Origin of the sequence: Nesterenkonia sp. DZ6, assembly GCF_022565835.1 — a bacterium.
Taxonomy (GTDB): domain Bacteria; phylum Actinomycetota; class Actinomycetes; order Actinomycetales; family Micrococcaceae; genus Nesterenkonia.
This window is the reverse complement of record NZ_JAJOYW010000004.1, coordinates 230687-287676: the sequence shown is the minus strand read 5'-3', so window position 1 is coordinate 287676 and position 56990 is coordinate 230687. Positions and strand designations below refer to the sequence as shown.

General features: G+C 68.7%; 49 protein-coding genes and 1 pseudogene (1 of these 50 cut by a window edge). 25 read left to right on the top strand and 25 right to left on the bottom strand.

The window, feature by feature from the left end; all coding sequences use genetic code 11:
• Window positions 1-738: the 3' end of a glyceraldehyde-3-phosphate dehydrogenase gene (locus tag LTH93_RS11610; RefSeq protein ID WP_241471038.1), read on the top strand. Its footprint begins 792 nt before the window's first position; the window shows 738 of its 1530 coding nt (coding positions 793-1530); the start codon falls outside the window, past its left edge; it ends in the stop codon at window positions 736-738.
• A gap of 435 nt (window positions 739-1173) precedes the next feature.
• Here the strand turns inward: LTH93_RS11610 and LTH93_RS11605 are convergent, their stop codons facing one another.
• From LTH93_RS11605 to LTH93_RS11595, 3 genes and pseudogenes are all read right to left on the bottom strand, one after another.
• Window positions 1174-1707, bottom strand: a complete 534-nt coding sequence (locus tag LTH93_RS11605; protein ID WP_241471037.1) for a sigma-70 family RNA polymerase sigma factor — start codon at window positions 1705-1707, stop codon at window positions 1174-1176.
• Between the two features lie 704 nt (window positions 1708-2411).
• Window positions 2412-2849 (bottom strand): annotated as a pseudogene (locus LTH93_RS11600) (reverse transcriptase-like protein); the annotation flags it as partial.
• A 61-nt stretch (window positions 2850-2910) separates the two neighbouring features.
• Window positions 2911-3798, bottom strand: a complete 888-nt coding sequence (locus LTH93_RS11595; RefSeq protein ID WP_241471036.1) for a Nif3-like dinuclear metal center hexameric protein — start codon at window positions 3796-3798, stop codon at window positions 2911-2913.
• A gap of 62 nt (window positions 3799-3860) precedes the next feature.
• Between LTH93_RS11595 and msrA the strand changes: the two genes are divergently transcribed.
• From msrA to epsC, 3 genes are read left to right on the top strand one after another with little or no spacing between them, the layout of a single operon-like run.
• Window positions 3861-4415: a peptide-methionine (S)-S-oxide reductase MsrA gene (gene msrA, locus LTH93_RS11590; protein ID WP_241464851.1), complete on the top strand. Its 555-nt coding sequence runs from the start codon at window positions 3861-3863 to the stop codon at window positions 4413-4415.
• A complete protein-coding gene (gene cysK / locus LTH93_RS11585) occupies window positions 4415-5350 on the top strand; it encodes a cysteine synthase A (protein WP_241464852.1) in 936 nt (311 codons plus the stop codon). The genes msrA and cysK overlap by 1 nt, the downstream gene beginning before the upstream one ends.
• 49 nt (window positions 5351-5399) lie before the next feature.
• A complete protein-coding gene (epsC, locus tag LTH93_RS11580) occupies window positions 5400-5987 on the top strand; it encodes a serine O-acetyltransferase EpsC (protein ID WP_241471035.1) in 588 nt (195 codons plus the stop codon).
• On the opposite strand, the gene LTH93_RS11575 is transcribed toward epsC, so the two are convergent.
• The 4 genes from LTH93_RS11575 to zapE all read right to left on the bottom strand — a co-directional run bounded on the left by LTH93_RS11575 (window position 5984) and on the right by zapE (window position 10950).
• Window positions 5984-7123 (bottom strand): NAD(P)H-dependent flavin oxidoreductase, encoded by a 1140-nt coding sequence (locus tag LTH93_RS11575; RefSeq protein WP_241471034.1) that lies wholly within the window; start codon window positions 7121-7123, stop codon window positions 5984-5986. The genes epsC and LTH93_RS11575 overlap by 4 nt on opposite strands.
• 44 nt (window positions 7124-7167) lie before the next feature.
• Window positions 7168-8628, bottom strand: coding sequence for an NADP-dependent phosphogluconate dehydrogenase (gndA, locus tag LTH93_RS11570; protein ID WP_241464855.1), 1461 nt, complete (start codon window positions 8626-8628; stop codon window positions 7168-7170).
• 234 nt (window positions 8629-8862) lie between these two features.
• Window positions 8863-9786 (bottom strand): polyphosphate kinase 2, encoded by a 924-nt coding sequence (ppk2, locus tag LTH93_RS11565; RefSeq protein WP_241464856.1) that lies wholly within the window; start codon window positions 9784-9786, stop codon window positions 8863-8865.
• A 108-nt stretch (window positions 9787-9894) separates the two neighbouring features.
• Window positions 9895-10950 (bottom strand): cell division protein ZapE, encoded by a 1056-nt coding sequence (zapE, locus tag LTH93_RS11560; RefSeq protein ID WP_241464857.1) that lies wholly within the window; start codon window positions 10948-10950, stop codon window positions 9895-9897.
• An 88-nt stretch (window positions 10951-11038) separates the two neighbouring features.
• Between zapE and LTH93_RS11555 the strand changes: the two genes are divergently transcribed.
• Window positions 11039-11929, top strand: a complete 891-nt coding sequence (locus LTH93_RS11555; RefSeq protein WP_241464858.1) for a sulfurtransferase — start codon at window positions 11039-11041, stop codon at window positions 11927-11929.
• Complete coding sequence (locus tag LTH93_RS11550) at window positions 11926-12420, top strand: SufE family protein (RefSeq protein WP_241464859.1); 495 nt, start codon at window positions 11926-11928, stop codon at window positions 12418-12420. Before LTH93_RS11555 ends, LTH93_RS11550 begins: the two co-directional genes overlap by 4 nt.
• Here LTH93_RS11550 and LTH93_RS11545 read toward each other — a convergent pair.
• Entirely contained in the window at window positions 12365-13735 is a 1371-nt protein-coding gene (locus LTH93_RS11545; RefSeq protein ID WP_241471033.1) for an alpha/beta hydrolase family protein, read from the bottom strand. The genes LTH93_RS11550 and LTH93_RS11545 overlap by 56 nt on opposite strands.
• Before the next feature lie 45 nt (window positions 13736-13780).
• Between LTH93_RS11545 and msrB the strand changes: the two genes are divergently transcribed.
• From msrB to LTH93_RS11515, 6 genes are all read left to right on the top strand, one after another.
• Complete coding sequence (msrB, locus tag LTH93_RS11540; RefSeq protein ID WP_241471032.1) at window positions 13781-14197, top strand: peptide-methionine (R)-S-oxide reductase MsrB; 417 nt, start codon at window positions 13781-13783, stop codon at window positions 14195-14197.
• A 3-nt stretch (window positions 14198-14200) separates the two neighbouring features.
• The gene (locus tag LTH93_RS11535; RefSeq protein ID WP_241471031.1) at window positions 14201-15259 is read left to right on the top strand and encodes a threonine aldolase family protein; all 1059 of its coding nucleotides are present in this window, start codon (window positions 14201-14203) and stop codon (window positions 15257-15259) included.
• A gap of 128 nt (window positions 15260-15387) precedes the next feature.
• Window positions 15388-15996: a DUF3000 domain-containing protein gene (locus LTH93_RS11530; RefSeq protein ID WP_241465098.1), complete on the top strand. Its 609-nt coding sequence runs from the start codon at window positions 15388-15390 to the stop codon at window positions 15994-15996.
• 19 nt (window positions 15997-16015) lie between these two features.
• The gene (locus LTH93_RS11525) at window positions 16016-17245 is read left to right on the top strand and encodes a ribonuclease D (RefSeq protein ID WP_241465099.1); all 1230 of its coding nucleotides are present in this window, start codon (window positions 16016-16018) and stop codon (window positions 17243-17245) included.
• A gap of 107 nt (window positions 17246-17352) precedes the next feature.
• Window positions 17353-19512 (top strand): 3-hydroxyacyl-CoA dehydrogenase NAD-binding domain-containing protein, encoded by a 2160-nt coding sequence (locus tag LTH93_RS11520; protein WP_241471030.1) that lies wholly within the window; start codon window positions 17353-17355, stop codon window positions 19510-19512.
• Between the two features lie 167 nt (window positions 19513-19679).
• On the top strand, window positions 19680-20111 hold the full coding sequence (locus LTH93_RS11515; protein ID WP_241464864.1) for a Rieske (2Fe-2S) protein: 432 nt from the start codon (window positions 19680-19682) through the stop codon (window positions 20109-20111).
• Between the two features lie 15 nt (window positions 20112-20126).
• On the opposite strand, the gene LTH93_RS11510 is transcribed toward LTH93_RS11515, so the two are convergent.
• The 7 genes from LTH93_RS11510 to dut all read right to left on the bottom strand — a co-directional run bounded on the left by LTH93_RS11510 (window position 20127) and on the right by dut (window position 29395).
• Window positions 20127-20618 carry a hypothetical protein gene (locus LTH93_RS11510; protein ID WP_241464865.1) on the bottom strand — a complete coding sequence of 164 codons (492 nt, stop codon included), beginning with the start codon at window positions 20616-20618 and terminating at the stop codon, window positions 20127-20129.
• A gap of 2 nt (window positions 20619-20620) precedes the next feature.
• Window positions 20621-22624 (bottom strand): 1-deoxy-D-xylulose-5-phosphate synthase, encoded by a 2004-nt coding sequence (gene dxs, locus LTH93_RS11505; RefSeq protein ID WP_241464866.1) that lies wholly within the window; start codon window positions 22622-22624, stop codon window positions 20621-20623.
• A gap of 190 nt (window positions 22625-22814) precedes the next feature.
• Window positions 22815-25634, bottom strand: a complete 2820-nt coding sequence (locus LTH93_RS11500) for an aconitate hydratase (protein WP_241464867.1) — start codon at window positions 25632-25634, stop codon at window positions 22815-22817.
• A gap of 126 nt (window positions 25635-25760) precedes the next feature.
• The gene (locus LTH93_RS11495; protein WP_241471029.1) at window positions 25761-27290 is read right to left on the bottom strand and encodes a class I SAM-dependent RNA methyltransferase; all 1530 of its coding nucleotides are present in this window, start codon (window positions 27288-27290) and stop codon (window positions 25761-25763) included.
• A 7-nt stretch (window positions 27291-27297) separates the two neighbouring features.
• On the bottom strand, window positions 27298-28068 hold the full coding sequence (locus LTH93_RS11490) for a DUF3159 domain-containing protein (RefSeq protein WP_241464869.1): 771 nt from the start codon (window positions 28066-28068) through the stop codon (window positions 27298-27300).
• Entirely contained in the window at window positions 28058-28924 is an 867-nt protein-coding gene (locus LTH93_RS11485) for a DUF3710 domain-containing protein (protein ID WP_241471028.1), read from the bottom strand. The genes LTH93_RS11490 and LTH93_RS11485 overlap by 11 nt, the downstream gene beginning before the upstream one ends.
• 30 nt (window positions 28925-28954) lie before the next feature.
• A complete protein-coding gene (gene dut, locus LTH93_RS11480; protein WP_241464871.1) occupies window positions 28955-29395 on the bottom strand; it encodes a dUTP diphosphatase in 441 nt (146 codons plus the stop codon).
• A 61-nt stretch (window positions 29396-29456) separates the two neighbouring features.
• On the opposite strand from dut, the gene LTH93_RS11475 reads away from it, so the two are divergent.
• Complete coding sequence (locus tag LTH93_RS11475; RefSeq protein ID WP_241471027.1) at window positions 29457-29984, top strand: DUF3093 domain-containing protein; 528 nt, start codon at window positions 29457-29459, stop codon at window positions 29982-29984.
• A 60-nt stretch (window positions 29985-30044) separates the two neighbouring features.
• Here the strand turns inward: LTH93_RS11475 and LTH93_RS11470 are convergent, their stop codons facing one another.
• Window positions 30045-30344, bottom strand: a complete 300-nt coding sequence (locus LTH93_RS11470; protein ID WP_036475539.1) for a DUF4193 domain-containing protein — start codon at window positions 30342-30344, stop codon at window positions 30045-30047.
• Window positions 30345-30731: 387 nt separating this feature from the next.
• Here LTH93_RS11470 and sepH point away from each other — a divergent pair, with 387 nt between their 5' ends.
• The gene (gene sepH / locus LTH93_RS11465) at window positions 30732-32240 is read left to right on the top strand and encodes a septation protein SepH (protein WP_241471026.1); all 1509 of its coding nucleotides are present in this window, start codon (window positions 30732-30734) and stop codon (window positions 32238-32240) included.
• 17 nt (window positions 32241-32257) lie between these two features.
• Here sepH and LTH93_RS11460 read toward each other — a convergent pair whose 3' ends face one another.
• Complete coding sequence (locus tag LTH93_RS11460) at window positions 32258-33457, bottom strand: alkaline phosphatase family protein (RefSeq protein WP_241471025.1); 1200 nt, start codon at window positions 33455-33457, stop codon at window positions 32258-32260.
• A gap of 26 nt (window positions 33458-33483) precedes the next feature.
• Window positions 33484-34143 (bottom strand): DUF5998 family protein, encoded by a 660-nt coding sequence (locus LTH93_RS11455; RefSeq protein ID WP_241471024.1) that lies wholly within the window; start codon window positions 34141-34143, stop codon window positions 33484-33486.
• A gap of 62 nt (window positions 34144-34205) precedes the next feature.
• On the opposite strand from LTH93_RS11455, the gene LTH93_RS11450 reads away from it, so the two are divergent.
• From LTH93_RS11450 to LTH93_RS11435, 4 genes are all read left to right on the top strand, one after another.
• On the top strand, window positions 34206-35234 hold the full coding sequence (locus tag LTH93_RS11450) for a 3-oxoacyl-ACP synthase III (RefSeq protein WP_241471023.1): 1029 nt from the start codon (window positions 34206-34208) through the stop codon (window positions 35232-35234).
• On the top strand, window positions 35228-38014 hold the full coding sequence (locus tag LTH93_RS11445) for an alpha/beta fold hydrolase (RefSeq protein WP_241471022.1): 2787 nt from the start codon (window positions 35228-35230) through the stop codon (window positions 38012-38014). The genes LTH93_RS11450 and LTH93_RS11445 overlap by 7 nt, the downstream gene beginning before the upstream one ends.
• Window positions 38011-39033 (top strand): NAD-dependent epimerase/dehydratase family protein, encoded by a 1023-nt coding sequence (locus LTH93_RS11440; protein WP_241471021.1) that lies wholly within the window; start codon window positions 38011-38013, stop codon window positions 39031-39033. Before LTH93_RS11445 ends, LTH93_RS11440 begins: the two co-directional genes overlap by 4 nt.
• Window positions 39034-39200: 167 nt before the next feature.
• Window positions 39201-40499 carry a hypothetical protein gene (locus tag LTH93_RS11435; protein WP_241471020.1) on the top strand — a complete coding sequence of 433 codons (1299 nt, stop codon included), beginning with the start codon at window positions 39201-39203 and terminating at the stop codon, window positions 40497-40499.
• On the opposite strand, the gene LTH93_RS11430 is transcribed toward LTH93_RS11435, so the two are convergent.
• Window positions 40486-43221 (bottom strand): bifunctional GNAT family N-acetyltransferase/acetate--CoA ligase family protein, encoded by a 2736-nt coding sequence (locus tag LTH93_RS11430; RefSeq protein ID WP_241471019.1) that lies wholly within the window; start codon window positions 43219-43221, stop codon window positions 40486-40488. The genes LTH93_RS11435 and LTH93_RS11430 overlap by 14 nt on opposite strands.
• Window positions 43222-43364: 143 nt before the next feature.
• Here LTH93_RS11430 and LTH93_RS11425 point away from each other — a divergent pair, with 143 nt between their 5' ends.
• The 3 genes from LTH93_RS11425 to LTH93_RS11415 all read left to right on the top strand — a co-directional run bounded on the left by LTH93_RS11425 (window position 43365) and on the right by LTH93_RS11415 (window position 47512).
• Window positions 43365-45929, top strand: a complete 2565-nt coding sequence (locus LTH93_RS11425; RefSeq protein ID WP_241471018.1) for a DNA gyrase/topoisomerase IV subunit A — start codon at window positions 43365-43367, stop codon at window positions 45927-45929.
• A gap of 134 nt (window positions 45930-46063) precedes the next feature.
• Window positions 46064-46405, top strand: a complete 342-nt coding sequence (locus LTH93_RS11420) for a BlaI/MecI/CopY family transcriptional regulator (RefSeq protein WP_241464882.1) — start codon at window positions 46064-46066, stop codon at window positions 46403-46405.
• An 81-nt stretch (window positions 46406-46486) separates the two neighbouring features.
• Window positions 46487-47512: a M56 family metallopeptidase gene (locus LTH93_RS11415; RefSeq protein WP_241464883.1), complete on the top strand. Its 1026-nt coding sequence runs from the start codon at window positions 46487-46489 to the stop codon at window positions 47510-47512.
• 42 nt (window positions 47513-47554) lie between these two features.
• Here the strand turns inward: LTH93_RS11415 and LTH93_RS11410 are convergent, their stop codons facing one another.
• The gene (locus LTH93_RS11410; RefSeq protein WP_241471017.1) at window positions 47555-48316 is read right to left on the bottom strand and encodes an SDR family oxidoreductase; all 762 of its coding nucleotides are present in this window, start codon (window positions 48314-48316) and stop codon (window positions 47555-47557) included.
• A 93-nt stretch (window positions 48317-48409) separates the two neighbouring features.
• Window positions 48410-49117 (bottom strand): beta-ketoacyl-ACP reductase, encoded by a 708-nt coding sequence (locus LTH93_RS11405; RefSeq protein WP_241464885.1) that lies wholly within the window; start codon window positions 49115-49117, stop codon window positions 48410-48412.
• Between the two features lie 156 nt (window positions 49118-49273).
• Between LTH93_RS11405 and LTH93_RS11400 the strand changes: the two genes are divergently transcribed.
• Genes LTH93_RS11400 through LTH93_RS11390 form a run of 3 tightly spaced genes read left to right on the top strand, consistent with a single transcriptional unit; the run spans window position 49274 to window position 51035 of the window.
• A complete protein-coding gene (locus tag LTH93_RS11400; RefSeq protein WP_241471016.1) occupies window positions 49274-49789 on the top strand; it encodes a DUF3099 domain-containing protein in 516 nt (171 codons plus the stop codon).
• A complete protein-coding gene (locus LTH93_RS11395) occupies window positions 49789-50109 on the top strand; it encodes an acetone carboxylase (RefSeq protein WP_370642755.1) in 321 nt (106 codons plus the stop codon). Before LTH93_RS11400 ends, LTH93_RS11395 begins: the two co-directional genes overlap by 1 nt.
• Window positions 50106-51035, top strand: coding sequence for an SURF1 family cytochrome oxidase biogenesis protein (locus tag LTH93_RS11390; protein ID WP_241471015.1), 930 nt, complete (start codon window positions 50106-50108; stop codon window positions 51033-51035). The genes LTH93_RS11395 and LTH93_RS11390 overlap by 4 nt, the downstream gene beginning before the upstream one ends.
• Before the next feature lie 137 nt (window positions 51036-51172).
• On the opposite strand, the gene LTH93_RS11385 is transcribed toward LTH93_RS11390, so the two are convergent.
• Window positions 51173-52771 carry an ABC-F family ATP-binding cassette domain-containing protein gene (locus tag LTH93_RS11385; RefSeq protein ID WP_241464889.1) on the bottom strand — a complete coding sequence of 533 codons (1599 nt, stop codon included), beginning with the start codon at window positions 52769-52771 and terminating at the stop codon, window positions 51173-51175.
• A 65-nt stretch (window positions 52772-52836) separates the two neighbouring features.
• Between LTH93_RS11385 and LTH93_RS11380 the strand changes: the two genes are divergently transcribed.
• Window positions 52837-53526, top strand: a complete 690-nt coding sequence (locus tag LTH93_RS11380) for an energy-coupling factor ABC transporter ATP-binding protein (RefSeq protein WP_241464890.1) — start codon at window positions 52837-52839, stop codon at window positions 53524-53526.
• 1 nt (window position 53527) lies between these two features.
• On the opposite strand, the gene LTH93_RS11375 is transcribed toward LTH93_RS11380, so the two are convergent.
• The 3 genes from LTH93_RS11375 to LTH93_RS11365 all read right to left on the bottom strand — a co-directional run bounded on the left by LTH93_RS11375 (window position 53528) and on the right by LTH93_RS11365 (window position 56989).
• Window positions 53528-54991, bottom strand: a complete 1464-nt coding sequence (locus tag LTH93_RS11375; RefSeq protein ID WP_241471014.1) for a sugar transferase — start codon at window positions 54989-54991, stop codon at window positions 53528-53530.
• Complete coding sequence (locus LTH93_RS11370) at window positions 54988-56001, bottom strand: ATP-grasp fold amidoligase family protein (RefSeq protein WP_241471013.1); 1014 nt, start codon at window positions 55999-56001, stop codon at window positions 54988-54990. The genes LTH93_RS11375 and LTH93_RS11370 overlap by 4 nt, the downstream gene beginning before the upstream one ends.
• Window positions 56002-56092: 91 nt before the next feature.
• Window positions 56093-56989 (bottom strand): ATP-grasp fold amidoligase family protein, encoded by an 897-nt coding sequence (locus tag LTH93_RS11365; protein ID WP_241471012.1) that lies wholly within the window; start codon window positions 56987-56989, stop codon window positions 56093-56095.
• Window position 56990: the final 1 nt, after the last annotated feature.

Sequence of the window (56990 nt, the reverse complement as noted above, 5' to 3'; positions counted from 1 at the left end):
GGCAAGGGAGACCTGAAGAACATCGTCTTCGGCGTCAACCACGAGCAGATCACCGCGCAGGACAAGATCGTCTCTGCGGCGTCCTGCACCACCAACGCCATCACCCCGGTGGCCAAGCTCATGGACGAGGCCTACGGGATCGACCATGGGCACGTGGAGACGGTGCACTCCTACACCAATGACCAGAACCTGATCGATAACTTCCACCCCGGTGAGCGTCGCGGCCGTTCGGCGGCGCTGAACATGGTGATCAGCGAGACCGGTGCCGCGAAGGCGGTTGCCAAGGCGCTGCCCCAGCTGGCCGGGAAGCTCTCCGGGAACGCCATCCGCGTCCCGACCCCGGATGTCTCGATGGCGATCCTGAATCTGGAGCTGGATCGGGAGACCACCAAGGAGGAGCTCAACAAGTTCCTGCGCCGTGAATCCCTCGAGGGCCCGCTGCACAAGCAGGTGGACTACATCGATTCCGCCGAGGTGGTCTCCACCGATTTCGTGGGCACCCGGGCTGCGGGGATCGTGGACGGTCTGGCGACCATCGTCAACGGCCGCCAGGCGATCCTCTACGTCTGGTACGACAACGAGTTCGGCTACTCCGCCCAGGTGGTCCGGGTGCTGGAGCACATGACCGGCAGCGCCCCGGTGAAGTACCCGAAGGTGCAGCCGCGCAACGCCGCCAGCAACGGCGCCGCCGAAAGCCCCGCCGGATCTGAGACGAAGACCGCGCTGCCCGCCAGCTGAGCGCCCGGTTCAGCCCACCGGCTGAGACCACGCTCCACTCGCGACAGCACGACGACGGCGGCCCTCCCCTGCTGGGGTGGGCCGCCGTCGTCGTGCTGGTCCCAGGTGTGCCCCCGGGTCACATGGAGATATGAGGCAACGAGATGGTCCAGGAATTCAGTTCCTGGCGCGCGGGGGCCCATCCCGCGGTCCCTGCCGGCTGAACGCCCGTTGAGAGCCGATGCCCCGGATGCTGCGTCCCTGCGGTGGAGCACCCACGGCGCGCTTCTGCAGGTTCGAGGTCGACCCGATGGTGTTGTCCGGCATTCTTCAGTGCTGCTGTCGCAGCCGGGACGTTGTGCCTGCAGTGCCGACTTCCCGTTCCCATCAAGGTGGTTCGGAGCAGCTGCGGAGGTTGCGCTGAGTATCCGTTCCTCCAGTCCCAGGGATGGAGTCTCATCCCGCCGCGAAGACATTGCGCTCATCGTGCGTATGACCCCCCAGTGCCGTCCGCAATGATTTCAGCCCGTAGTACATCCGAGTCCGCAAGGTCGCGACCGGAACCCCTGTCCTCTCCGAAAGCTCCTGGTACCCCACGCCGTCGAGTTGAACAGCGGCGATCACCTGTCGGTGCTCGGAGGTGAGCGTGGCCAACGACTCGTAGAGGACCAGCCGCTCCACTGCGAGCGGGTCCTCCGTCACCGTATCGCTCGCCCCCTCGATCTTCTCCGGATCCGCCGGGGGACGGGCACGAGCCCGCAGAGAATCCGTGACGAGGTCGCGCACGATGGCGAACAGCCCTGTCCGGATCGAACCACGCGATCTGCTGAACCATTCTCTGCTTCGCCAGGCACGGATGAAGGCCTCCTGAACACAGTCCTCCGCCTCGGCTCGGTCACCTAACGCGTTGACCGCGTACGCGAAGAGAGCCCCACCGTGCTCGGCAAAGGCCTCACGAACGTCGAATACCGGGTCACCTTCCTGGTGCATAGGAAGCCCCGATCACGCGTTCAGCACACCGGGAATCGGCTCTGGGAGCCGAACACCCCACGGCGTCACACCCTGGATGGGCACGCAAGGGATGAACGCACCCTGTCCTCGGTCTCCGGGCCACCGGAACAGCGTGAAACCTCGAACCGGCCCAGAACGGGGGCAAACGGCCCCCAGAGGCAGGTGCGAGAGCCGCTCCTGCCCCCAAGACTCCCACCGGCGCCCCCGCCGACCGTCTCAGGCCGGTCAGCAGCTCCTGGGCGGGTGACCGGTGCGTTCTGGTCGCGACGGTGAGCAGATTCCCGCACAAGCTTTTCTTCGTGTTCGGGCAGACAAGCATCGGAACGGACCTTCCCGTTGCCAGGGCCGGACTCCGTGCAAGGAGGCTGACTGACAACGATCATCTGGTAAACCCTTGAAGTAGTTTAATTAGACTATCTAATCAACATTTAGTGTCAACTAGATGTGATCTAGATCACAATAAAGGTGCCTGAGATGGAGCGTCCTCGCGAGATGCTGGCCAGACCGACGTGGATCAGCGTGACCGGCGTGCTCATCTCGCCCAAGGGGTCAGCCTGGGAACCGGTCAAGTCGGGAAAGCTGATCGGTCGCGCAGTGCACACCACCACGGTCTGCACGGTTGACCCCGACGTGCCGAACAGACCGGCCCCTGCGCCGGGCCGGCAGATTCAACGCGCGGGGCGGATCCGACTGCGACTCGGATCCCAGGGGATCCCGGCGGCGCAGGCGTCCATCGCCTCGTTGCTCAGCGCATCGGCGTCACCGTTGTCCTTGCGCGGGATCCAGGTGTAGCGCACCTGCATCGGCGGCAGGATGGTGGAGGCCTCTGCGGCGAGCCGCTTCATGTCCTCGTGCTTGATCTTCCAGCGCCCGCTCATCTGCTCCACCACGAGCTTGGAGTCCAGCTTGACCTCGACGAAGGCCTGCGGGTCCAGGTCACGGGCCAGTCGCAGACCCTCGATGAGTCCGGTGTACTCGGCGACGTTGTTGCTCGCCTTCCCCAGCGGGGTGGCCTTGGTGGCGAGGATCTGACCCGCCTCATCACGGACCAGGGCGCCGGAGCCGGCGATTCCAGGATTGCCGCGGCTTCCGCCGTCGGCCTCGACGAACAGAGTGGTCATGGCTCACGCACCTTCAAGTCAGTACAGGTCTTGGTCACGGTGTCTCGAGCCCACGGGCGCCTCAGCGGCCCGGGGTGAGCACGAAGTCCCAAGGATCGGTGTTGATGCCGCTCACGGCAACCTCCACATCGTAGCCGCGATCGGTCAGCGCTCGGTGGAGCGCCTGCGCGGCGGTGGGCAGCCAGAGCCATTCCGAGGCGAAGTGTGAGACATCGATCAGATAGGGGCGTCCCTCGGCGGCTGATTCGCGGGCCTCCGAGGCCGGGTGGTGGCGCAGATCGGCGGTGAGGAAGACATCAGCGCCGGCGTCCGCGGCAGCCTGGAGCAGCGAGTCCCCGGCCCCGCCGCACAGCGCCACCCGCTGGATCAGGTCTTCCCGGTCACCCGCCACCCGCACGCCCCCCGCCACGGCGGGCAGCACCGAGAACACCCGGGCGGCGAACTCCCCGAGCGTCAGCGGCTCGGCCAGCATCCCGATGCGCCCCAGTCCCTCCGAGGCCAGGCCCTCCGCCGCGATGGCCAGCGGTGCGGTCTCCTGAAGACCCAGCGCGCCGGCGAGGACATCGTTGACCCCGCCGATCGCGGAATCCCCATTGGTGTGAGCAGTCAGCAGGGCGCAGCCGGATTCGATCAGCCGGTGGACCATCTCTCCCTTGAACTGTCCGGCCTCCACGGAGGTGACTCCGCGAAGCAGCAGCGGGTGGTGGGTGATCAGCAGATCGGTCCCGGAGCTCGCGGCCTCTTCGATGACCGGCCGCACCGGGTCCACGGCGAAGTGGATCCGCCGCACGAGCGCGTCGCGACGGCCGGTGACCAGCCCGACGGCGTCCCAGGACTCTGCCAGTGAGCGAGGCCAGAGCTCTTCGGCGGTCTCCAGCACCTCATCGAGGGTGGGGACCTGGGAATCGGTGGTGGTCTCATCTGGACGCGGAGCGGGGCTGGGAGACATGTCTCATTTCTACAGGCCATGATTCAGGAATAGAGCCCGGGACACGGACGGTTGTGCTGGTCATGGACAATTCCCTCAAGACCGTGGTGCTCGCCGCCGGCTGCTTCTGGTGCCTGGACTCCCTCGCGCGCAGACTGCGCGGGGTTCATCACGTGCGCAGCGTCTACACCGGAGGATCCGGTCCGGCCATCTACGAAGCCGTCGCCTCCGGCGGCACCGGACACGCAGAAGCCGTGGAGATCGGCTATGACCCGAGCGTGCTCCCGGACCAGGTGCTCTACGCCGTGTTCTTCTCCAGCCACGACCCGACCACGCTGAACCGGCAGGGCTACGACGTCGGGGACCAGTACCGCTCCGCGATGTTCTACACCGATGAGGCCCAGCACGATGAGTTCGCCGCCGCGATCGCGCAGGCGCAGAACTCCTTCGACCGGCCGGTCGTCACCACGCTGGAGCCCCTGGGCCGAGTGTTCGAGGCCGAGGAGGTCCACCAGGACTTCCACTCCCGACGTCCTGATGTCGGATACTGTCGGGTCATCATCGATCCCAAGGTCACAAAGCTCCGCAGAGACTATGCTTCATGGTTGAAACCCGAGGAAGAAAGGTCCACTCACTAATGGCCAAAATTCTGGACAACATCACCCAGGCAGTCGGCAACACCCCACTGGTGCGGCTCAACCGGCTGGGCGCAGACCTTCCGGGCAACATCGCGATGAAGCTGGAGTTCTACTCCCCCGCCAGCTCGATCAAGGACCGCATCGGTGCCGCCATCGTCGACGCCGCCGAAGAGTCCGGGATGCTCAAGCCCGGCGGGACCATCGTGGAGGGCACCTCGGGCAACACCGGGATCGCGCTGGCTATGGTGGGCGCCGCCCGCGGCTACCGCGTGGTGCTCACCATGCCGGAGACCATGTCCACCGAGCGTCGTGTGATGCTGCGCGCCTACGGCGCCGAGATCGTGCTCACTCCCGGAGCCGAGGGAATGCGCGGCGCGGTGGAGCGGGCCAAGGCCATCGTGGCGGAGACCGAGAACTCCATCTGGGCCCGGCAGTTCGCCAACGAGGCCAACCCGGCCACCCACTACCGGACCACGGGTGAGGAGATCTGGCAGGACACCGACGGCGAGGTGGACGTCTTCATCGCCGGCATCGGCACCGGCGGCACCATCACCGGCGCCGGGCGCCGGCTCAAGGAGTACAAGCCCAGCATCCACCTGGTCGCCGTGGAGCCCGAGGACTCCCCGATCCTCTCCGGCGGCACCGCCGGTCCGCACAAGATCCAGGGCATCGGCCCGAACTTCATCCCCGACATCCTGGACCAGGGCATCTACGACGAGGTCTACCAGGCCAACCTCGAGAAGGCCGTGAGCTGCGCCCGCGACCTCGGCACCCAGGAAGGCATCCTCGGTGGGATCTCCACCGGCGCCAATGTCGCGGCCGCCCTGGAGCTGGCCTCCCGCGAAGAGAACCGGGACAAGCTCATCGTGACCATCGCGTGTGACTTCGGAGAGCGCTACATCTCCACGTTGCTCTACGAAGACATCCGCGGCTGATCCGCCCACGAGCCGTGAAGTTCGATCCCTGTGAAAGGTTGGTTCCCCCTTGGGACCTCTGAAACGTCTGCGTGAGGACATCAAAGCCGTGCGTGAACATGATCCCGCCGCGCGCAGCACAGCCGAGGTGGTGCTGGTCTACTCCGGCCTGCACGCCGTCTGGTCCTACCGGGTTGCCCACCGGATGTGGCAGACCCGGCCGCTGAAGACCCCGGCTCGCGCACTGTCTCAGGTGACCCGAGGCCTGACCGGCGTCGAGATCCACCCGGGCGCCCAGATCGGGCGTCGCTTCTTCATCGACCACGGCATGGGCGTGGTCATCGGGGAGACCGCCGAGATCGGTGACGACTGCATGCTCTACCAGGGCGTCACCCTCGGCGGACGATCCCTGGAACAGACCAAGCGCCACCCGACGCTGCGCGACGGGGTCGTCGTGGGCGCCGGCGCGAAGGTCATCGGACCCGTCGAGATCGGTGCAGGCTCCGCCGTGGGCGCCAACGCCGTGGTCGTGAAGTCCTCCCCGCCCAACTCGATCCTCACCGGTATCCCGGCAAAGGCGCGTCAGCGCGGAGTCGCTGAGCGGAAACCCCACGTGGACCCGGCCGAGTACGCGCTGGATCCGGCGATCTTCATCTAGAGGCTGTGGCTGCCCGCCAGGCGGCGCATGACCTCGGCGGCCGGCTCCTGCGTCGCAGCCGCGAAGCCGGTGCCCGCCCAGAGGTTGAGTCCCTGCGGGTCTGAGGCCGCGCCGGCGGCTCGGCGCAGCCCGCTGCTCAGCTGATGCAGGGCGGGGAAACCCGACGGCGCGGACATGGTCAGTGCGTCGGTGAAGCTGTTTCGCAGCGCCCGCGCCGGTCGCCCCGAGAACGCCGTGGTGATGATGGTCTCCGGCTCCCCCGGTGGAGTCACCAGGGCCTGTTGGTGAGCCAGATTAGTCCCGCTCTCGGGACACCTCAGCAGCGCAGTGCCCAGCACCGCGGCCTCCGCCCCTGCGCTCAGTGCGGCACTGACCCCCTCGGCGTCGGCGATGCCGCCGGCGGCCCACAGCGGCAGCTCGGTGAGCCCGGCGACTGCCTGCAGCAGCTCGAGAAGATCGATGTCCGCAGGCACCTGCTGCTGAGTCCAGGTTCCGGAGTGACCTCCGGCCGATGATGCTTGGACGATCAATCCGTCCACCCCGGCGCTGGCAGCCGTCACGGCCTCCTCCACGGAGGTGACCGTCTGCAGCACCCGCGCCCCGGTGGCCTTCATCCGCTCGATGTCCTGGATCTGCGGCAGACCGAAGGTCAGGCTGATCAGCGGCACCGGATTCGCCTCGAGCTCCGCAAGCTTCTGCTCCCAGGAGTCGTCCCAGAGCCGAGCCGGTGACCCGACGCCCGTGGTGCCACTGATGCCGGCTTCCCAGGTGACGCCGGCGAGGCTGCTGATCTCCGGAAGCTCCACCTCAGCCGCCCAGTGCGTCGCGTCCCGCGCGTGCTCATCCAGCCAGGCCTGGACCGCGTCACGGTGCCGGGTGAGGTCCTCGGCGCTGATCGGGACCGGGTTCGGCACGAAGAGATTGACCCCGAAGCGCGGGGTGGACTGCCGCACCCGGTGGATCTGTGCGGCCAGGTCCTCGGCGCTCTTGTATCCGGCCGCGAGGAAGCCGATGCCCCCTGCCTCGGAGGCGGCGATCACAAGCTCAGGACGGCTCGGTCCGCCGGCCATCGGGGCAGCGACCATGGGAATGGTGGCGCCTGACGAGGCCAGCAGTCCGGCCGTCCTGGTGCTCATGCGCTCAGCTCTGCAAGGTCGGAGTCGACATCTGGTTCAGCGGATCAGGCGTCGATCTCGCTGCGGTCACCGGACCACATCGTGTGGAAGGTGCCTTCCTTGTCCACGCGCTTGTAGGTGTGTGCCCCGAAGTAGTCGCGCAGCCCCTGGGTCAGCGCGGCCGGCAGCCGTTCGCGGCGCAGGCTGTCGTAATAAGACAGCGAGGAGGAGAACACCGGGGCGGGGACGCCGTAGGTCGCGGCGGCCGCGACCACGCGGCGCCAGGCCGGGAGGCATTCGTTGATGGCCTCGTTGAACTCCGAAGCCAGCAGCAGGTTCTTGGGCTGCTGGTCGCGGGGCGCGTCGTAGGCCTTCATGATGGTGTCCAGCAGGTCGGCGCGGATGATGCAGCCGGCGCGCCAGAGCGAGGCGATGGCCTTCAGGTCCAGGTCCCAGCCGAACTCTTCGCCGGCGGCGACGAGCATGTCCAGGCCCTGGGCGTAGGCGACGAGCTTGGAGGCGTAGAGGGCCTTGCGCACGTCTTCGACGAGGTCCTGGCGATCTTCGGGGCTGCCATACTTCTCCGTGGCAGAGAGGGTCTCATCGACTCCGGCGCTGAAGGTGGCGTTGGTGACGGCGCGCAGCTCGCGCTGGGAGGAGATCGAGCGGGCGAAGACCGACTCGGCGATGGCGGTGACCGGTGAGCCCACCTCCAGGCCGGAGATCGCGGTCCAGCGGCCGGTGCCCTTCTGGCCGGCGGAGTCCACGACCACGTCCACCAGCGGACGGCCGGTGGTCTCATCCTCCTGCTCGAGCACCTCGGCGGTGATCTCGATCAGGTAGGAGGCCAGGTCGGTGGTGTTCCATTCGCGGAACACACCTGCCTGCTCGCGGGGTTCGATGCCGGCGAGGGACCGCATCAGGTCGAAGGCTTCACCGATGACCTGCATGTCGGCGTATTCGATGCCGTTGTGGACCATCTTCACGTAGTGGCCGGCGCCGTCGGTGCCGACCCAGGCGCAGCAGGGCTCGCCGTTGTACTTCGCCGAGATCTTCTCCAGCATCGGGCCCAGGGAGTCGTAGGACTCCTTGGAGCCGCCGGGCATGATCGAGGGGCCGTTGAGCGCTCCCTCTTCGCCCCCGGAGACGCCGACACCGACGAAGTGCAGGTTCTTCGCGCGCAGGCTCTCCTCACGGCGTCGGGTCTCTTCATAGAAGGAGTTGCCCCCGTCGATGATGATGTCGCCCTCATCGAGCAGGGGCACCAGATCCGCGATCACCGAGTCCACCGGCGCGCCGGCCTGGACCATGATCAGCACGCGGCGGGGGCGCTCGAGCGACTCCACGAGCTCGGCCAGGGTCTCGGTGCGCACGAAGTCCCCGTCGCCCCCGTGGGCCTGGAGAAGGGCGTCCGTGCGGGCGACCGAGCGGTTGTGCAGCGCGACGGTGTAGCCGTTGCGGGCCAGATTGCGAGCCAGATTGGCTCCCATGACGGCCAGGCCGGTCACTCCGATATGTGCACTCATGCGTTCTCCTTCGTCGAGGTCAGTCAGACATTCTCACAGCGCAGCATGATCCCTGACGGCACGCGCGAACCGCAGTGACGCGGCCTCGCTGCAGCGTGCACGCAGCAGGCGCGCTGGAGGTCGGACATGGGATCCCGCCGTCGTGAACCTCGGTGTTCCCGAGGCGAGCACTGCAACTCTACCGCTTCGGCTCCACCGTCGGTCCGGGTCAGCCCTGAAGATGCGAGGTCGGGCTCAGTCACCCACCGCGTCGCGGCCGCGGCGCACGATCAGCGGATCAGGCTCTCCGACGACCTCGTGGTCCTTGCCCTCATATTCGAACTGGGCGAGGAAGCACTTCATCGCGTTGAGCCGGGCCCGCTTCTTGTCGTTGGACTTGATCGTCATCCACGGCGCGTGGTCGGTGTCGGTGCGCAGGAACATCTCTTCCTTGGCCTCGGTGTAGGCCTCCCAGCGATCCAGGGACTCCAGGTCCATGGGAGAGAGCTTCCACTGCCGGACCGGATCGATCTGACGGATCGCGAAGCGGGTGCGCTGCTCCTGCTGGGTCACCGAGAACCAGAACTTGGTCACGTGGATCCCGGCGTCGACCAGCATCTGCTCGAACTGCGGAGCCTGGCGCATGAAGAGCTCATACTCCTGTTCGGAGGAGAACCCCATCACGCGCTCGACCCCGGCCCGGTTGTACCAGGAGCGGTCGAAGAGCACCATCTCCCCGGCGGTGGGCAGATGATCCACATAGCGCTGGAAGTACCACTGGCCGAGCTCCCGGTCCGAGGGCCGGTTCAGCGCCACGACCCGCGCGGTCCGCGGGTTCAGGTGCTCGGTGAACCGCTTGATCGTGCCGCCCTTGCCGGCGGCGTCGCGGCCCTCGAAGACGACCACGTGCTTGAGCCCATAGTCCTCGGCCCAGTACTGGAACTTCAGCAGCTCCACCTGCAGGTGATACTTCTCGATCTCGTAGACATCACGGGAGAGTCGGTTCTCGTACGGGTAGTTCTCGTGCCAGGTCTCGACGGCGCGGCCCTGCGGATCGATCAGGTCCGGGTCAGGCGTATGACCGTCCAAGACCGTGTATCCGCCTTCGCGGAGCTCATCGATGAACTCACGGAGGTTCTTGCGCGCGGTGCCGTCCACCTGGAAGATCGGGTCATTCATCAGATCAGCCTTTCTCGAGAGGCGGCTGCTGCCAGCTCATCAGTAATTCATGAACACATTGTTAACCGTCTCGGCCCGATCTGGAAGTCTGCGTCCAGCCGCAGCTGCTCAGAGCGCCTTCTCCCCCATCTGGCCGGCGCGGGCGAGCGCGGTCAGGCGCGAGACCGTGCGGTGATATTTCTTCATATAGCCGCCGGACATCATCTCTTCGGTGAAGAGCTGGTCGAAGGGCTTCCCGGAGGCCACGATCTTGATGTCCTGGTCGTAGAGCCGGTCGGCGAGCACCACGAAGCGCAGCGCCAGCGCCTGGGCTTCGATGGTCTCGACATCCTTGAGCACCAGCACATCCATGTCGGTGACCAGCTGCCGGTACCGGCTGGGATGCACCCCGGTGATGTGCTTGCAGAGTGCGTCGAAGTCATCCACCGCGATGCGGGCGTCGGGGTACTGACGTGCAGCGAAGTCTTCGATCTCGTCGGAGCCCAGCGGAGCGGGCGCCTCAGGCAGCCCACGGTGGCGGTAGTCCTCACCGTCGACCTTGATCACGGAGAACTGGTCCGAGAGCACCTGGATCTCGCGCTGGAAGTCTGCCGCGGCGAAGCGACCCTCTCCCAAGGAGCCGGGCAGCGTGTTCGACGTCGCGGCGAGCTTGACCCCGGCGTCGGCCAGTTCGCGCATCAGCCGGGACATCAGCACCGTGTCGCCCGGGTCGTCGAGCTCGAACTCATCGATGCAGACCAGCGAGTAGTCGCTGAGCACGTCCACGGTGCGGCGGAAGGACAGCGCCCCGACGAGGTTGGTGTACTCCACGAAGGTGCCGAAGGCGCGCTGGCCCTCGACCGAGTGGTACAGCGAGGCCAGCAGGTGGGTCTTGCCCACGCCGAAGCCGCCGTCGAGGTAGATCCCGCTGGACACCTTGGAACGGGCCGGCGCCCGGCCGAAGAGCTTGCCGAAGAACCCGCCGCCGCTCTGGCTGGCGCCCACGGTCGCGGAGAACTCACGCAGCGCGGTGACCGCCTTCTCCTGCGAGGGGTGCGCCGGGTCTGGAATGTAGGAGTCGAAGGAGACTTCGGCGAAGCGGAAGGACGGCCGCAGGCCCTCCAGCAGCTGACCGACTCCGAGCTGAGGGGTCCGCTGGCTCAGCGGAGTGGCGTTGGACGGCATGTGACCACTCTACCCACGACTGCGCGTTTCACCGGCTGATTCCCTATCCTGGAAGGTGACCCAGTGACGACGGAAGGTTCTGTTCACCATGACCGAAGAAAAAGACTTCTCCCAGTACGCCCACCCCGACGCCCTGGTCTCCACCGACTGGGTGGCGCAGCACAAGGACGACCCGTCCGTGGTGCTGCTGGAATCGAATGAAGATGTGCTGCTCTACGAGACCGGTCACATCCCCGGTGCGCAGAAGATCGACTGGCACACCGATCTCAACGATCCGGTCACCCGAGACTTCCTGGGCCCGCAGCAGTTCGCCGCGTTCGCCTCCGCCAAGGGGATCACCCCGGACACCACCGTGGTCTTCTACGGTGACAAGTCGAACTGGTGGGCCGCCTACGCCCTCTGGGTGTTCACCCTCTTCGGCCACCGGGACCTGCGCCTGATGGACGGCGGCCGGCAGAAATGGGCCGCCGAGGGCCGCGAGCTGGTCACCGAGGTGCAGACCCCGGCCTCGGTGAGCTACCCGACGCCGGCGCAGCGCGATGACTCCACCTTCCGCGCCTTCCGCGAGGATGTGCTCGCCCACTTCGGCAAGCCGATGATCGATGTCCGCTCGCCTCTGGAGTACTCCGGTGAGCGCACCCACATGGAGGGCTACGAGCAGGAGGGTGCGCTGCGCGGCGGCCACATCCCCTCCGCCGCCTCGGTGCCGTGGGCCAAGGCCGCCAATGAGGACGGGACCTTCCGCTCGCGTGCCGAGCTGGAGGCGATCTACACCGAGCAGGCGGGTCTTGGTCAGGCCGAAGAGGTCATCGCCTACTGCCGGATCGGTGAGCGCTCCTCGCACACCTGGTTCGTGCTGCAGCACCTGCTCGGCTACGACAACGTCCGCAACTACGACGGCTCCTGGACCGAGTGGGGCAACGCGGTGCGGCTGCCCATCGCCACCGGCGAAGAGCCCGGCGAGGTGCCCGGCGCATGAGCCAGGCCCCCACCCCGCAGGGCGACGCCGCGGCCCGGCGGCTCCCGGAGCAGCTCGCCGAGGTTGTCGAGGAGTTCGCCGAGTTGGAGGACCGGCAGAAGCTGGAGCTGCTGCTTGAGTTCTCCCGCGAGCTGCCGGAGCTGCCCGCGCGCTACCTCAACAGCTATGACCAGATGGAAGAGGTGGTGGAGTGCCAGTCCCCGCTCTTCCTCACCCTGGAGTACGACGACGCCGCTGGGACCGCCGCGATCTTCTTCGCGGCTCCCCCGGAGGCCCCGACCACGCGAGGCTTCGCGGCGATCCTGCACGAGGGGCTGAGCGGGCTGCGCTTCGAGGAGATCCTCGCCGTGCCGGAGGACCTCTCGGAGCGGCTCGGACTGTCCAAGGCGATCACCCCGCTGCGGCTGCGCGGGATGACGGCGATGCTGGGCCGGATCAAGCGTAATATCCGAGTTCACCTGGCCGCGTCTGCCCCGGTGCAGGGCGGCTGAACAGGTCGGTGACCCAGTCGATCACGGTGGCGTCCCAGCGCTTCGGATCGTGGTTCCACTCCTTGACGTGGCGGGCCTGGGCGAAGGAGACATAGGTGACCTTCGGGTTCTTCCGGGCGAGATCCCGGGAGGGCCCGTAGGGCACGATGTTGTCATCGACGCTGTGCATGATCAGCGCATGGGCCCTCAGCTGGTCCGCCCGGTCGATCCAGTTCATCGCCTGAAGATCCACCGGGGCGGCGAGCCCGGTGACCCGGCGGCCGCCCGGGTTGGAGATGAACCACTGGCCCAGGCGGCCTACCACGTCGGGGATCCGGTTGGCCTTCGCCTGGTGGGCGAGCACGTCCATCCAGTCGATCACCGGCCCGGTCAGCACCAGGCCGCGGATATATTCGGCGTAGCGGGACCGGTCTGCCGTCTGCAGGCAGATCGCTCCCCCCATGGACCAGCCGAAGAGGATGATGTCCTGAGCGCCGCGCGCCAGCGCGAACTCGATGGCGGCCTCGACGTCCTCCCATTCGGTGACCCCCAGGCCGTAGCGGCCGTCCTCGGCTGCCGGGGCCTCGCCGTCGTTGCGGTAGGAGATCAGCAGCGTCTCGGCGCCCAGCGCGGAGGTGGCGGCCAGGGCGCGGATCCCCTCCGTGCGGTTGCTGCCCCGTCCGTGGACCCCGATGGCCCACACGTTGCGTCCGCTCAGCGGGCCCTGGTGATCTGCGGACAGGCCGGCGGCCAGGGGCTGCGGCGCCACGTACCAGGCCGGTGACGGGCCACCCGGCAGCGTGATGACCACCTCGTCGCTGTCGAACCCGGCGTCGGCCGGGTTCAGAAAGACCACCGAGGTCCACCAGCCGCGCACTGCGGTGCGCAGGTCCCCGCCATAGACCTTCTCCACCGGGCGGGTGACGGTGCCGCCCTTGGGCTCCAGCGTGGTGATCGGCCCGATCCGCGCCAGCGACCGCCCGCCGTGGAAGAACAACCCGTAGGTGCCGTCCACCACGGTCTCCGCGGTGATCGGCAGGATCACCTCGTCGCCGTCTGGTCCTCTGGTAACCGCGAGGATCTCGAGATCTTCGGCACGTTCGCGCACCGGGGTGACCACGGCGCGGGCGAAGTACCCGGCGAGCCCGGAACCGGCAGCGGCCAGCGTCATCCCGGCCGCGAGCCCGGTGCCCACCCCCAAGGTCGTGGCGCGGATCCATGGCGTGTGCACCGCCGACTCACGCCGAAACCTGCTGGTCCAGGTGGGGGCCGCGCGGCGGAGCAGGGCCTTCGCCCGGGCGGCTGCGGCACCGGGTTCATTCAACCGTGACGTCATGCGTCTCAGCTTACGCGGGCGCACGGAACGTGATGAGATAGGAACATGAGTGCGAACCAGAACACCGGAACCGGCGCCGACCCGTGGCGCGAGAAGCTCAGCCCGCAGGAGTTTCAGGTGCTGCGCCAGGGCGGCACCGAACGCGCGTACACCGGCGAGCACTGGAACAACAAGACGGAGGGCACCTACTCCTGTCGGGCCTGCGGCGCGGCGCTGTTCACCTCCACCGAGAAGTTCGATTCACGCTGCGGCTGGCCCAGCTTCTTCGAACCCGCCGCCGACGCGAACATCCGCTACCTCACCGATACCTCCATGGGGATGGAGCGCACCGAGGTGCGCTGCGGCTCCTGCGACTCCCACCTGGGACATCTCTTCACCGGCGAGGGCTTCGACACCCCCACCGACCAGCGCTACTGCATCAACTCCATCTCGATGGACTTCACCGAATCCGCAGAGAACTGAGCCGTGCCGGCCACCGAGACGCAGCCGCGGCTGCTCGATGCCTCCTTCGCCTCTGACAACGTCGCCGGGGTCGCCCCAGAGATCCTGCAGGCGCTGACCCGGGTCAACACCGACGCGGCCCTGCCCTACGGGGCCGATCCGGTGACCGCACAGCTGCGCGAGGTGATCAAGGAGACCTTCGGTGAGCGCGCGGAGATACTGCCGGTCTTCAACGGCACCGGCGCCAATGTGGTGGCGCTGCAGGCGCTGCTGCCGCGCTGGGGCGCCGCGATCTGCTCCGCCCAGGCCCACGTGAACAATGACGAGGGCGCCGCTCCGGAGCGCCTCGGGGCGCTCAAGCTGCTGCCGCGCCCGACCGCCGCAGGGAAGCTGACTCCCGCCGACGTGCACGCCGAGCTGAAGGCGCTGGGCTTCGTCCACGCCGCGCAGCCGCTGGCGGTCACGCTCACCCAGTCCACCGAGCTCGGCACGGTCTACACCGCCGAGGAGATCGCCGAGGTCGCCGAGGCCGCCCACGCCCACGGGCTCGGGGTCCACCTCGACGGAGCCCGGATCTCGAATGCGGCCGCCGCCCTGGGCTGTTCGCTGGGTGAGTTCACCACCGCCGCCGGCGTCGACGTCCTGAGCCTCGGCGGCACCAAGAACGGAGCCATGGCCGCGGAGGCCGTGGTGGTGATCAACCCCGACCGCGTCGCGGGCACCGACTTCATCCAGAAGTTCTCGATGCAGCTCGCGAGCAAGCAGCGCTTCGTCTCGGCCCAGCTGCTGGAACTCTTCGGCACCGACCTCTGGCGACGCAACGCCACCCATGCCAACGCTGCGGCCGCGAAGCTCGGACGCACACTCGCAGAGATCCCTGGGGTCACGCTGTCCCGGCCCACCGAGGTCAACGCCACCTTCCCCGAGGTCCCGACGAAGATCGCCGAAGCCATCCGGGACCGGTACCTGGTCCATGTCTGGGACACCGCCGCCGGCGGCAACCCGGTGCTGCGGATCATGTGCTCCTTCCAGACCACCGATGCGCAGATCGAGGCGCTGGTGGAGTGCGCCCGGCGCGCCTAGCACGTCAGACTCACCGAAGTTCCTAATCTTGGGGCGTGACAGCTTTCGGTCCCCTTGGCGGACCCGACCAGCAGGGCGCAGCGCGAGACGCATCCCAGCCGCCCCACGGTGCCAGCGGCATCGAGGGGCTGCCTGACTCTTTCCTGCAGGCGCTGAGCAGTCTGCGCCGGGCCTCCCCGCGCGCCGAGGCGCTGGTCCAGGAGGTCCCGGCGCCCTCGAAGCTGGCGCCCTTCGCGGTCGCGCTGCGCGCCGAGGTCCACTCGCACGGCGGCGTCGCACTGGGAGCCCATCCGGTCACCCGACTCCGGCCGCAGCCCGAAGACACCGAGGTCCTGGCCACCGGTCGTTTCATCCTGCTCCACGACCCCGCAGGTCAGCAGGCCTGGGGCGGGACCTTCAGGGTAGTGATCTATATCCGCGCGGAGCTCGACGCCGAGATGGGCAATGATCCGCTGCTCGCCTCCGTGGCCTGGACCTGGCTCTGTGATTCCCTCGCCCAGCACGGGGTGGAGTACAGTCATGCGGGCGGCACGGCCACCCGGATCCTCTCCGAGAGCTTCGGCAGCATGGAGAACCGGATGCCGAGCAACGATGTGGAGCTGCGCGCCTCGTGGAGCCCCACCGGAATCGGATTCGGATCCCACCTGCAGGCGTGGGCCGATATGGTCTGTTCCTTCGCGGGACTGCCGCCGCTGCCCGATGGAGTGATCGCCCTGCCACATATCAGGAGGAGCTGACGAAGTGCCGGAGACCTCGATGGACTCTCCCGAGGAGGGGCCGCCGCCCCTGCTGACCGAACCCGAGGACGGGGTTCCCTTCGTCATCGACACCGATCGCGGCCTGCAGCGCTGCGCTGAGGCGCTTGCCGCCGGCACCGGCCCCGTCGCGGTGGACGCCGAGCGAGCATCGGGCTTCCGCTACGGACAGCGCGCGTTCCTGGTCCAGCTCAAACGCGAAGGCTCCGGGCTCTGGCTCATCGACCCTGAACCGTTCACCACCCTGGCCCCGGCCCAGGAGGCCCTCGACGGCGTCGAGTGGATCCTGCACGCGGCCACCCAGGACCTCCCCTGCCTCGCGGAGCTGGGCATGCACCCGCACAGCCTCTTCGACACCGAGCTCGCCGCACGGCTGGGCGGAGTGCCCCGAGTCAGCCTCGGGGCGGTGGTGGAGTCCCTGCTGGGCGTGCGCCTCGCCAAGGAACACTCAGCAGCAGACTGGTCGCGGCGTCCGCTGCCGCAGGACTGGCTGCGCTACGCGGCCCTCGACGTCGAACTGCTGATCCCGCTGCGCGAGAGCCTCACCGAGCTGCTGCGCGAGCAGGAGAAGCTGGGCTGGGCCGAGCAGGAGTTCGAGCATCTGCGCACCCACCGGCCGATCACGGTCCCGCGCAGCGAACGCTGGCGCAAGGCCACCGGGGTCAACCGGCTCAAGACACCGCGGAAGCTCGCGGTGCTGCGTGAACTCTGGGCAGCCAGGGAGAACATGGCCGAGACCAAGGACATCGCCCCCGGACACATCCTGCCCGACTCGGCGCTGGTCGCCGCGGCCGACGCGGTGCCGCGCACTGTTCCCCAGCTGCTCTCGGTCAAGGGCTTCTACGGCCGGGCAGCCAAGCGCGAGGCGCCCAAGTGGCTGCGCGCGATCGAATCCGGGGCCCAGAACACCGATGCTCCGGAGTCCAAGCGGCGCGCCGCCGGTCCCCCGCCGCCACGGACCTGGAAGGACCGCAACCCGCTGGCATTCCGCCGCTACCGCACCGCCCGGGACTGGCTGACCCACCGCGCCGACGAGCTCGACCTCATGCCCGAGACCCTGCTGACCCCGGCCGTGCTCAAGCAGCTCTGCTGGACCCCGCCGAAGGTCATGGACCTGGACGGCGTCAGCGCCGCACTGCGCGAGCTCGGCGCCAGGCCATGGCAGATCGAGCAGTGCGCCGCCATCGTCACCGTGGCCCTGCTCGACCCGGAGCCGCTCGAGTCCTTCTGACACCCACGGCGGCGGTTTCCTCCTTGGTTACTCATGGGTAGGATGTGAGCTGAGACTCACCCGAGGCGCGGTTGCCCCGCGCCGACCCCACGTCACGGAGGCAGCACATGACATCAGCGCACTCACCCGAGATCCCGACAGAGGCTCTGGACTTCTCCCACTTCGCGGACCTCGCGGAAGCCTTCAGCGACGAGGTCATCACGCACTCTCGCGCCGAGGACATCGCACTGCCCGACGGCGCCGGCACGCTGGTGCTCGTGCGCCTGGACAATGACCAGCCCAAGCGCCCCTCCACCCTGGGCCCGAGCAGCCTCATCGGGTTCGGCGAGGTCCTCGCCGCCCAGCTGCCCCGGGCCCGCGCCGGAGAGATCGCCGGCATCGCGGTGATCGGCAAACCCGGGGTGCTCGCCGCCGGCGCAGACTTGGGCGCCGCCGAACGGGTGGAATCCCGCGACCACTCCACCGCCATGGCCGATCTGGGCCACCACGCCTACCGGCTGCTCGAGGACTTCCCGGTGCCCAGCTTCGCCTTCATCAACGGCACCGCACTGGGCGGCGGGCTTGAGATCGCCCTGGCCGCCCAGCACCGCACCGTCTCCACGGCGGCCAAGGGCATCGGACTGCCCGAGGCCTTCCTGGGCCTGGTCCCGGGCTGGGGCGGCATCTACCGGCTCCCGCGCCTGATCGGCCCCGAGGCCGCCGCCGAGGTCATCTTCACCAACGCGCTGAACAACAACCGCACCCTGACCGGGAAGAAGGTCCACGCCTTGGGGCTCGCCGATCAGCTCCTCGAGGCCGAGCAGTTCGAGGCCGAGAGCATCGCCTACGCGGGGAGGATCATCACCGGTGATGCCGCCACCGCGGAGCAGCTCGCCGCGCACCGCAGCCATGACGACTCCCCCGAGGCCTGGACCCGCGCGATCGAAGCCGCCGAGCGCACCGTCGCGACCAAGCTTGGCCCCTCCGCCCCCGCCCCGCGCCGCGCGCTGGACCTGTTCACCCAGGTGCCTGAGCGCACCCGGGAGCAGAGCCGCGCCGCCGAGTGCGAGGCGCTGGGCGATCTGATGCTCACCGATGAGTTCCGCAACACCGTCTACGCGTTCCTGAACCTGCTGCAGAAGCGGGCCAAGCGTCCCGCCGGGGTGCCCGAGGTCCAGCCGCGCAGCATCGGCAAGGTCGGCGTGGTCGGGGCAGGACTCATGGCCTCCCAGCTCGCGATGGTCTTCGCCGCGCAGCTGCAGGTTCCGGTGGTGCTCACCGACATCGACCAGGCCCGAGTGGACAAGGGGCTGGACCACATCGCGGCCCAGCTCGAGAAGCAGGCCAGCAGGGGCCGGATCACGCAAGAGCAGGCCGCCGGGCTGCGCGGACTGATCACCGGCTCCACCGACAAGTCCGTCTACGCCGACGCGGACTTCGTCATCGAGGCGGTCTTCGAGGAGATCGGCGTGAAGAAGCAGGTCTTCGCCGAGCTGGAGCAGATCGTGCCGGCCGAGACGATCCTCGCGACGAACACCTCCTCGCTCTCGGTCACCGAGATGGCAGCTGACCTCTCCCACCCCGAGCGGGTCATCGGCTTCCACTTCTTCAACCCGGTCGCCGCCATGCCGCTGGTCGAGATCGCCCGGGCCCCGCAGACCGCTGATGAGCCCATCGCCACGGCCTTCGCCCTCGCCGCGGGACTGCGCAAGACCCCGGTGCTGACCAGCGACGCGACGGCGTTCGTGGTCAACCGGGTGCTGCTGCGGCTGATGGCCGAGGTGCAGAAGGCCTTCGACGAGGGCACCGACGCGGCCACGGCTGACGCCGCGCTGAAGCCCATCGGCCTGCCGATGAGCCCCTTCACGCTGCTGGCGATGGTGGGCATCCCGGTGGCCCAGCACGTCACCGAGTCGCTGCACACCAGCTTCGGGGACCGATTCCACGTCTCGGCCAACCTGCAGCGCCTCATCGACGCGGGCGTCACCGAGATCTGGAGCACCGACGCCGCCGGGCAGCCGTTCATCAAGGACAGCACCATCGGCCTGATGAGCTTCGGCAGCGCACCCCGCACCGCGGAGCAGCTGCTCACCACGGTCCAGGACGCCCTCGCCGAGGAGATCGGGATGATGCTCGATGAGGGCGTCGTCGCCTCCCGCCAGGATGTGGACCTGTGCATGATCCTGGGGGCCGGCTGGCCGCTGCACCGCGGTGGGATCACCCCCTACCTGGATCAGGTCGGCGCCAGCGAGCGGGTCAATGGTCGTACGTTCAGCGCGCGCGACTGAGCCACTGCCGGGTCCGCGCTGAGCTCCGGGGCTGATGAGCTCCGGGGCCAGCGGGATCCGGGCCAGCTGGTCCAGGTCAGCGGTCCGGGCCAGCTGTTGGATCAGCCCCGGTACAGGGTGCTGACACAGAGGCTGGTCCCGGACCGATCACTCGTAGACTGGGCCCCATGACTTCGCCATGCTGTGACCGCCGTCGATTCCTGCACGCCTCAGCCCTGACTGCGGGCTCGGCGGCGCTGCTCACCGCCTGCGGGACTGATGAGTCGCCCGAGCCTGCCACGCCGACCCGGGCCGAGGGCGGCTCCTGGACCGAGGTCATGCCGCTTGCCGACCTGGAGGTGGGGGCCAGCAGCACAGCCGAGATCGGTGAGACGCAGCTGCTGCTGCACCGCAGCGATGAGGACACGGTCCACGCCTTCTCCGCGGTCTGCACGCATGAGGGATGCGCGGTGGGCACCGAGCCGGAGCGCTTCGCCTGCCCGTGCCACGGCTCGATCTTCAATCTGGAGACCGGGGCCGCCGAGGGCGGCCCGGCGCGTGATCCGCTGACCCGCTACCCCGCCGAGATCGACGGGGAAGCCATCCGGGTCCAGGCGTAGCGTCCGCCTCCGGGCTCAGCCGACGCGCAGCTCGATCTTCGAGGCAGGGACGTCGCCGGCGCGCATGGCGGCCTTCACGGCCTCCTTCGCCTTGCCCTGGTGCAGCGTCTTGATGCGCATCACCGAGGCGTGACCGCCGGCGTGGGGCTCGGTCACCGGGTCGCTGAGCAGACCCAGGCCGCGCCAGGCCAGCGTGGCGAGCACCTCACGGTGCACGGCGCCGATGTTGCGCTCCTCAGACGCGCTGGGCTGTGCGCCCTTCAGCGGGTAGAGCAGGCGCATCTCGATCTGGGCCTCGGCGGGAGGTTCGGTGAAGCCGTCGGCCCGGCACTGGGCGGTGAAGCTCTCGAGCAGCTGCTCGGCCTCCTCCGCGCTGGCACCCTCCGAGGAGAGCTTGCCGTTGGCGCCCAGCACCCCGTGGTGGATGACGAACTCTCCGGTCGCTTCGTCGTACCAGGCTTCACGATAGTTCCAGGCCTGCTCGTCGCGGCGGTAGAGAGTGATCAATGTCAGACCTTTCGGGTGCGGAGACTGGGGATCTGGCCGGTGGGAAACGGTTCACCGGGCAGCGGACGGGCGTAGGGGACCTTCGTGCCGAGGACCTGTCCGACGGCGTCCTGGGTGATCTTCTGTGCCGTGAGGCCCACGCGTTCGAGGACCTCGCCGCGGGTGCCGTGGCGGAGGAACTCCACCGGCAGTCCCACCTCGTTCAGGCCGGTGTCAACGCCGGCCTCGCGCATGCTCTGTCGAATGCGCGAACCCACGCCGCCGGCCTTGACGCCGTCCTCGATGCAGATCACGGTCCGGTGCCGAGCGGCCAGCGAGACCACCGAGTCCGGCACCGGCAGCACCCAGCGCGGGTCTACCACGGTGGCGCTGATGCCTTGATCGGCGAGCCGCTGAGCGACGTCGAGGGAAAGTTCGGCCATGGTGCCGACGGAGACGATGAGCACGTCGTGCGCGTAGGGCTTCTGCGCCTCGGAGCTGGCCGCGGAGCGCCAGAGCACGTCCACGCCATCCTCAAGACGTTCGAGCGCATCGATCTCACCGTTGACCGAGCCCTTGGAGAAGCGCAGCACCGTCGGAGCGTCGTCCACAGCCACCGCCTCGCGCAGCTCCTCGCGCAGCCGGGTGGAGTCACGTGGGGCGGCGATCCGCAGGCCCGGGACGATCTGGAGCAGCGAGAGGTCCCACATGCCGTGGTGGCTGGGCCCGTCGGGTCCGGTGACTCCGGCCCGGTCGAGGACCACCGTGACACCTGCTCGGTGCAGGGCGACATCCATCAGCAGCTGATCGAAGGCGCGGTTGAGGAAGGTCGCGTAGATCGCGACCACCGGGTGAAGTCCCCCGAAGGCGAGTCCGGCGGCGGAGGTCAGCGCGTGCTGCTCGGCGATGCCGACGTCGAAGACGCGTTCCGGATGCTTCTGCGCGAAGCTGCGCAGACCGACCGGGATCATCATCGCACCGGTGAGCGCGACGATGTCCTCACGCTCATCAGCGATGGCGGTGATCTCTTCTTCGAACACCGAGGTCCAGGAGCGTGCGCCGCCGCGGTGCACCGGCTCCCCGGTCTCCGGGTCGATGACGCCGACGGCGTGGAACTGGTCGTTCTCATCGGCTCGGGCGGGAGCGTATCCCTTGCCCTTCTCGGTCAGCGCGTGCACGATCACCGGTCCGCCGTAGTTCTTCGCGTCGGTGAGCGCCTCTTCCAGGGCGCCCTGATCGTGGCCGTCCACCGGCCCGATGTACTTCATGCCGAGGTCCTCGAAGAGTCCCTGGGGGGCCCAGAAGTCCTTGGCGCCCTTCTTGGCGGCGTGCAGGCTGCGGTAGACCATCTTGCCGACCGGTCCGCCGTTCTGCAGCCTGGTCTTGGTGCCGTCCATGACGTTCTCATAGGTGCGGTGGGTCCGCACCTTGTCCAGGAAGTTCCGGCGCAGCCGGCCCAGCTGATCGGCCAGACCCCCGACGGTGGGCGCATAGGAGCGCCCGTTGTCGTTGACCACGATGATCACGCGGCGGTCTTTGTCGGCTGCGATGTTGTTCAGCGCCTCCCAGGCCATGCCGCCGGTGAGCGCGCCGTCGCCGATCACCGGGATGACGCAGCGGTCAGCTTCCCCTGCGAGCACGCGGGCCTTGGAGATCCCGTCTGCCCAGGAGAGCGAGGAGGAGGCGTGGGAGGACTCGACGATGTCATGCACCGATTCGGCCCGCTCCGGGTACCCGGCGATGCCGCCGGTCTGGCGCAGCGTGGAGAAGTCCTGCCGCCCGGTGACCAGCTTGTGCACATAGGACTGGTGGCCGGTGTCGAAGATGATGGAGTCCCGCGGGGAGTCGAAGACCCGGTGGATCGCCAGGGACAGCTCGACCACGCCGAGGTTGGGTCCGAGATGCCCGCCGGTCTTGGAGACGTTGGCGATGAGGAACTGCCGAATCTCTGCCGAGAGCCTCTCCATCTGCTCGTCGCTGAGCTTGGACAGCTCCTGCGGAGACGTGATTGTCTGCAGAATACTCATTGGTGCATTCTACCTCTCGCGTCCTGCGCGGACGGACCTTGACGGTTCTCCGACACTTTCTCTGACACATTCCCAAGACACATTCCCGAGACACATTCCCAGACACGGAGGGGCGCTCCGATCCGTGGATCGAAGCGCCCCTTCGCGGATGAGACGACCGGAGCCGCTCAACAGCCCAGGATCAGGCTGACTACTTCTTCACCAGCTGGCGCAGCACGTACTGCAGGATGCCGCCGTTGCGGTAGTAATCGGCCTCGCCCGGTGTGTCGATGCGGAGCACGGCGTCGAAGCTGACCTCTGCGCCGTCCTCCTTGACCGCGGTGACCTTGACCGTCTTCGGGGTGGTGCCGCTGTTCAGCTCGGTCACCCCGGAGATGGAGTAGGTCTCGTAGCCGTCGAGGCCGAGGGTGTCGGCCGACTCGCCTTCGGGGAACTGCAGCGGCAGCACGCCCATGCCGATCAGGTTCGAGCGGTGGATGCGCTCGAAGGACTGGGTGATGACCGCGCGGACGCCGAGCAGGCTCGTGCCCTTGGCGGCCCAGTCACGCGAGGAGCCGGAGCCGTATTCCTTGCCGCCGAGGACCACCAGCGGAATGCCGGCCTCCTGGTAGTTGACCGCCGCGTCGTAGACCGCGGACTGCGGAGCGCCTTCCTGGGTGAAGTCGCGGGTGTAGCCGCCCTCCACGCCGTCGAGCAGCTCGTTCTTGATGCGGATGTTCGCGAAGGTGCCGCGGATCATGACCTCGTGGTTGCCACGGCGGGAGCCGTAGGAGTTGAAGTCCTTGCGCGCCACGCCGTTCTCCAGCAGGTACCGACCGGCCGGGGTGTCCGACTTGAAGGATCCGGCCGGGGAGATGTGGTCGGTGGTGACCGAGTCGCCCAGCTTCAGCAGCACCCGGGCGCCTTCGATGTCGGTGACATCGGAGGGCTCGAGCTTCATGCCGTCGAAGTAGGGGGGCTTCCGGACGTAGGTGGAGTCCTCGTCCCAGGCGAAGGTGGAGCCCTCGGGGGTCTCCAGCTCCTGCCAGCGGTGATCCCCGTCGAAGACGGTGGAGTACTTGGAGGTGAACATCTCGGTGTCGATGGACGCGTCGATGATCTTCTGCACCTCGACCGGGTCCGGCCAGATGTCGGCGAGGAAGATGGCCTTGCCGGACTCGTCGTGGCCCAGCGGCTCGTTCTCGAAGTCGAAGTCCATGGTTCCGGCCAGGGCGTAGGCGACCACCAGCGGCGGGGAGGCCAGGTAGTTCATCTTCACGTCCGGGTTGATCCGGCCCTCAAAGTTGCGGTTGCCCGAGAGCACCGAGGTCACGGCGAGATCCTGTTCCTGGATCTTCTGCGAGATCTCCTCCTCCAGCGGACCGGAGTTGCCGATGCAGGTGGTGCAGCCGTAGCCGACCACGTAGAAGCCGACCTTCTCGAGGTACTCGATCAGTCCTGACTTCTCGTAGTAGTCGGTGACGACCTTGGAGCCCGGAGCCAGGGAGGTCTTGACCCAGGGCTTGTTGGTCAGGCCCTTCTGGACCGCGTTGCGGGCCAGCACGCCGGCGGCCATCATCACGTTCGGGTTCGAGGTGTTGGTGCAGGAGGTGATGGACGCGATGGAGACCGCGCCGTGATCGAGGTGGAACTCGCGACCGTCTGGCATGGAGACCGGGGTCGGGTTCGACGGCCGGCCGTCAACGGGGGCCCCTGAGGTGTCGCGCGGCTTGTCCTTTGCGGACTGCTCGTCGGTCGCGTCGTGCGACGGCGCGTCGGAGGCCGGGAAGGACTCTTCGGAGGCCTCGTCGACGGCGCCGTTGGTGGTGGACCCGTTCTTGGCGTAGTTGTGGATGTCCTTGCGGAACTGCTCCTTGGCATCGGTGAGCTCGATGCGGTCCTGCGGACGCTTCGGGCCGGCGATGGAGGGCACCACGGTGGAGAGGTCCAGCTCGAGGAACTCCGAGAAGCGCAGCTCGCGGGAGGGATCGTGCCACATGCCCTGTTCTTTGGCGTAGGCCTCGACCAGTGCGAGCTGATCCTCCGTGCGCCCGGTCAGGCGCAGGTAGCCCATGGTGACGTCGTCGATCGGGAACATCGCCGCGGTGGAGCCGAACTCCGGGGACATGTTGCCGATGGTGGCGCGGTTGGCCAGCGGCACAGCCGCCACACCCTCGCCGTAGAACTCCACGAACTTGCCGACCACACCGTGCTGGCGCAGCATCTGGGTGATGGTGAGCACGACGTCGGTGGCGGTGGCTCCGGCGGGGATGGATCCGCTGAGCTTGAAGCCGACGACGCGCGGGATCAGCATGGAGATCGGCTGGCCGAGCATCGCTGCCTCGGCCTCGATGCCGCCCACACCCCAGCCGAGCACGCCGAGGCCGTTCTCCATGGTGGTGTGTGAGTCGGTGCCGACACAGGTGTCGGGGTAGGCGCGCAGGGCGCCGTCGACCTCGCGGGTCATCACGGTGCGGGCCAGGTTCTCGATGTTCACCTGGTGGACGATGCCCATGCCCGGGGGGACGACCTTGAAGTCGTCGAACGCGGTCTGGCCCCAGCGCAGGAACTGGTACCGCTCACCGTTGCGCTGGTACTCCATGTCCATGTTGCGCTCGATGGCGTCGGAGTTGCCGAAGGAGTCGATCTGGACGGAGTGATCGATCACCATCTCGGCGGGTGCCAGCGGGTTGATCTGCTCGGGCTTGCCGCCGAGCTCCTTGACGGCCTCACGCATGGTCGCCAGGTCCACCACGCAGGGGACGCCGGTGAAGTCCTGCATCAGGACGCGGCCGGGGGTGAACTGGATCTCGGTGTCCGGCTGAGCGTTCTCATCCCACTGGGCCAGAGCCTTGATGTGCTCGGCGGTGACGTTTGCACCATCTTCGGTGCGCAGGAGGTTCTCGAGCAGGACCTTCAGGCTGTAGGGAAGGGAGTCATATCCCTCCACAGCCTTGAGTCGGAAGATTTCATAGTCGGTGCCGTCGACGTTGAGGACGCCTTTGGCCCCATAGCTGTCCGCTTTATTCACTCGGGACTCCTTGTTAGTTGCCAGTCGTGCCAGCCCGCGCCGATGAACAGCCGGGCCGATGGATCGATGTTCAGTCTACTCTTTCAGCTTTCTGAGACGCACGTCATAGGGAGCGTGGCGCGCCGTTCACCTGCGATGAGGTGCTCGGAACAGAGCGACCGATTCCATGTGGTGGGTGTTGGGGTACAGATCGAAGACCTTGAGGTCTGCCAGCTCCCAGCCCCGGGTCATCAGAGACTTGGCGTCCCGGGCGAAGGAGGAGGGTTCGCAGGAGACGTAGAGGACCTCCCGCGGGCCCGCGGCGTCGATCCCCGCGATGACGCGTTCACCGGCTCCGGTGCGCGGAGGGTCCAGCAGGATCAGGTCACGTTGGGCGAGACGATCCAGGACCGCCTCCACCGGCGCCTGCAGCACTTCGACCTGCGGGGACCCGGCGAAGAGCTGTGCTGCACTGGCGCTGGAGCCGGGCGCCCCTTCAACGCTGAGCACCGAGCCGGCTGCGCCTGCGAGCTCGGCCGCCCAGGCGCTGAAGAGGCCGGCCCCGGCGTAGAGGTCTGCCACCGAGGCGCCGGAGGGCACCTGTGTCATCGTGTTCACGGCTTCGACCAGGCAGCGCGGGGCATTGCGGTGGATCTGCCAGAAATCCTCGGGCTGGATCTCCACCGTGGAGAACGTCCCCGCAGGTGACGCTGAATCCGCGGTCGGGGGCTGCGGCAGGGGCAGCGGTTCGGTGACCGTGCGGGACCCGGCGACCACGGTGTAGCTGATCCGCTCCGGGCGCGGCGCGGACGCCTGATCCTGGGCGCGTGCCCCGGGGCCGGATCGCTCGCCGCGACCTCGACGTCCGGCGCCGCGGGCACCGGCGCGACCCCGGCTGGGGTTGGGTTCCGGCGCGGACGTGGCCAGCACGATGTTGGCGATGGCCGGCTCCCGCTGGTGCAGGTGCAGCAGCCGCTCGTTGAGCTCCTCACGCTCGACTGCGGGAAGCCCGCGCCGGACGTGCACCACCAGAGTGACCTGTGGGCCGGCGCCGGCGGCCACGGCGTCGACCCGGTCGACGCCCTTGAAGTTGAAGCCGAAGATGCCGCTCTCATGGATCGATGACACTGCCAGCGGCATCCCGCGCAGCTCGATGAGCTCGTTGCTGCGGTGCGGCTTCATGCTCAGCGCACCCAGGGCGCTGACCGCGAAGCTGGCCCGGGTCCGCCAGTGCAGCCCGTGGTAGGGCCCGTCGGAGAGCACGTCGTGGACGTGGACCTCTCCGTCGCCGGAGGCCAGCGGCAGGCGCTGATCGTGGATCGAGAATCCCCCGATCCGCTGCATGGTGTCGCGGAAGACCTGGCCCTTGAGCCGGCGCTGGTGCTGGTCGGTGATGTGGCCGAACTCGGCACCGCCCACCGGGAGCCGATCGTTCTCGTGGGCGCGCAGCGAGTCCGCGAGCTTCCAGATGTGCCGGCGGCGGTAGTCGGAGGGACTCAACACCTCGACGACGTCGGCTCGCCAGTATTTGGCGCCCGGTCCTCCCTCGGTCACGCGGGCTCGCACGGTCTCCCCCGGGATGGCGTGGCGCACGAAGACGACGCGACCCTCGTGGCGGGCGACACAGTGGCCGCCATGGGCCATCGGTCCGATGTCCAGCGTCAGGGTCTGCGTCATCGCGGAATCACCATCTCTTTTCTTGTTCGGCCTCTTCTGCGGGCTCTTGTTCGGCCTCTGCTGCGGAGGGCTCGAGCGGACTCTGCGCCGGTCGTGAGATGAGCCACCCTACCCACAGCGCCAGCGCATAGAGCGGGATGCCCATGACCAGGCGCGCGGTGCCCAGTCCGGCCACATCGTCGGCCAGGTAGAGCGGGACCTGGACGATCAGGCGCAGCGCGGGGACGGCGAGAAGCAGCCAGGTGGCCAGCGAGTATCGCCGACGACGCGCCGGGTCCTTGCGCCAGTCCAGCCCCTCACCCCGAACCACGCCGAAGAGCAGGCCCAGGAACGGCCACTTGACCAGGATCGAGATGAGGAATGCCAACAGGTAGCCGGCGTTGATCAGGAAGCCCCAGGCGTAGAAGTCGCGGGCGTCCCCGGTCCGGTAGGCGACCAGGGCGCAGATCAGGATGCCGGCGAGTCCGGCCAGGGACTGAACCAGCGAGCCCTTCTGCACCAGCCGGACGATGGCGAATCCGACGCCGATCGCCACCGAGATGATCAGCGCGGTGATCAGCTCTTCGGTGACCAGGAAGGCGATCAGGAAGGCCGCGGCGGGCAGCGAGGACTCGACGAGTCCGCGCACCCCGCCCACCGAGGCCAGCACGTCGATGGAGCCGTCATCACCGGTGCGCACCCGGGAGGCGGCGGCAGTCGAGAACTGCGCCGCGGGATCACGGGTGGAGTCCGGGTGGGAGTCCGGCTCGGAGCGTGGCTGGCCTGGGTCAGCGGTCATCGCTCACCGGTGCCGCAGCAGGATTGGGACTGGGGGAATCATCGCGACGCTGGGCCCGGTTGCGCGGGACCACCACCCGCTTCGCCCCTTCCGGAGGCTGCAGGCGCAGCAGCTCGCGCGGGGGCAGCGGGTCGTCGCCCCGGACGACCACGATCTTGGCGAACAGGTCTTCGACCGCACGGGCTGCGGAGGCGTCGATGGCGCCGCGGCCGCCGACCACCCCGCGCAGGAACCAGCGCGGGCCCTCGAAGCCGATGAAGCGGGCCACCCGCCAGCCTTTGCGTCCGTCTTTCAGGACGGTCGGCACGCGTGCCGCCAGCTCCATGCCGAAACGACCGTCGACTCGCTTGACCTTGCCGTCCTGCTTGAGCACCGACTCTTCGATCTGGTCGAGCACCTCACCCCAGGTGCCGCCGGACTTCGGGGCCGAGAAGGGCTGGACCTGGATGCTCGCCTGGTCGACCATGACGGTCAGCGCGACCACGCGCTTGGTCTTCTGATCGATGTCCAGACGCACCTGCTGGTTCTTCGCCGCGGGGACCAGCAGCGCCCCGAAGTCCAGATAGCCCTTCTTGGACTCCAGCTCACGGGAGTCGCGCGGCACCGCCAACGGAGTGGACTCGGTGACCGGCTGCGCCACGGAGGTGACCGGTGACGACGGGGCGTCGGCGGCCGTCGCCGTGGCTGAAGCGTCAGGGGCCGCCGCGTCGGTGGCCGAGACGTCTGGGGGCGCGACGTCAGTCGGCGGGCTCTGTGGCGACTCTGCCTGTGGTGATTCTGTCTGTGCTGACTCTGCCGGGGCCGCGTCTGTCTCCGGTGCCTGCGTCGCTGGGGTCTTCTTCTTGCCGAAGAGCATGCCTGTCCTCCTGGTCGGTTCTGCGCTGTTCTATCGCCCGGTGGACCCGAAGCCGCCTGCGCCGCGATCACTGGTCTCGAGATCGTCCACCAGGGTGAAATCAGCCTGCTCCACCTTCTGCAGAAGCAGCTGAGCTATCCGGTCCCCACGGGCGAAGTGGACCGCCTCGTGGCGATCCGTGTTGAGCAGGCACACCTTGATCTCCCCACGATACCCAGCGTCCACGGTCCCTGGGGCATTGACCACGGTGATCCCGTGGCGCACGGCGAGTCCGCTGCGCGGATGGACCAGGCCGACCCAGCCCTGCGGCAGCGCCAGCGCGACTCCGGTGGGGACCAGCCGGCGCTCCCCCGGTTCGAGCGTGAACTCCTCGGCGGTCAGCAGATCAGCCCCGGCATCACCGGGATGGGAATAGCGCGGGACGTCTAAGCCCGGGTCCAGCTGCTTGAGAGGTACTGAGATGCGATTCACAGCCCCGAGTGTACCGTCGCGGTCGAGTCGAGTCCTCAGCCGGACATGCGACGATAGTGCCATGAGTGACGAGAGTGCCAAGAATGGCGAAGCTTCCTCCCCGAGCGTGGACAGCGAGACCGCCCCGATCTACACCGAGAAGCTCTGGCCGGCCTGGTGGCTGTGGGTCGCCGGGGTCATGCTGGGGGCGTCGATCTCACTGATCTTCTTCCCGATCAGCATCACCTTCGGGGTGCTGACCGTGTTCATCGGCATCGGCCTGGTCATCTTCGGCCTGGTCATCACCACCCCGACGCTGGAGGTCACTCCGGGGTGGCTGCGTGTGGGCCGGGCCCGCATCCAGACGGTGCATCTGGGCCGGGTCGTGGCGCACCGCGGGGATGCCGCCCGCGAACAGCTGGGACCGGGTTTCGACGCAAGCTCCTACCAGTGCATCCGTGGCTGGATCGATCCGGTCGTCACCGCGCAGATCATCGATCCCAAGGACGCCACCCCGTATTGGATCTTCTCCACCAGAAAGCCAAACGCCGTGCTCTCCGCATTGGGCTCCGCGGAGCCCGTGCAGGAGCACGGCGTCAGTTTCGAATGACGTGGATCCCCTCGGGCCGCCAGTGGCTGAGGGTCTCCAGGTCTGTTCACTGCGGAGCGATCAGCCCTCGCAGTCCTTGCAGAAGAACATGCCGTTCTCCTCGCGAGCCACCTGGGAGCGATGACGCACCAGGAAGCAGGATGAGCACGTGAACTCATCCGACTGGGCGGGCAGCACGCGGACCTGCAGCTCCTCGTCGGAGAGATCCGCTCCGGGGAGCTCGAATCCTTCAGCGGCCTCGGTCTCGTCCTCGTCCACCACAGAGGACTGTCGCGAGGTGTTCCGGTTCTTCAGCTCCTCGATGGAATCTTCGCTGGTTTCGTCGTCGTTCTTCCGCGGGGCGTCGTAATCGGTTGCCATAAGAGGTGCTCCACACTCCGAATTCTTGAGATCGAAGCGCTCGTTGACCGGCTTCGGGATGAAGCTGATTGAGCGCGATTTCCCTGTGGCGTGGCCCCCTGCCGGTCCGGGCTGTTGCCCGGTCCGCAGAACACGTGGGAAATTCTGGTCGGACAGATTGTGTCCCATCCGGATCGCAGGACCAAATCCTGATCAATCGTTGAGCCCTGGGCTGACACGGAGGGGCTCGGGACACAGCTGGTAGGTGGGGATGAGGACCAAAGAATGTCACGGGCGGCCCGATTGAGCAATCCTTCCAGGAGTGGTTGAGCACCTCGGTAGTTTTTACACCTCCCCGCGATACAGTGTCCGGAATAACCACCAGCTCGTTCTTCGGAGGAAGCACCAATGCAGCACCTGCGCATCGTCGGGGTCAATGACGAGGAGAACGTGCCGCAGCTCATCCTCTCCGACGAATCAGGGCAGGAGTTCGCGCTGCCGATGGATGAAGCGCTGCGCCACGCCGCGACCCGACCCCCCGTCCGTCCGGCCAAGGCCAGCCCCGGCAGAAGTCCGCTGACTCCGCGCGAGATCCAGGCACGGCTGCGCGCCGGCGCCACGGTGGACCAGGTGGTCGCGGCCTCGGGGCTGACCACCGCCCACGTGGACCGCTACGCCGGCCCGGTGCACGCGGAGCGCGAGTACATGGCCCAGCAGGCTCGGGGCACCCAGGTCGCACCCGCGTCGGCCGCAGAGGCGCACCGGAGGGCCTTCGGCGATGAACCCGCCAACCTCGAGGCCATGGTGAAGGTCCGGCTGCGCGCGATGGAGGTGGACCTCAGCTCACTGAGCTGGGACTCCTGGCGCCGGGAGGACGGCCTCTGGCAGGTCACCTGCGTGTTCGACGTCGACTCCTCGGCCACCCACGGTGCGGGCATCGGGCTCAGGCCTCCTGCCGAGTGGACCTTTCAACCGGAGACTCGCCACCTGCGGGCGGTGAACCGCTGGGCCGAGGCGCTCAGCGCGCTCTCCACGTCGGTGCCGACGCCGGGGAGTTCCGAGACAGACCCGCAGACCTCCGCCGCGGGCCCCGGGAGGCGACTGAGCGCCGTCGACTCCGTCTTCAATGTGGAAGACTCCAACGACCCGCGCGGGCTCGGAGCGACCTCTGCAGCCGACAGCGGAGCCGCGGGGCGCCGGCAGCCGGAATCCAGCACCCGCGGCTCGCGGGACTCCGCGCCCCGGCCGCAGACCCCGACTCGCGGCGACGCGGCATCCCGTGGTGAAGGACACGAGCACGAGGACCTGCTCGACGTCCTGCGGGCCCGTCGCGGCCAGCGCCTGGGCGCGGACGCCGAGGCCGACGACCGCCTCGCCCTGATGCTCAATCGGCAGGATCCGCAGGATCGCGACAGCTCCGCCGCCGCCTCGGACCGGCCCCCCGCTCCGGCGGGCCAGGATGACGAGGAACATTCCACCGTTCCGATCCCACGGCTGCGACCGGTCCAGAACGCACCAGCCTCCGACGACGCCGCGCAGGACGAAGGCGTCGATGCTCCTGCGCCCGAGGTGCGCGGCGCCACGGCGGCCGAGAGCTCTGCGGGCACAGCGGATGCGACCAAGCGGGCGACCGGTGACCGGTCCGCCGACGCGGCCGGATCCGACGGAGAGGGAACCGGCGCGACAGGCTCCGGCGCGGCACCGAACGATGGCCGGCTCGACGCCTGGGGCTTCGCCTACGAGGGCGAGTCTGAGGAGCGCGGCGGCGCGGCAGGTCAGGCGCCGGCACCCCCGGCGGAGGAGGCTGAGCCGACCGAGCCTGATGCCGCTGCAGAGAAGCCGCGGAAGCGAGCGCCCGCGCGTCGGGCGAGCATGCCGAAATGGGATGACATCCTCTTCGGATCCAAGAACGACTGAACGAGGGGCGGGAGCTGCTAGGCGCCCAGGCGCAGCAGCGGCACCCGACGTTCAGCCTCGGTGAGGGAGCCGTGCTGGCCCACCATGTCCATCGGGGCCTGGCCCACCCGGTCACAGTGGTAGAGCGCGATGTCGCTGTGCGTGGCCACCAGCACGTCACCGATGCGCCCGGCGACCCGATCCTCCACCGGCCCGAACCACCCCGCCTCGCGGGCCTGCTCGCGGGTCAGGATCCAGGCCCGGTCACCGTACTCCTGCTCCCAGGCTGCGGCGATGGTCTCGGGGTCGGCGCCCGGTTCGGCATAGAGCTGCACCAGCCGCGGCTCGCCTCCGGTATGCCGCACCCCGTCGAGCAGGTGCGCCTGCGCCGAGAAGTCCAGCCGGTTCTGCGGCGCGACGTCGATCATCCCGTGGTCCGCGGTGAGCAGCACAGACACCTGCTGGCCGTAGCGGCGGCGCAGATCGGTGGTGAAGCGTTCGGCCTCGGCGTCGAGCATCTCCAGCATCTGCAGCCACTGCGGGGAGTCCACGCCGTAGCGATGACCCGTCTTGTCCAGCTCATCGACGTAGAGGTAGACCAGCTGGCGTGGGGCGGGCCCCTGCCGCACGGCGCCGCTGGCGGGGCGCTGCTGCTGGATCCAGTCCGCGGTGAGGCGGAACCGGGCGTCCATCCGGGCGGCGCCCCGGAACTCGCCGCCGCGCAGCACCGCCCGGGTGAGCCCGGAGTCGATGAACTTCGGCCGCGAGGCGGTGAGCACACCGGCGCCGGCCTCCGCGGCGCGGTGCAGCACCGAGGGGTGCCGCTGCCACTGCGCCGGATCGACCTCGTCGTCCCAGCCGCCGAGCATGTTGACCATCCGGTCCAGCTCGGGCGCCAGGATGTCGTAGCCGACGAGTCCGTGCTCCCCCGGTGTGGTGCCGGTGCCCAGCGAGGCCAGGGAGGCCGCCGTCGTCGTCGGCACCCCGACGTCGAGGATCTCCGCGCTGGAGCTGCGCCAGGCGGAGGCGAGGAAGCGGGCGTGGCCTGAGTAGCGGGCGAGCAGCGCATCGCCGAGCCCGTCGACCATCAGCACCACCGTGGTGGCGGCCTCGGGCAGGCCCAGCCGATTCGCGAAGCCCTCCAGGCCGAGCGACGCCGCGGCGGAGGTCAGCACATGGCGCAGGTGTGCGCCGTCGTAGTCGGGGGCGACCGGCAGCGGGCGGGTGTTCGGGGTCATCTCAGCGGGTCATCTCGGGGAACGGCTCAGCGGGCGTGCTTGATGCTGGCTCGGCGCAGCGCGCGGACGAATCCGCGGGCCTCGTCCACGGCGGTGTCACCCTCGGCGGTGGCCGCGATCCGCAGCGCGATGTCCTCGGGCACCCAGTTTCCGGTGTCGCCGTGGTCGGCCACGCACTCCGGGTTCCCGCACTCCGCCGGGTAGGTGTCGAAACGTGCACCCCCGGTCCAGGTCAGGTTCAGGGAGACCTCGGCCAGTGACCGGTCTGGGGTGAAGTTCTCGGGGCTGCGGTGGACCTCGGAGAGGATCAGCGAGCGGATCCTGCTGACCGGGACGACCTCGGTGGAGATCCGCGCCACGGTGTCGGCTCGGCGCGGATGCGGGGAATCACCGTGGCTGAAGGCGGGGCCGTCGTCGTCCTCCAGATCGTGGTCATCGAGGTGAGCGACGACGATCACGTCCTCGGCCAGCGCCAGCACCGTGATGTGCCGGTGGACCTCCTCCATGTCGAAATGGGTGTCCACGTGCACGATCTGATGGCTGGCCTCGCGCTCATCGAGCGCCTCGCTGAGCGTGTGCAGCACCAGGGAGGGGTAGAAGCCTCCGCGCTCGACCGCTTCCTTGAGGCTGTAGGTGGAGGCGGCGCCGCGGCGGTGCTCACCGGACCCGTGCTGGCTTAACGTCATGGAACTCATGCTATCCGGTACTGGGATTCGCCGGTGCGCCCCACATACGGGATACTGGTCCGGTGCCAGGAAACGCGACTTTTCACCACCGCAACGCCGCCCTCCTCTCCGTGACGGAGGTGCAGGCCCCGGAGGTCCTTACGTCAAAGGACCTTGACCGGCGTCTGGCGGATGCGCTCAAACGTCTCAGGCTGCCCACCGGGCTGCTCCAACGAGTCGCGGGGGTGAAGGCGCGGCGACACTGGTCTGGACCAGGTGACGTCCGTGCCGGAACCGCGGAGGCCGGGCGCAGGGCGCTCGCCGCCGCCGGCATCGCGCCGGAGGAGGTCTCGATGTTGATCAACACCTCGGTCTCCCGCGAACACCTGGAACCTTCGGTGGCGGTGGGGATCCACCATGACCTCGGGCTGCCCACCTCGGCGATGAACTTCGACATCACCAATGCCTGCCTGGGCTTCGTCAACGCCATCACGCTCGCAAGCTCCATGATCGACGCCGGTCAGGCCAGATACGTGCTGATCGTCAACGGTGAGGACACCAGGAAGGTCCAGGACGCCACGATCAAGCGGATCAACTCGCTCGAGAAGATGGCCTCCAGGGATGACTTCATGGCGGAGTTCGCCTCGCTCACCCTGGGCTGCGGGGCCGCCGCCGCAGTGATCGGGCCCGCGGATCAGCACCCGGAGGGTCACCGGATCATCGGCGGCGTCACCCGGGCCGCGTCCCAGCACCACGGGCTCTGTGTGGGCGACCACAACGGCATGTTCACCGACGCCCGCGGTCTGCTCGAAGGCGGCCTGGAGCTGGTGATGGACGCCTTCAACGATGCCCGCGAGCACTTCGACTGGGACTCGATGGACTCCTACATCACCCACCAGGTGTCCCAGCTGCACACCTCCTCGATCGTGAAGGCCGCGAAGCTGGACAAGAAGCGCGTCCCGGTCACCTATCCAGAGCTGGGCAATGTCGGGCCGGCCTCGCTGCCGATCACCCTGGCGAGGGAATCCGACCGGCTGCAGCCCGGAGACCGGGTGCTGTGCATGGGCGTCGGCTCCGGAATAAACACCGCGATGTTGGAGATCCAATGGTGAGCATCAGTGACCTGACCGGCCGCTTCGCGCCGATCCCCGCCGCCCCCGCGCGGCTGCCCCTCGACCACGCCCCCGGCACGGTCTTCCCCGGGCTGGATCCCGCCTGGTCCCGGCTGGTCACCGCCAAGACCGACGACGGCGCCCGGACCTTCCACGTGCTGGACACCGGCCCGGAGCTCGCCGCCCGCGGGATCACCCCGACCGGCACGATCCTCGCCGTGCACGGAAACCCCACCTGGTCCTACCTGTGGCGGCACGTGCTCTCCGGGTCTCTGGAGCGCGCCCGCAGCGGCGCCGCCTGGCGGGTGATCGCCCCGGACCAGCTGGACATGGGCTTCTCCGACAGGCTCTCGCACCCGGTGCCGCCCGCCGCCGACGCTCCCAGCTACCGCCGGCTCCCGGCGCGCCTGGGTGATCTGGACGCCCTCATGGACGCCCTGGACGTGGACACCAGCTCCCGGCTGGTCACCCTGGGGCACGACTGGGGCGGGATCATCTCGCTGGGCTGGGCCGTGCGCCAGGCCGGGCAGGTGGACGCCGCGATCACGCTCAACACCGCGGTGCACCATCCGGAAACAGATCAGGTCCCTGCCGCGCTGCGCGCCGCGATGGCCCCGGCGGCGCTTCCCGCCGCCACGATCGCCAGTGAGGGCTTCCTGAAGGTGACCCTCGGACTCACCGAGGACCCGCTCCCCGAGGAGGTCCGCGAGGCCTACCGGGCCCCGTACACCTCTCGGCGCGGACGCGGAGGCATCGGCGGCTTCGTCGCCGACATCCCTGCGGAGACCTCGCATGTCTCCCGCGCGGCGCTGACCGCGATCTCCTCCGGGCTGCGCGACTGGGACAAGCCCACGCTGCTGCTCTGGGGACCCAAGGACCCGGTCTTCCAGGACCGGTATCTGGCAGACCTGCAGTCCAGAGTGCCCCACGCCGACCTGCACCGCTTCGAAGGCGCCGGCCACATGCTCGCCGAGGACCGGGACATCAGCACCCCGATCTTCACCTGGCTCGATGACCACTTCGGCGCCGGCACAGCCCGCGCCGCGCTGGAATCCCCGGCTCCTGCGGGCCGGGTGCTCGGACTCCACGAGCAGCTGGCCGAACTGGCCGGCTCCGAACGGCGGACCAGCCCCGCCGTCGTCGACATGACCGCCGAGCCCGAGGCCTGGAGCAGCGCCGAGGATGCCGCCACCGGTGACCGCGCACTGAGCTGGGCGGAGCTCTCCGCCCAGGTGGACGCACTGGCCGTGGGCCTGTCGTATACCGGGGTGCGCCGCGGGGACCGGGTCTCGCTGCTGGTCCAGCCGGGCGCCTCGCTGACCGTGATCCTCTACGCCTGCATGCGCCTCGGCGCCGTGGCCGTGGTCGCCGACGCCGGCCTGGGGGTGCGCGGGATGACCCGCGCCGTCCGCGCCGCCCGGCCAGACTGGGTCATCGGGGCGCTGCCCGGACTCACCCTGGCGCGAAGCCTCGGCTGGCCCGGAAAGCTGATCAGCGCCCAGGCGCTCTCCCCCCGCCGGGCCCGCCTGCTGGGCACCGTGGCCTCGGTGGAGTCGCTGCTGAGCCGCCACGAGGGCGCCACCCCCGATCAGCTGGCGGCCCCCGCCGCAGATGACCCGGTGGCGATCCTGTTCACCTCCGGCTCCACCGGACCGGCAAAGGGCGTCATGTATACCCACGGCCGGCTCGGCGCGCTGGTCGCGCTGCTGGTGGAGCAGTTCGACATCCGCCCTGGAGCCTCGCTGATCGCCGGCTTCGCACCGTTCGCCCTGCTGGGCCCCGCCATCGGCGCCACCTCGGTGACCCCGGACATGTCGGTGACCCGACCCGCCACGCTCACCGCCCAGGCCGTCGCGGATGCGGCCCTTGCCGGGAGCGCGACCATGTTCTTCGGCTCCCCCGCAGCGCTGCGCAATGTGGTCGCCACCGCGGGCCAGCTCACCGCGCTGCAGCGCCGGGGGCTCTCCGAGATCACGCTGGTGCTCTCCGCCGGAGCCCCGGTGCACCCGGACCTGCTGAACGCCGTCCAGGAGATCTTCCCCGCGGCCGAGATCCACACCCCCTACGGGATGACCGAGGGCCTGCTCCAGGCCGACATCGAACGCCGCCAGGTGCTCGAGGCGGCCGCCACCGGCCAGTCCGGGGTCTGCGTGGGCACACCGGTCGCGGGCGTGCGCTTCGCGCTGGCCCCGCTGGACGGCCTGGGACGCCCCGCCGAGGAGCTGCTGGACCCCGCCGAGGCCGTCGGCGTGCTCGGCGAGATCGTGGTCTCCGCGGCGCATCTGAAGGCCGGCTACGACAGGCTCTGGCAGACCGAGCGGGCCTCCCGCCGGGACACCTTGGACGGGCTGATCTGGCACCGCACCAATGACATCGGACACTTCGACGCCGAGAACCGGCTCTGGATCGAGGGCCGGCTGCAGCACGTGCTGACCACGCCCGCCGGGCCGCTTGGTCCGGGCACCGTGGAGACCCCGGTGGACGCGCTCGAAGAGGTGGCCCGCAGCGCCACGGTGCCGGTGGGACCGCGAGGCACCCAGGCCGTCGTCGTGATCGTGGAACCGGCGCCGGACCGCAGCCTGCGCACCGGCCGGTCCCCGGTGGCCGAGATCAGCTTCGCCGCCCGGGTCCGCGAGGCCGCCGGCGAGGTTCCGGTCGCCGCCGTGCTGGTGCTCGACGAGCTACCCACCGATGTTCGACACAACTCCAAGATCGATCGCACCCGACTGGCCGGCTGGGCCGAGAAGGTCCTCGCCGGCGAGAAGGTCGGGGCCCCATGAGCCGACTCATCGAACCCGGCGCCCGGGTGCTGGTCACCGGCGCCTCCGGGCTGCTGGGCTTCAGCGTGGCGCAGCGGCTGGTGGACCAGGGCTATCAGGTCACGGTGCTCCAGCGCGGCGCCTCCGGTCTGGACGGCGTGCACGAGGTGCGCGGCTCGCTCAGTGATCCGGCCGCCGTCGCGCGCGCCGTTCAGGGCCAGGACGCGGTGATCCACATGGCCGCGAAGGTCTCGGTCTCTGGTCGGCATGAGGACTTCGTGGAGGTCAACGTGCGCGGCACCCAGCGGCTGCTCGACGCCGCGGTGGCCGCCGGGGTGACCGATTTCCTGCATGTGTCCTCCCCCTCGGTGGCCCACGCCGGGGCTTCGCTCATCGGCGCCGGCGCCGGGCCGGCGGATCCGCAGCACGCCGTGGGCAGCTATGCCAAGACCAAGGCCGAGGCCGAGCTGATCGCGCAGGCTCGCGGCGCCGCGGACATCAACGTGCTGATCCTGCGCCCGCATCTGGTCTGGGGCCCCGGCGACGGACAGCTGACCAGCCGGATCATCGACCGGGCCCGCTCCGGGCGGATGCCGATCCTCGGCTCCGGAGCCGCCCTGGTGGACACCCTCTACATCGACAACGCCGTGGACGCCTTCGTCGCCGGGCTGCGCCGGCTGCCGCAGATCGCCGGGCAGCGGCTGGTGCTCACCAACGGTGAGCCGCGCCCGATCGGCGAGCTGATCACCGGCATCGCCGCCGCCGGCGGGGCCCCCGCTCCGCGGCTGCGCCTGGCGCCCGGGCTCGCCAAAGGGCTGGGCGCCGTCGTGGAACGCCTCTGGGCGCTCAGCGAGAAGCTCGCCGGCCCGCGCGCTGACGAGCCGCCGATGACGAAGTTCCTCGCCGAGCAGCTCTCCACCGCCCACTGGTTCGACCAGCGCACCACCCAGCACGCCCTCGACTGGACCCCCAAGGTCAGCCTGGACCAGGGCCTGGCGCTGCTGCGCGAGCACATCCAGACCACCGGCAAGGTCCTCTGACCCTCCCCCTCCTGGGTGGTTGAGTTCTCCGGTCGATACGTATCTACCGGAGAACTCAACTGCCGTGGATAGGCGTGCCCGTGATGGGCGTCCCCAGGATAGGTGGCGCTCTCCACAGTTGCGCATCGGACGTGGTGGGCGGGTGACTGCTCCGGCACGGTGTAGCCATGACTTTCGAGACTCCCGCCGCTCCCGGTCCGATCCGGCTGATCCGCTCGGCCTGGCAGACCGATGACCTGCACAGCGCCACCCGACTCTCGGCGCTGGTCGCCTCGGCGGCGCTGCTGCGGGTGCGCCGCGGGGTCTATGTCGACGCGGCCGCGTGGATCACGTCCCCGCCGTGGATCCGCGCGCAGATCGCGGTCGCCGCCATGGCGCACCGCCGGCCGAACTCGCTGTTCTGCCGCGAATCGGCCCTGCTGCTCCACGGGCTCCTGCTGACGACGACGCCTCCGCACGTCACCCTGCGCACGAACGACGCCAGCCTGGTCGGTATCGGCCGCCGCGAACCGATGACCGGGACCACGATTGCCGAGAACTGGCTCGCCGCCTACCGGACCAGACTCCACGATGACCACACGACGACGGCGGCTCTGCTGAACGTCCCGACCCGCCGCTTCGAGACGGTGCTGCCGCGCGGGATGACCCGCGGCGCCGCCCGGGAGGCCCAGCGGCGCGGCACAGGCCCACAAGCGCAGGTGCGGCTCCCCGCGTCGGCTCTGCCCGCGGTGGCCGGGCCCGAGCCGGGGTACCTGGTGGAGCCGCTGGAACTGGTCCTGCCCGACGCCGTCTCACGCATGCCCTTCCCCGACGCGGTGGCGGTCCTGGACGCGTTCCTGGCTCATCAGGCTCGGGGGAACCTCGCGGCGCCGCCTGACCCCGCTCCTGATCCCGTGACCTGGGGCGAGGCGTTCCTCTCGCACCGGCTCACCGGGCGCTGGAAGGCTGCGCTGGGCTTCGCCGATGCCCATGCCGAGTCCCCCGGCGAATCGGTCTCCCGAGCGCTGATCCACCAGCTGGGCTTCGCCGCCCCGACGCTGCAGGTGTGGATCGCCACGGATGTCGGGGATCAGCGCGTGGACTTCGAATGGACCGTGCAGGGCTCCTCCCGGACGTCACCCGAGGTGCAACGGATCGTCGGCGAGTTCGACGGGCGCGGGAAGTACTTCGACGAGGCGCTGCTGCGGGGCCGCCCCGCCAAGGAGGTGCACTACGCCGAGAAGCTCCGTGAGGACGCGATCCGCCGCACCGGACGCGGCATGGTGCGCTGGGACTGGACCGACCTCTCCCACCCGGAGGTGCTCGCGGCGAAGCTCGGCCAGGCCGGGGTGCCCCGGGTCCGGCCCGAATCCCTACCTACCACGGTGGTGATGCCCGGCACCTCTCCCCCGTGGTTGAATCTTCCGGCCGAAACGTCAGGACCGGATAACTCAACCACCCAGGAGGGGTGGGTCAGTAGCGGCTGATCGCGCGGCGGGCTGAGTCGGTGCGCTGCTCCGGGTTCGCGATCTCGATCGCGGCGTGCAGCACCTGCACGCCCTCCGGCGAGGCCAGCACCGGGGTCAGCTCCAGCGATGCCACCTGGGGGTGGTTGTCCTTGAGCGTGGCGACCCGCTGCAGCGTGTCCTCCAGTGCGACGATGTCCACCGCCGGGACGCCCTTATAGCCGAAGAGCCGCTTCGCCGCGCGCGGGCGGCGGACCAGCCCGCGCACGTCCTGGTCGGTCAGCGGCGGCACCGCATGCGCCCAGTCGTCGAGCAGCTCCACCGCGTCGCCGGAGAGTCCGAAGGAGACCACCGGGCCCATCAGCGGGTCCTCGATCGCGCGGATCACGCAGCCCTGTCCGGCCGGCGCCATGGACTGCAGCTCCAGGCCCCCGGCCCCGTAGTCGGCCAGGACCCGGCGCATCTCAGCGATCGTGCGGCGCAGCGCCTCGGGGTCCTCGATGTTCAGCTGGACCCCGCCGAGGTCCAGGCGGTGGCGCAGGTAGGTGTTGGTGGACTTCACCGCCACCGGATAGCCCAGCGTCTCCGCCGCGGCCAGGGCCTCCTCCTCAGTGGAGAACACCACCGAGCGCAGCATGGACAGCCCGTAGGCCTCCAGCAGCTCGGCGCAGCGCTCCGGCTCGAGCTGACGCAGCGTCGCGCCCTCGACCCCGTCGAGCCAGCCGTCGAGCAGCTCGTCGCCGCGCCGGGACACCGTGGTGCCCTCCAGCCCGACCGGAACATAGGGCTCCCCGATCCCCTCGGAGCGCCAACGCTGATAGCGCACGATCTTCGCCAGCGCGGTCAGCGAGCGTTCCGGGGAGGAGAACACCGGGAAGCCCTGCTGCAGCGACCCCTTCTCGATCACCGGCGCCGCGTTGCCGATGTGGTTCAGCGGCACGCTGGTGTCCAGCACCCCGATCCAGGAGGCCACCATCGGTTTGGTGTGCTGGCGCGCTGTCTGCGAGATCAGTCGGCTGTGGTCATAGTGCTCCCCGGTGACCGCCGGCTCCAGGCACAGCGCCACCGCGTCCACGTCCTCGGCGGTGAACAGCTTCTGCAGCGCTCCGGCCAGCGCGGCGTCGGCCTCGGCGCGGGGAAGATCAAGGTCCAGGTCCCCGACGACGTGGGTCGCGGTCAGGTCCAGGGTGCCGGCGGTGTCGGCCAGGATCCGGCTCATCGAGGGTGAGTTCGAGAGGATCCCGACGCGCCCGCCGCCGGGCAGCGGCTGGGTGGCGAGCACCTGGAGCACATCCATGAGCGAATCATGGTTGCCCACTTGGATCACCCCTGAATGCTCCAGCATCGAGTCCACCGCGCCCATCGGCGCCCTGGTGGTGCGGACCTCGTGGCCCGGGGGCAGGCTGCGCCCCATGACGTCGGACTTCGCCACGACGACCGGCTTGGTGCGCGAGAGCCTGCGCGCGATGCGGGAGAACTTGCGCGGATTGCCGAAGCTCTCCAGATAGACCCCGACGGCGCGGGTGGAGTCGTCGTCCTCGAAGTACTGCATCGCGTCATTGCCGGAGAGATCCGCGCGGTTGCCCGCGGAGATCACCGAGGACAGTCCCAGCTCGCGCCGGTTGGCCTGGGCGAAGAGCGAGACCCCGATCGAGGCGGACTGGCTGAACAGGCCCACGCCCCCGCGCAGCGGCATGGTCGGCGAGAGCGAGGCGTTCAGCGAGACGTCCGGGTCGGTGTTCAGCAGCCCGACCGAGGCCGGACCGATCACGCGCATCCCCCAGCGCCGGGCCAGGCGGACCAGCTCGCGCTGATCCAGCCGCTGATGGTCCTCCTCCTCGGCGTCGCGGCCAAGGTCGGGGGCGGTGATGATCAGGATCCCCTTGACCCCGTTGCGTCCGCAGTCGGCCACCACCTCGGTCAGGTGCTCGGCCGGAACTGCGACGACGGCGAGGTCCACCTCCTGCTTGATGTGCGCCAGGGAGGCATAGGCCTCCACCCCGCCGACCTCGAAGGCCTCCGGGTTCACCGAATGAACGCCCCCGGTGAAATGGCCTTCGATGAGGTTCTGCACCAGGTGATAGCCCACCGAGCCATACTCGCGGGACGCTCCGATGACCGCGACCTGTTCCGGGGCGAGCAGCTCGGCGATGCTGCGTGACTCGGCGCGATGCTCGCGGGCCTCCATCACCGCCCGGGAGCGCTCGGTGGGGTCGATGGGGAACTCCACCATGACCACACCGTCCTCGAAGCTGCGCTGGGTCTCATAGCCGGCCTCGGAGAAGACCCCCAGCATCTTGCGGTTCTCCGGCAGCACCTCGGCGGAGAACCGCTCAAGTCCTCGCTCGCGACCAGCCGCTGCCAGGTGCTCAAGAAGAATCGATCCAAGTCCGCGGCCCTGGTGCTGGTCAGAGATGTTGAACGAGACCTCTGCCTCCCGGGTGCCTTCGATGCGGTCATAACCGCCCACGCCGATGATCTCCTCGTCGAGCAGGATCACCATCGCGACCCGGTCGACGTGGTCCACCCGGGTGAACCGGGCGAGCTCCTTCTCGGTCAGCGCCGACTTGAAGGTGAAGTAGCGCAGGTAGATCGAGGACTCGGACTGGGAGGAATGCAGGCGCTGCAGCCGCTCCGCGTCCTCCGGGTTGATCGGGCGCAGTTGGGCCGCAGCCCCATCGCGCAGCACGACATCTGCTTCCCAGTGCGCCGGATATCCGCCGGTTCGGGGTGTCTCACCCATAGGATCAGACTAACCAACCCCGCCCCGAGATAGATACCCACCCTCCGAGCTGCACCAGATCACCGCACCTCCAGCTATTGTGAGACCCCCGCGGCTGACACCTGCACCTGCCCTCCGAGAGATACAGGACCAGCACACTCGCTATGGCCCGCCGTTCCAAGAGCGCCGACAGTCCCCCGGTCACCCCGGAGGAGAACATCATCGACATCGACGTCTCTGCGGAGATGGAGACCTCCTTCCTGGAGTACGCGTATTCGGTGATCTACTCGCGCGCCCTGCCCGACGCCCGCGACGGTCTCAAGCCGGTGCAGCGCCGGATCCTGTACATGATGGCGGACATGGGCCTGCGCCCGGAGAAGGGCCATGTGAAGTCGGCCCGAGTGGTCGGCGAGGTGATGGGCAAGCTGCACCCGCACGGCGACGCCGCGATCTATGACGCACTGGTCCGGATGGCTCAGTCCTTCGCCCTGCGGCTGCCGCTGGTGGACGGGCATGGCAACTTCGGCTCGCTCGACGACGGGCCCGCCGCCCCGCGCTACACCGAGGCGCGGATGACCGCCGCGGCACTGTCGATGACGGCCGACCTCGACGAGGACGTCGTGGACTTCGAGCCCAACTACGACAACCAGCTCACCCAGCCCGGCGTGCTGCCCAGCGCCTTCCCCAACCTGTTGGTCAACGGGGCCTCCGGGATCGCGGTGGGCATGGCCACGAACATGCCCCCGCACAACATGCGCGAGGTCATCAACGGCGCCAAGCATCTGATCCTGCACCCGGAGTCCACCCTCGAGGACCTCATCCGCCACATCCCCGGCCCCGACCTCCCCTCCGGCGGTCGGATCGTGGGACTCGACGGGATCCGCGACGCCTACCGCACCGGCCGCGGCTCGTTCAAGACCCGGGCCAAGGTCTCGATCGAGCAGGTCTCGGCCCGCAAGACCGGCATCGTGGTGACCCAGCTGCCCTACATGGTCGGGCCGGAGAAGGTCATCGAGAAGATCAAGGACGCGGTGCAGGCGAAGAAGCTCACCGGCATCTCCGACGTCTTGGACCTGACCGACCGCAAGCACGGGCTGCGGATGATCATCGAGCTCAAGGCGGGCTTCAACCCGCAGGCAGTGCTCGCCCAGCTCTACCGGCACACCCCGCTGGAGGACTCCTTCGGGATCAACAACGTCGCGCTGGTCAACGGCCAGCCGCGCACGCTGGGGCTGCTGGAGATGCTGCAGGTCTACGTGGACCACCGGCTGAACGTGGTCCGCCGGCGCAGCGCCTATCGGCTGCGCAAGCGCCAGGCCAGGCTGCACCTGGTCGAGGGGCTTCTCGTCGCGATCCTCGACATCGACGAGGTTATCCAGATCATCCGCGCCGCAGAGGACACCGCGGCGGCCCGGACCCGGCTGATGAGCATCTTCGATCTGAGCCAGGCGCAGGCCGATCACATCCTGGAGCTGCGCCTGCGCCAGCTGACCCGGTACTCCGCGCTGGAGCTGGAGCAGGAGAAGGAGCGCCTCGAGGCAGAGATCGCCGAGCTCGAAGCGATCCTCGGCTCTGAGGAGCGGCTGCGCGGCCTGGTCGCCGATGAGCTCGACGAGGTGGCCGCCAAATACGGCGATGACCGGCGCACCGAGCTGCTCGACGCCGAGGTCGCCCCGGCCCTCTCCGCGCAGCCGGACCCTGCTGCCCCCGCCGGCGGCGGATCCAGTCTGCAGATCCCCGACGCCGACTGTTGGGCGGTGCTCTCGAGCTCCGGCCAGCTGGCCCGCACCACCAACCGGTCCACGCTGGTGCACCCCACCCGGCGCGCCCGCCACGATGCGCTGACCTCGGCGGTGCCGACCACCGCCCGCGGCGAGATCGGGGCGGTCACCACCGCCGGTCGGATGATCCGCGTGCCGGTGGTGGACATGCCCGCCGTGGAGATGTCCTCCGGCGGCGTCAACCTCAACCAGGGGGTGAAGGCCAAGGAGTTCCTGCACCTGGAGAAGAACGAGGAGCTGCTCGCCTTCGTCCCGCTCGATGCTGTCATCGCCCTGGGCACCGCGCAGGGTCGGGTCAAACGGGTGAATCCGGACTACCCGCTGAACCGCGACGACTGGGAGGTCATCTCGCTCAAGGGCGAGGGACGTGCCCAGGACCGGGTCGTCGGAGCCGCTGTGGCGGCCGACGACGCCGACCAGCTCTGCTTCATCACCGCCGGCGCGCAGCTGCTGCGCTTCGAGGCCGCGCTGGTCCGCGCCCAGGGACGCACCGCGGCCGGGATGCTGGGGATCAAGCTCAGCCCCGAGGACACCGTCATCGCCTTCTCCGTGGTGCCCGCCGCGTCAGGCAGGGACCAGACGCAGGACCCCGCACAGGGCCACGAGGCAAGCTCCGCGGCCCTGGTGGTGACCCTCGCCGCCGGCGACACCCCGCTGGAAGGCTTCGAAGCGGGCAGCATCAAGCTCACCGACTTCTCGGAGTTCCCGGCCAAGGGTCGCGGCACCGCCGGGGTCCGGGCTCATCGCTTCATGCGCGGGGAGGACCACCTGAAGCTGGGCTGGGCCGGCATAGGACCCGCGCTCGGCGCTGCGAAGAACGGCGTCGCGCGGATCCTGCCCTCGGAGATGGTGCGCCGAGACGGTTCCGGAATACCGCTGGAACGTGGCGTCGACGCCGTCGCTCCGAGTCCGGAGGCGCTGGCAGCCGCAGCGGTCGCGGCAACATGACACGTGATTACTACATCGTGTAGAAATCACGGGCCAGCAGGGGTATCCTTTGACATTATCTGGCTGCGCAGCCGCTCTCAGCGGCCACCCCACCAGCACTGTTGATGTCTCGCCGCAAGAAGGAGCACCCCAAGATGGCCACTCTCGGAGGACTCGAGCGCTCGGTCATGAGCCTGCTCTGGGACGGCGCCGAATCGCTCAGCGCCAACGAGGTGCGTGACCGCCTCGGTGAGGATCTCGCCGTGACCACCGTGCTGACCGTGCTGTCCCGGCTGGAGCGCAAAGACATGGTTCGACGCGAACGCTCCACCCGCCCGCACCGCTACACCGCTGTCGCCTCCCGCGAGGAGCACACCGTAGAGATGCTCAACGAGGTGCTCGGCACCGCCGGAGACCGTGAAGCGGTGCTCGCCCGGTTCATCGGGGGCATTCCGGACTCCGAGGCCGCGGCCCTGCGCCGGCTGCTGCAGAAATAGCCGCCCAGTCACGGACGCTCGCGCGGGCGTGACCAGACCCACCGTGCGGAGACCGAGCTCCTCGGAGACTAAACTGATCCGGTGACCATCCTCGCCGTCTGCCTCGCCGCACTGGCCCTTGCCCTGGCCATCCCTGTGCCGCGGGTGCTGAGCCGGGCGAAGTTCCGCGCACGCTCCCCCTGGGCGGCGATGCTGCTCTGGCAGGCGATCGCGCTGGCCGGGGGACTCTCCATGGTCGGCGCCCCGATCGTGTACGGGCTCGGCCCCTTCGGAGACACGGTGCCGGGCGCCGCGGTGCACGTGCTTCGACTCTCAGCGGCGGCCGACTTCGCCGCGCTGGCCGAGCTTCCGGTCCATCCCGGCCACATCTTCGCACTGTGTCTGGGCGTGCTTCTGGGCTGTCACCTGCTGGCGACGCTGCTGCTCACCTACGTGCGAGTGCTGGGCCAGCGCCGACGCCACCGCGATGTGGTGCGTCTGCTCTCGACGCCGGTCCAGGGCGATCAGGCCGCGACCCTGGGGCGGCATCTGAACCTCTCCCCCGACCTGCTTCACGCCCACGTGCTCGAGCATGAGGCGCCGCTGGCCTATTGTCTGCCCGGTCGCACGAACTCTGGTTCGGTCACTGTGCTCTCCCGGGGACTGCTGGATCAGCTCTCCGAGGGGGAGCTCGCCGCCGTCGTCGCGCATGAGAAGACGCACCTCCAGCAGCGACACCATTTCCTGACCATGGCCTTCGAGGCCTGGTACCGGGCGCTGCCCTGGCTGCCCACCACCCGGCACGGTCGCGCCGCGGTCACCGAGCTCACCGAGATGCTGGCCGACGACGGCGCCCTGCGCGCCCACGCGCGCGAGGATCTGGTGCGCGCCCTGGCGCTGAGCTCCGCCGGGCTGGAGCACCGCGATGTTCGGCGGGACGGGTCCGCGACGGAGGCGTTCACCGGTGGGGCCGAGGTCCAGGAGCAGTCGGCCCTGATCACCACTGCCCGGCTGAGCAGGCTGCTGATCCCGCCCGAGCCGCTGGGCGGGCCAGCCCTGGCCGGGATCGTGGCGATCGTGGCGGCCTTGATCCTGGTCCCCACCGCCGCCCTGCTGCTGGGCCCCTGACCCCTCTGCGCGCGGAGCGGCTCAGCCCGAGCGCGGAGCGGCTCAGCCGTTGGCGGCCAGGAAGTCCTCGGCGCCCCCGACGAGCTCGGTGTGCCCCTGCGGAAGATCCTTGCGCCCGATGAGCGCTGCGATCTCGGCGGCGAACTCCTCGACGCTGTAGAGCTTCCCGGCGGCCTCGCGGCGGGTCTCGAGGGCGCCCGGCTCCGCGCGCTCGAGCAGCGTCGCGGTGATGGTTCCCTCGATCATGTCCCCGGAGACGATGGTCAGCGTGATGCCCTTGGCGTCGAGCTCTGGGACGAGTTCGAGCAGCGCGTCCTCGCCGGCCCGCTTGGAGCGTGCCACCGGCTCGTAGGCGTCCATGGTGGCCGTCTGCTTGATGAAGTGCGCCTGGTGGCTGGTCACGAACACGATCTGTGACCCTGCGGGCATCACCTCGAGGGCGGTGCGCGCCATCTGGACCTGGGCGTCCCGGTTGAGCTTCAGCGCGTAGTCCTCGCCGCGGCCGGACTCCATCCCTCCGGAGGCGTTGAGCACCAGCAGGTTCAGCGCACCGAAGTGCTCCACGGCGGCGTCGACCAGCGCCTGGGCGCCGGCGGCCTCGGTGAGGTCCGCACCCACGGCCACGGCGCGTCCACCGGAGGCCTCGATGCCGGCCACCACCTTCTTGGCCCGGGGCGCCTTCTGCCGGTAGTTCACGACGACGCCGGCGCCGCGGGCCCCGATCAGGGCTGCGGTGGCGGCGCCGATGCCGCGCGACGATCCGGTGATGATGGCGCCGGTTCCGGCGAGATCCTGCTCTGTCATGACGGTGTCCTCAGTTCTGCTTGTGCCTGATGCGTACGGGAGTGCGCGTGCTGGGGGTGCGGGTGCTGGGGAGTGCGGGCCGGCGGGGAGGGCTCAGTGGCCCATGCCCAGGCCGCCGTCGACCGGGATGACGGCGCCGGAGATGTAGCCGGCCTCCGCGGAGGCGAGCCAGCGGACCGCCGAGGCCACCTCGGTGGGCTCGGCGAAGCGTCCTGCGGGGATGTTCTGCAGGTACTTCGCCTGCGTCGCGTCGTCCAGCTCGTCGGTCATGTCGGATCGCACGAAGCCCGGGGAGACGACGTTTGCGGTGATGCCGCGGCTGCCGAGCTCTCGGGTCAGCGAGCGGGCCATGCCGATCAGCCCAGCTTTGGACGAGGCATAGTTGATCTGGCCCGGAGAGCCGTAGAGCCCGACCACCGAGGAGATCAGCACGACCCGGCCCTTCTTCATCCTGATCATGCCCTTGGAGGCGCGCTTGAGCACCCGGAAGGCACCGGTGAGGTTGGTGTCGAGCACGTCGGTGAAGTCCTCCTCGCTCATCCGCATCAGCAGTGTGTCGCGGGTGATGCCGGCATTGGCCACCAGGACCTCCACCGGACCGTGAGCCTGTTCGACCTCGGTGAAGGCTGCATCGACGGACGCGGCGTCGGTGACGTCCGCGGCCACGCCGAGCGCTCCCTCGGGGGCGTCTCCGTTGCGGGTGGTGACGGCAACCTTGTCCCCGTTGGCGATGAACGCCTCGGCGATGGCGCGGCCGATGCCACGGTTGCCGCCGGTGATCAGTACGCTGCGTGCGGTCATGAGTCTCCTTGTTACGGGTATGGGCACGATGCGACGCACGCGCTGAGCGGCGCCATCGGCTCTGAATCTCTTCTCGGCCCAACCCTATGCCAGCCCGTATGTGACCGTCGCGTCACATCGCCGTCGGACACCAGGTTGGGCCACTAGAATAGACCGGTGAGCGACCAGGTCCACTCGATCACTGATGCTCCCCAGAAGCACAGTGACGAGCAGCACTCAAGGATGGTGCGCTATGCGGTGTCTATGGGCATCCGCATGGTGTGTTTCATCCTTGCGGTGATCCTGCAGAACTGGATGACCTGGGTCTTGCTGGCTGCCGCAGTGGTGCTGCCCTATGTCGCGGTCACCACGGCCAATGTCGGCGCCGACCGGTATATGGGCCGTCGGCAGTCCGAGGACCTGAACTCCCCCGCGATGCTGGCCACCACCCATGAAGACGGTGAGCCCGAGGCTGACCGGCAGTGGTGGGAGGAGGACGAGCCCGCGCTTCACAACGGCGCCTCCAACGGTTTCTCCGAGTCCGAGGTGATCGCCGGCGAGCTGGTGGAGCCCGACGACCAGGAGGAACAGGGCGAGGGTTCCGAGGATCACACCAGGTCTCCGGATCCGGAGGAGCCCGCGCACCAGGACCGATCGACCCAGCCCCTCGATGATCAGGACTTGCACCGCTGATGGACCTCTTGAACACCCTGGGCGGCGACGGCGCACAGCCCGGACCGCAGAGTCCTCAATGCTCGCGCAAGGACTGCCGGTTCGACGCGACCTGGCAGGTGCTCTGGAACAACCCGAAGGTCCATGCGCCCGAGCGGCGCAAGATCTGGCTGGCGTGTGACGAGCACCGTCCCTGGCTGGAGAACTATCTCGCCCAGCGGCTCTTCTGGCGCAGCACCCAACCGCTCGACGCCGGCACCGCCCCCGAGTCCTTCAGCGACACCGCCCCCACCCGCGCTCCCAGCACCCCAGACGATGATCCGCATCGGAGGCAGCTGTGAGGCGCTACCGCTTTCTGCTGACCCCCACCTGGCTGGGCTGGCTGGGCATCTGTGTGCTCTTCGCCGTGGCCTGCGTGTTCCTCGGCCAGTGGCAGATCGACCGGCGCGAGGTCGCGCTGGAAGAGATCAACCGGATCGTGGAGAACTACGACCAGGACCCGATCCCCTACACCGAGGGCCGCGAGCTCTTCGATTCCGCCGATGAGCAGGACGAATGGACGGTGGTGGAGCTCACCGGCGAGTATCTCACGCAGGATTCCAGGCTGGTCCGCAACCGCGGCCACAGCGGCTCCGTGGGCTACGAATCGGTGGTCCCCTTCGCGGTGGCGGGCACCGAGGATGTGGTCGCCATCGACCGCGGCTGGCTGCCCACCGACAGCACCGACGGCTCCCGGCCGGCGCTGAATCCCGATCCGCCGGAGGGCGAAGTGGACCTGGTGGCTCGCATCCGTCCCGCGGAGCCGGAGATCAACCGGGACGCTCCGGAGGGCCAGCTGGCCTCCATCGACCTGGATGAGTACCAGGACCAGCTGGGGTATGACCTGCTGACCGGCGGTTATGGACTCATGGCGGAGGAATCACCGGCACCCGAGGTCGCCCCGCGGCAGCTGATCCGACCCTCCCAGGATGAGGGCCCGCACCTGTCCTACTCGATGCAGTGGATCACCTTCGGGCTGCTCGGCTTCATCGGATGGGGCTACGCCGCCCGGATCCACGCCCGCAACCGTGACTACGAGCAGGCCGAGGCGCTGATCTCCGGAGAGCCGCACCACGCTGAGGGGCCTGGCGCTCCGGTGCACGCGGCCTCCTCAGCCCCGGCGCAGGACCGGATCCGTGAGGCCAAGCGCCGGCAGCGGATCAAGACCGGCCGGCTCTCGGATGAGGACCTCGAAGACGCCTGGGTGGACCAGCGGCTGCACCGCTGAGGGGATGTTCTCCGCGGGCGGGTGCCCATCCTCGTCGGACTCCGCCTGCCGCCGCTGCTCGGATTCCTCGTCGAGCTGCCAGCGGGTGAGTTCTGTGCCTGGTCCGAGGCGGCAGGTCGGACCACGCAAGCCGAAGCTCAGGCGAGCGTGATGAGGTCTTCGTATTCCTTGGTGTAGAGGTCTTCCTCGCCATCGGGCAGCAGCAGAACTCGGTCGGGGCTCAGCGCCTCGACAGCACCCGGGTCGTGGCTGACCAGGACGACGGCGCCCTCGTAGGTGCGCAGCGCGGCGAGGATCTCCTCGCGGCTGGCCGGGTCCAGGTTGTTCGTCGGCTCGTCCAGCAGCAGCACGTTCGCGCTGGAGGCCACCAGCGAGGCCAGCGCCAGGCGGGTCTTCTCGCCGCCGGAGAGCACCGAGGCGGGCTTGCTGACGTCGTCGCCGGAGAACAGGAAGGACCCGAGGATCTTCCGCTGATCGGTGTCGTTGAGGAACGGGGCGGCGGTCTTCATGTTCTCCAGCACCGAGCTCTCGGTGTCCAGGGTGTCGTGCTCCTGGGCGAAGTAGCCGAGCTTGAGTCCGTGGCCGGAGATGACCCGTCCGGAGTCTGCCTCGGCGGCCCCGGCAAGCAGGCGCAGCAGCGTGGTCTTGCCCGCGCCGTTGTAGCCCAGGATCACCACGCGGGACCCGCGGTCGATCGCGAGGTCGAGCCCGGTGAAGATCTCCAGCGAGCCATAGGACTTCGAGAGTCCCTCGGCCATGAGCGGGGTCTTGCCGCAGGAGGACGGGGCGGGGAAGCGGATGTTCGCCACCCGCTCGGCGGCCCGCTCCCCTTCAAGTCCGGCCATCATCCGGTCGGCGCGCTTGAGCATGGACTGGGCGGCGACGGCCTTGGTGGCCTTGGCGCGCATCTTCTCGGCCTGGAAGCGCAGCGTGCTGGCCTTCTTCTCCGCGTTGGCGTATTCCCGCTTACGCCGAGCGGCGTCCTGCTCGCGCTGGACCAGGTACTTCTTCCAGCCCATGTTGTAGACATCGAGCGTGGTGCGGTTGCCGTCGAGGTAGAAGACCTTGTTCACGGTGGACTCGATGAGGTCCACGTCGTGGGAGATCATCAGGACTCCCCCTGCGTAGTTCTGCAGGTGATCGCGCAGCCAGACGATGGAGTCGGCGTCGAGGTGGTTGGTGGGCTCATCCAGCAGCAGCGTGTCGGCGTCGGAGAAGAGGATCCGGGCGAGCTCCACGCGGCGGCGCTGACCGCCGGAGAGGGTCTTCAGCGGCTGGGTGAGGATCCGTTCAGGCAGGTCCAGGTTGTTGCAGATCATGGCGGCCTCGGCCTCGGCGGAGTAGCCGCCGGCGGCGTCGAACCGGGTCTGGACCTTCCCGTACTGGGTCATGGCCTTGTCCCGCACGGCGTCGTCGGTGCTCATCATGTCCTGCTCGGCCTGGCGCAGCTTCGTGGTGATCACGTCGAGCTCGCGGGCGGAGAGGATCCGGTCGCGGGAGAGCTGCTCCATATCGTCGATCTTGGGGTCCTGCGGCAGGTAGCCGATGCTGCCGCGGCGCTCCACATGGCCGGCGGCGGGCTGGGTCAGCCCGGCCAGCACCTTGGTCATCGTCGTCTTGCCCGCGCCATTGCGACCGACGAGCCCGACCTTGTCACCGGAGTCGATCCGGAAGTTGACCTCGTCCATCAGCAGGCGCGCGCCGGCGCGGAGTTCGAGATTGGATACGCTGATCAACGGTGCAGCTTCCCTTCGGGCCGAACAGAGTGCGTCGGCCTGACAATTTCAGATGGGTGGGTTTGGTGGACAACCTCTCTAGTGTAACGACGACGCTCGATGCCGTCGCATTCGACGTCGATACGGCCGAGGGCGGGAGACGCCGGATCCTGCATCCACTGACCCTGACTCTGCACCAGCACCGGATCGCCGTGATCGGCGCCAACGGCTCGGGCAAGTCCACGCTGCTGCGTCTGATCGCCGGTCTGGTGGCGCCCTCGCAGGGATCCCTCCAGCTCAGGCCTGCTGGCGTGCGCTCCGGGTTCATCTTCGCCAACCCGCAGGCTCAACTGATCATGCCGGTGGTCGGTGAGGACATCGCGTTCTCGCTGCGCCGCAGCATCAGATCGGCCGCAGGGCGGCGTGAGCGCAGTCGTGAGATCTTGGACACCATGGGGCTCGGGGACCGTGAGGATTCGAGCATCTATGACCTCTCCTCCGGAGAGCGGCAGAAGGTCGCCCTCGCCGGAGTCCTGGCTGCCGAGCCGGAGCTGGTCCTGGCCGATGAGCCCACCACCCTGCTGGATCTGCGCAGCACCGTGGAGTTCACCGAGCTGCTGATGGGTCTCGACGCGCCGATGATCGTGGCCACCCATGACCTCGAGCTCGCGGCGCGAGCCGAACGGGTGCTGGTCTTCGAAGCGGGCCGGCTCATCGCCGACGACGCGCCCGCCCCGGCGATCGCCCGCTACCGCGAGATCGCCGGCGCACTCTGAGTCAGTAGGCCCCGGCCCCGCCGAAGACCGCCCGCGCGGTGCGCAGCACGATCTGAATGTCTCCCAGCAGCGTCCAGTTCTCAACGTAGTAGAGGTCCAGCCTCACGCTCTCCTCCCAGGAGAGGTCCGAGCGACCGGCCACCTGCCACAGCCCGGTGATCCCGGGCTTGACCAGCAGCCGCCGGTGCGTGTGGTCGTCGTAGGCCTCCACCTCACGGGGCAGCGGCGGGCGCGGCCCCACCACTGACATCTCCCCGCGCAGCACGTTGTAGAACTGCGGCAGCTCATCCAGGCTCAGCCGGCGCAGCACTGCACCGATCCGGGTGACCCGAGGATCCCTGCGCATCTTGAAGAGCACCCCGTTGCCTTCCGAACGCTCCTCCAGCAGCGAGAGATGTTCTTCGGCGTCGACCACCATGGAGCGGAACTTGAGCATCGAGAACCGTGAGTGATTGATCCCGACGCGCTCCTGCCGGAAGAGCACCGGTCCTGGGCTGTCCAGCCGGACCCAGAGCGCGATGGTGATCAGCAGCGGGGCAAGCATCAGCAGCGCCAGCGCGGAGAAGACGACGTCGAAGGTGCGCTTGGTCAGCCGCGCCGTCCCGGTCAGTCGTGGGTAGGCCACGTGCAGCAGGGGGACTCCCGCGACCATGTTGGAAGTGATCCGCGAGCCGGCAGTCTCTGTGATGGAGGGCACCACGACGAGGTTCACATCCAGCGCGTCCAGCGCCCACCCCAGCTCCCGTACCCCCTGGGCGGAGAACAGGTCCGTCTCCGTCAGCAGCACCAGATCAGCGGCGCTGCGGGTGACGACGTCCACGATCTGCGCGACGACGCGCTCCCTGGTCTCGACGTCAGCACCGGTGTGATCGCCCTGGACCTCGTGGATCGCCGTGACGGTAGTGCCGGTGACCGTCTTGGATCCCCGCACTGCCGAGACGACATGACGGACCTTTCGGGGATTTCCGACCACCACGGCACGATGGGTCCACTTTCCTCGACGCCACTGGGCGTGGAGCATCCGGCGCCACAGCCAACGAGCCATCAGCACGGCGATCGTCCCGATCGGCAGCGACCAGATGAGGTGTTCGCGGGTGACGGCCAGGTCGAGAGCGACCAGCGCGGTGAACAACAGACCGAAGCTCGTGAGCGTGGCGACCAGCACTCTCCGGTATTCCGTGACATCAGCCCCGATATGCCGCCAATCCCGGGACCGGCTCACGCTGAGCGCGGCGATCCAGAGCACACCGAGCACAGCGGTGGTGACCACCGGCGCTTCGGGCAGCGCCAACAGGTGGACCACGGTCAGGACACCGGCGATGACCGTGAGATCCGTGACCACCAGCCGCCTGGCGTAGCCTCGCTGCCAGCGGCGCGCCGAGGCGGGGCCCGCCGGTGAGCCCATCCAATCGAGTCTCGGCTCCGCGCTGGCGATGTTCACCGCAGAAGAGGGCTGGCTGGTCATGGAACAGCCCCCTCTGTCACTGCCCGGACCGGAAGGCGGCCGGGAACAGCCCGGTCGGAAGCATCGGTGGGCCTGTGGAAGGCGACGGTATTGTCCAGATCGACCGTGCCATCCGACGAGGCTGCATCGGACGCGTCGATGACGCGCGGCAGCTCTGCCGGGTACTCATTGACCGTGTCGAATCCAGCCCACCAGGCGCCCAGCTGCAGATCTACCGTGTCCGGGGTGAATGGATCCATCCCGCCGGAGGGGTAGGGAGTGAGCTCCCCGAACCACACTTCGCCATCAAGGTTGTAGAGGTCCACGCGCATGAAGTCGTAACCGGCACCGAGGGTCTCGACGGCTCGCACCATGTCCTCGAAGTTCTTCGGTCGCGGGACAGCTGCTCCCCGCGGCGCACCATTCTCCATGTCCAGAGCCTCCCAGTCGCGGTTGTAGAACATCTCCTCGAAGCTGCCGTTGAAGCGGCCGCTGTCGGTGTGCAGTATCTTCAGCTGCCCGTGAAAGACGTAGAACTTGTAGTCGATCAGCGGCGCACCGTTCCCGATGCGCGGTTCGATGATCAGCTCACGCCGCGCGGTGCGGTACGCCCACTCCCCGACAGCGATCCGGTCATACGGGCGCAGCCATCCTCGCGTCACTTCCTGCAGCTCCTCCACGGTCGTCCCGCGGTCCCCGAAATGCACGGTTCTGCTGCCATGGTTCGGCTTGAGCACCCAGTGATCGGGCAGCGTCGAGAGATCCAGCTGGTTCAGATCGGTGCCGCGCCACAGCGTCTCTGGAACGTTGATCCATGGTGTTCGCTCGGCGGCGTAGTCCTTCATCGCACGCTTGTCGCAGGTCCAGGCGATCTCCGGACTGCGGTCCTGAAGCATCCGCCGGGTCAGGAACTCGGTGAACCGAGCCGGCGTCTTGAAGTTCCCCCACCGGCCGAACCTGCGGCGGTACATGATCCGCCGCAGAACGGGATCAGGGATGGGTGTCAGGAGTCGGAGAAATGAGGAGCGCATGGTGATCATCCTTCTGGGGGAGCGGCCCGTGTGGCAGGCATCGAAGACGGTGCAGGTTCGGTGGGTGCGGCTGTCGGGGTGGTCTGGGTGATCACGGGAGGGACGGCGCCTCCTCGGTCAGGCCTCGCAGCTCTTCCGGGTACTCCTTGAGGGTGTCGAATCCAGCCCACCAGGCGCCCAGCTGCAGATCCACCGACTCCGGAGTGAAGAGATCCATCCCGCCGGAGGGGTAGGGGGTCAGCTCCCCGAACCAAAGCTCCCCTTCAAGGTTGTAGAGGTCCACGCGCATGAAGTCGTAGCCAGCACCGAGCGTCTCCGCCGCGCGCATCATGTCCTCGAAGTTCTTCGGGCGGGAAGCGACCGCCCCTCGTGGGAGTTCACAGGTGATGTCCAGGGGCTCCCAGTCGCGGTCGTAGAACACCTCCTCGAACGGACCCGAGAAGCTGTCCAAGTCGGTGTGCAGGATCCGCGCTCGCCCGTGGAAGACGAAGATCTTGAAGTCTGTGAGCGGGAGGCCGTCGCCGATCCTGGGCTCGATGATGAGCTCACGCCGCGCCTGTCCGTAGGCCCACTCCCCCACCGCGATCCGGTCATAGGGAAGCAGCCATCCCTTGGTCACCCGGCGCAGGTCCGCCAGCGTCGTGCTGCGATCCCCCATATAGACGGCTTTGCTTCGATGGTTCGGCTTGATCACCCAGTGATCGGGCAGCGTCGAGAGATCCAGCTGGTTCAGATCAGTGCCGTGCCACAGCGTCTCTGGCACGTTGATCCATGGTGCTCGCTCGGCGGCGTACTCCTTCATCGCACGCTTGTCGCAGGTCCAGGCGATCTCCGGACTGCGGTCCTGAAGCATCCGCTGGGTCAGGAACTCGGTGAACCGCGAAGGTTTCTTGAAGTTCCCCCACCGTCCGAACTTGCGGCGATACATGATCTGCCGCAGTAACGGATCAGGGATGGGAGTCAGCAGTCGCCGGACTGAGGGGTGCATG

What these genes read in the sequence shown, in the direction of transcription:
- LTH93_RS11455 (WP_241471024.1), bottom strand. Translation starts at nt 34,143, where the DNA reads ATGACGTTAAGCCAGCACGGGTCCGGTGAGCACCGCCGCGGCGCCGCC.
- dxs (WP_241464866.1), bottom strand. Translation starts at nt 22,624, where the DNA reads ATGAGTATTCTGCAGACAATCACGTCTCCGCAGGAGCTGTCCAAGCTC.
- LTH93_RS11365 (WP_241471012.1), bottom strand. Translation starts at nt 56,989, where the DNA reads ATGCACCCCTCAGTCCGGCGACTGCTGACTCCCATCCCTGATCCGTTA.
- msrA (WP_241464851.1), top strand. Translation starts at nt 3,861, where the DNA reads ATGGACAATTCCCTCAAGACCGTGGTGCTCGCCGCCGGCTGCTTCTGG.
- LTH93_RS11435 (WP_241471020.1), top strand. Translation starts at nt 39,201, where the DNA reads ATGACTTTCGAGACTCCCGCCGCTCCCGGTCCGATCCGGCTGATCCGC.
- LTH93_RS11475 (WP_241471027.1), top strand. Translation starts at nt 29,457, where the DNA reads ATGAGTGACGAGAGTGCCAAGAATGGCGAAGCTTCCTCCCCGAGCGTG.
- LTH93_RS11520 (WP_241471030.1), top strand. Translation starts at nt 17,353, where the DNA reads ATGACATCAGCGCACTCACCCGAGATCCCGACAGAGGCTCTGGACTTC.
- LTH93_RS11515 (WP_241464864.1), top strand. Translation starts at nt 19,680, where the DNA reads ATGACTTCGCCATGCTGTGACCGCCGTCGATTCCTGCACGCCTCAGCC.
- LTH93_RS11470 (WP_036475539.1), bottom strand. Translation starts at nt 30,344, where the DNA reads ATGGCAACCGATTACGACGCCCCGCGGAAGAACGACGACGAAACCAGC.
- LTH93_RS11485 (WP_241471028.1), bottom strand. Translation starts at nt 28,924, where the DNA reads ATGCTCTTCGGCAAGAAGAAGACCCCAGCGACGCAGGCACCGGAGACA.
- LTH93_RS11550 (WP_241464859.1), top strand. Translation starts at nt 11,926, where the DNA reads ATGAGCCAGGCCCCCACCCCGCAGGGCGACGCCGCGGCCCGGCGGCTC.
- LTH93_RS11375 (WP_241471014.1), bottom strand. Translation starts at nt 54,991, where the DNA reads ATGACCAGCCAGCCCTCTTCTGCGGTGAACATCGCCAGCGCGGAGCCG.
- LTH93_RS11545 (WP_241471033.1), bottom strand. Translation starts at nt 13,735, where the DNA reads ATGACGTCACGGTTGAATGAACCCGGTGCCGCAGCCGCCCGGGCGAAG.
- ppk2 (WP_241464856.1), bottom strand. Translation starts at nt 9,786, where the DNA reads ATGAATGACCCGATCTTCCAGGTGGACGGCACCGCGCGCAAGAACCTC.
- LTH93_RS11370 (WP_241471013.1), bottom strand. Translation starts at nt 56,001, where the DNA reads ATGCGCTCCTCATTTCTCCGACTCCTGACACCCATCCCTGATCCCGTT.
- gndA (WP_241464855.1), bottom strand. Translation starts at nt 8,628, where the DNA reads ATGAGTGCACATATCGGAGTGACCGGCCTGGCCGTCATGGGAGCCAAT.
- sepH (WP_241471026.1), top strand. Translation starts at nt 30,732, where the DNA reads ATGCAGCACCTGCGCATCGTCGGGGTCAATGACGAGGAGAACGTGCCG.
- LTH93_RS11425 (WP_241471018.1), top strand. Translation starts at nt 43,365, where the DNA reads ATGGCCCGCCGTTCCAAGAGCGCCGACAGTCCCCCGGTCACCCCGGAG.
- LTH93_RS11575 (WP_241471034.1), bottom strand. Translation starts at nt 7,123, where the DNA reads ATGAGCACCAGGACGGCCGGACTGCTGGCCTCGTCAGGCGCCACCATT.
- LTH93_RS11605 (WP_241471037.1), bottom strand. Translation starts at nt 1,707, where the DNA reads ATGCACCAGGAAGGTGACCCGGTATTCGACGTTCGTGAGGCCTTTGCC.
- msrB (WP_241471032.1), top strand. Translation starts at nt 13,781, where the DNA reads ATGAGTGCGAACCAGAACACCGGAACCGGCGCCGACCCGTGGCGCGAG.
- LTH93_RS11460 (WP_241471025.1), bottom strand. Translation starts at nt 33,457, where the DNA reads ATGACCCCGAACACCCGCCCGCTGCCGGTCGCCCCCGACTACGACGGC.
- LTH93_RS11495 (WP_241471029.1), bottom strand. Translation starts at nt 27,290, where the DNA reads ATGACGCAGACCCTGACGCTGGACATCGGACCGATGGCCCATGGCGGC.
- LTH93_RS11525 (WP_241465099.1), top strand. Translation starts at nt 16,016, where the DNA reads ATGGACTCTCCCGAGGAGGGGCCGCCGCCCCTGCTGACCGAACCCGAG.
- LTH93_RS11555 (WP_241464858.1), top strand. Translation starts at nt 11,039, where the DNA reads ATGACCGAAGAAAAAGACTTCTCCCAGTACGCCCACCCCGACGCCCTG.
- LTH93_RS11430 (WP_241471019.1), bottom strand. Translation starts at nt 43,221, where the DNA reads ATGGGTGAGACACCCCGAACCGGCGGATATCCGGCGCACTGGGAAGCA.
- LTH93_RS11445 (WP_241471022.1), top strand. Translation starts at nt 35,228, where the DNA reads ATGGTGAGCATCAGTGACCTGACCGGCCGCTTCGCGCCGATCCCCGCC.
- LTH93_RS11405 (WP_241464885.1), bottom strand. Translation starts at nt 49,117, where the DNA reads ATGACCGCACGCAGCGTACTGATCACCGGCGGCAACCGTGGCATCGGC.
- LTH93_RS11595 (WP_241471036.1), bottom strand. Translation starts at nt 3,798, where the DNA reads ATGTCTCCCAGCCCCGCTCCGCGTCCAGATGAGACCACCACCGATTCC.
- LTH93_RS11395 (WP_370642755.1), top strand. Translation starts at nt 49,789, where the DNA reads ATGGACCTCTTGAACACCCTGGGCGGCGACGGCGCACAGCCCGGACCG.
- cysK (WP_241464852.1), top strand. Translation starts at nt 4,415, where the DNA reads ATGGCCAAAATTCTGGACAACATCACCCAGGCAGTCGGCAACACCCCA.
- LTH93_RS11490 (WP_241464869.1), bottom strand. Translation starts at nt 28,068, where the DNA reads ATGACCGCTGACCCAGGCCAGCCACGCTCCGAGCCGGACTCCCACCCG.
- zapE (WP_241464857.1), bottom strand. Translation starts at nt 10,950, where the DNA reads ATGCCGTCCAACGCCACTCCGCTGAGCCAGCGGACCCCTCAGCTCGGA.
- LTH93_RS11440 (WP_241471021.1), top strand. Translation starts at nt 38,011, where the DNA reads ATGAGCCGACTCATCGAACCCGGCGCCCGGGTGCTGGTCACCGGCGCC.
- LTH93_RS11420 (WP_241464882.1), top strand. Translation starts at nt 46,064, where the DNA reads ATGGCCACTCTCGGAGGACTCGAGCGCTCGGTCATGAGCCTGCTCTGG.
- LTH93_RS11410 (WP_241471017.1), bottom strand. Translation starts at nt 48,316, where the DNA reads ATGACAGAGCAGGATCTCGCCGGAACCGGCGCCATCATCACCGGATCG.